The following is a 57671-nucleotide window of genomic DNA, read 5'->3' on the forward strand; positions in this document are numbered from 1 at the left end:
ATTATATATTATTACTCTAAGTTCAATTTAAAAACAGATCTGGTTAATCCACCTGTTGATGATGACTACAAGTCTTTCGACATTGCCTTTGCACCTTCCTATTATTATAATTTTGTGCCCACGAAAAACATCTTACTTTCTGCAGGTATATCGGCTGGAATTGGGTTGAATTATTCAAAATATGACGGTGAAGATTCATTAACAACGCTATTGACAGAATTGAACTTTAGAGCTTCGGCAACCTATGATATTGATAATTTATATTTAGGAACTCATTACAGTTATTTAATATTAAACCATGATGCTGATAGATCCACGCGAGTAAATGATAACATTCCTTACTTTCAAATATTTATAGGATATCGATTTAAAGCACCTAAATCCCTAGTTGCTTTTGCCGATAAAATGCAAAATAAGTTGAATAACGAAATTGAAAAAATAAAAAACTAAACATGTATCCATTAAGAAGAAACCGCCGATTAAGAACCAATGAATCCATCAGGAGTTTGGTTCGTGAAACCATTATAACACCAAACGATTTTTTAGTACCGCTTTTTATTGTTGAAGGCAAAGGTGTGAAAGAGGAAATTGCTTCCATGCCCAATTACTTTCGTTACAGTCTGGATTTATTGGAAAAAGAAGTCAAAGAATTATGGTCGTTAGGGTTAAAATCGGTGTTGTTATTCGTTAAAGTCCCAGACAATTTAAAAGACAACAAAGGAGCTGAAGCCTTAAACCCTAATGGGTTGATGCAACGTGCTATAAAAACGGTAAAAAATGTTTGTCCTGACATGTTGGTCATGACAGATGTGGCATTAGATCCATATTCGGTTTATGGCCATGATGGTATTATTGAAAATGGCGTGATTGTTAATGATGATACCGTTGATTTTTTAGCCGAAATGAGTGTGTCACATGCTCAAGCAGGAGCCAATTTTGTTGCGCCAAGTGATATGATGGATGGTCGCATTTTGAGTATTCGTGAAGCTTTAGAAGATGAAGGATTTACGAATACTGGTATTATGAGTTACTCGGCTAAATATGCTTCTGCATTTTATGGACCGTTTCGTGATGCACTGGATTCAGCGCCTGTTGACATGGTAAATATCCCAAAGGACAAAAAAACCTATCAAATGGATCCAGCCAACCGTTTTGAAGCCATTAGGGAAACCGAAATGGATATTGATGAAGGTGCCGATATTGTCATGGTAAAACCAGGGTTGTGTTATTTAGATATTGTTCGAGAAATTAAAAACGAAGTTGATGTTCCTGTTGCTGTTTATCAAGTCTCTGGTGAATATGCCATGTTAAAAGCAGCCGCTGAAAAAGGCTGGCTAGACCACGATGCTGTTATGATGGAGCAAGTGACTGCCATAAAACGCGCAGGTGCAGATATAATTGCATCTTATTTTGCAAAGGATATTGTGAAATTGATTTCGTAAATTAGCCATAATCTAATTCTACATTAATGAGCGCATTAATTTTTTGGGCAACCATTTCCATTTTCTTCTCCTTTTTATGTTCTATCCTTGAAGCTGTCTTATTGAGTGTAACACCCACATTTATTAATGTCAAAAAACAGGAGGGCAAGGACTATGCTGTGACGTTAGAAAATTTAAAAAAAGATGTTGACCAACCACTAATTGCCATTCTCACACTAAACACTATTGCACACACTTTGGGTGCCATGATGGTAGGTATTGAAGCTGAAAAATTACCTTATGATGTTGAGGTTTTTGGGATCAATACCGTAGGTATAGTTTCAGCAATCATGACGCTTTTGATTTTAATTGCTTCTGAAATAATACCTAAAACTATAGGCGCAACCTACTGGAAACAATTAGCCAATTTTACTTCAAAGGCATTGACTATCTTAATTTTTCCTTTAAAATGGACAGGTATTTTATGGTTGTTACGCCTTACCACTAAACTTATTGGCGGTAGTGCACATGGTAGTGTTTTGAGTCGCGAAGGCTTTATGGTTATGACCGATATGGCTCATGAAGAAGGTGTATTTCAGGAAAGTGAAAGTAAGGTTATCAAAAACCTATTGACCTTTAAAGATGTTCAGGCAAAAGATGTTATGACGCCTAGAACAGTAATGAAAACTGAAAACGAAAATTCCACCGTTGAAGAATTTTTTAATAAAAACCTAAACTTACGCTTTTCAAGAATACCCATATATGTAGATAATGAGGACAATATAAAAGGTCTTGTTTTAAAAGATGATGTTTTTAAGGAAATGGCTCTGGATAATGGTGAAAAAAGACTGTCAGAATTAAAACGAAATATCATAATTGTAGATAGAGATCTGTCTATTCCTATCCTTTTTGAAAAACTTGTTGAAAGCCGTAACCACATGGCTTTGGTGGTTGACGAATATGGTTCGGTTAGCGGTTTAGTAACGATGGAAGATGTTATTGAAACCCTGCTCGGACTTGAAATCATGGACGAAAGCGATAACGTATCTGACTTACAGTTGCAAGCGCGCAAAAACTGGGAGGCTCGTGCTAAAAAATTGGGCATCATTAATAACCCTGAAGCAGATAACTAATGGAGTCCTGTATCATCCAATCACCTCTTGGTTTTACCAAAATTACTGGTAATGAAAATGGTATTGAATCCATAACCGTTCTAAATTCTGATGAAATGGTTTCCGATATTATTCCAAATGTACTCGAAGATTGTGTTTATCAACTTAATGAATACTTCAGGGGTGAACGCAAAACGTTCGACTTAAAGTTAAATCCGCAAGGCACGGATTTTCAAAAACAGGTCTGGGACGAATTGTTAAATATTCCTTTTGGCAAAACGCTATCCTATCTTGACCTTTCTAAAAAACTAGGTGACGTGAAAGCCATAAGAGCTGTGGCAAATGCCAATGGTAAAAATCCTTTATGGATTATTGTGCCATGTCATCGTGTTATCGGTAGTGACGGCAGCCTGACAGGATATGCTGGTGGGTTACATAGAAAGCAATGGTTGCTGGAACATGAAAGTCCTTACAAGCAACAATCACTTTTTTAGTGAATTTTACTATATTTAGTTACTAAAACTACCAAATGAAATTTTTTAAAAAACTCCTTAAATGGGTTGTTATCGTTTTCGGACTGCTCATTATTGTACTCTACTTAACCGATACTGATTATCTACTAAAAGCTGTTAGAACTATCTATTTAAAAGGCTATACAACAGCCTATCTTGAAGATTACAAGCATTTTGACAATGCAGTAGTTGAAAATGACACACCACACCCTTGGCCAAATCATAAAGACTACAATACAGTTAAAGCAACCGAAACATTAAAAAAAATAAATGACCAAAACGGAACCATAGCCTATATCATAATCAAAAATGACAGTATTTGGTTTGAAGAATATTATGATGGTTTTGATGAAAATTCAAAATCCAATTCTTTCTCCATGGCAAAAAGTTATGTTTCTGCCATGCTGGGGAAAGCCATCATGGATGGTTATATAAAAACTCTTGATCAACCCGTTTGCGATTTTATTCCAGAATTTTGCGAAGGAAAAGATGAGAAAGCAACAATGCTTACTGTTGGTGATTTGTCATCCATGGCTTCTGGGACTAATTGGGACGAACGTTATTATTCGCCATTTTCTATTACAACACGCGCCTATTTTGATGACGATTTAGACAAGGTGATGTTAGGGCTTGATGTCGTTCGCGAACCTGGGACAGGTTATAAATATGCCAGTGGCGATACACAAATGTTGGCCATGGTTTTAGAGCGTGCCACAGGTAAAAAATTATATGAGTATTTAACCGAAAGCTTTTGGAAACCTTTAGGATCTGAAAACGCTACATTATGGCAAGTTGATAGTGAGGAACACAACATGGTAAAAGCCTATTGCTGTATAGCTAGCAATGCAAAAGATTTTGCAAGAATGGGCAAGCTTTACAAAGACCATGGCAAATGGAACGGACAACAGCTTTTAGATTCAACATTTATCGCAAAATCCATTACACCTCGCTTTGATTCTAGTCCTGAATATGGTTACGGTTGGTGGCTAAAAAAGATGAATGGAAAATCATTTTTTATGATGCGAGGTCATTTGGGACAATATGTTATTGTTGAGCCAAATGACAATGTCATTATTGTAAGATTAGGACATTCAAAAGGACCTGGTGACGCCATAGCTTCCTTTACGCCAGATATTATTACATATATTGAGGAAGCTTATAATATGCTTGAAAAATAATTATTATGATTTCTAAACTAAATCTTGAAAATATTCTCTTTTTGGACATTGAAACGGTTCCAGAAAAGCGGCATTTTTCAGATTTAGACAACACAAAAAAAACCCTATGGGAAGCCAAGTCGCAATACCAACGCAAGGAAGATTATACTGCTGAAGAGTTTTACGATCGTGCTGGTATTTGGGCGGAATTTGGTAAAATAATCTGTATTTCTGTTGGTTATTTTAAAATGCAAGGTGACGTAAGAACCTTTCGGGTGACATCATTTTATGGTGATGAAATAAAAATATTGAAAGATTTTAAAAACCTCCTTCTAACACATTTTAGCCAAAACAAACACTTGCTTTGTGCACACAATGGGAAGGAATTTGATTTTCCCTATATAGCCAGACGTATGATAATTCACGACATCGAATTGCCTTACAAACTCAATCTCTTTGGTAAAAAACCATGGGAAGTACCACACCTTGACACTCTAGAACTTTGGAAATTTGGTGACTACAAAACCTATACCTCATTAAAACTTCTGACTAATGTTTTGGGAATCCCTTCTCCGAAAGATGACATAGACGGTAGTGAGGTTTACCGTGTTTATTATGAAGAAAATAACATAGATCGCATAATCACCTATTGCGAAAAAGATACTGTAGCGGTTGCGCAAATATTTTTACGATTGCGAGGCGACGAACTGCTCCACGATAACGAAATTATTAGTGTATAAAAAAAGTCCAGATTTAAGATCTGGACTTTTTTATTAAACCTATTGCTTTATAAATCGCTTGACGTTGAGTTGACCATTGAAAGTTATCTCTATAAAATATAGCCCTGATTTTAAATTGGAAACATCAATATCACCTTCTGAAACACCTTTAGATAAGGATTGCCCAGAGACACTTCTAATCTGATAACTAAAAGGTTTACTTTCTACCATTTTAACATTCAAGCTATTGCCTTTTACAGGGTTTGGATAAATCGTGATTTGAGAATCGAAATTTTCATTTGAATCAACAAAACTATTTGAAACCCTTGCAGCTGAACTAACTCTCCCTATAATGGTAACTTGATCTACATAAACCTGCTCATTCTTTTTAGAAGCATTACATTGAAATCTAAAACCACTATTGGAAACAAAATTGTATTGAGAAGTCGTTAGAATTACTGTCGCGTTATTAAACGCATTATTGCTGTAACCCGAACCAACCGTAAAGCTTTCAACCGTATTCCAAGATGATCCATCATAGAATCTAAACAATAAGCTTTCCCCATTATCTAAACCGTTGATATAAAAATATAAGTCTACTTCCACTTCAGTAAAAGGGGTTATATCAATATTTGATAACGTCATTGCAGAAGCTGTTCCTGAACCATCACGCAATCTTATAGAATAACTACCTTCATAAGAATAGCTTGTTGATACTCTAGAACAATCATTGCCGCCTTCAACCCAACCATCAAGGCCTGTTTCAAAATAACCTTGATTTAAAACCACATCACTTGGCGGACACGTTGGACAAGAAGAACCTCCACAATCAACTCCTGTTTCATCACCGTTTTGAATGCCATCATTACAAGTAGGTGCTGCCAAAGTTGTTTCGTTTACAGTATTACTTGCCGATGAACTATTACCAGCCTCATCCCTTGCTATGACATAAAATGAATAAGTAGTATTTTCACTCAATCCAGTAATTTGATAAGAAGTCCCTGAAGCATTATCAATAAAACTACCGTCTTGGTAAATATCATACCCCGATACACCAACATTGTCGGTTGAGGCATTCCAAGATAAATCTGTTGTCGTTTCTGTAGTATTAGAAGCGCTTAAACTACTAGGCACACTTGGAGCTTCAGTATCTACAAAATCGTCAGTTGTTACATTAACGGTATTGCTTTCCAAAGAGCTATTACCCGCTGCATCTCTTGCTATGACATAAAACGTATAGTTTGTACTAGGACTTAAACCAGAAACCGCATAACTTAAGACGGAAGTATTTGCTATAAAAGATCCATCTTGGTAAACATCATAATCTGTCACACCTACGTTGTCCGTTGAAGCGTTCCAAGATAAATCAGTACTGTTGTATGTGGTGTTGGACGCCATTAAATTTGTTGGTGCTGTTGGCGCTTGTGTATCAGGAGGATCAAGGGTGGTTATATTTTCAACATTACTGGATCCCGATAGATTGCCTGCTGCATCACGAGCAATAACGTAAAATGAATAACCAGTGCTAGCAGTCAACCCAGAAACTTGATATGACGTATTTGGAACATTCGATACAAAACTTCCATCTTGATAAACGTCATAACTGGTCACACCAATATTATCCGTTGAAGCATTCCAAGTTAAGTTTGTTGTGGTTTGTGTCGTGTTTGAAGCTGTTAAATTACCTGGAGTACTTGGTGGAGTTACATCTGGACCAGAAAGTGTCCCCAATACAATAACCTGATCTATATAAACCTGATCATTTTTTCGTTGAGCATCACATTGAATTCTAAATTGTGCATTAGTCGCTAGATTATACTGTGATTCATTCAATGTAAATGACGCTGAAGAGAATGAGTTATTGCTAAAATCAACTCCAGAAGTGTAGGTTGCTACTGTTGTCCATGATGACCCATTATAATATCGCAACCAAAAATCTTTGCCATTCTCCATCCCATTGGCATAATAATAGAAACTGATAGTTACCTCATCATACGAACTCAAGTCAAAAGTTTGAGAAGTCATTGCTGAAGAAACTCCTGAACCGTCTCTTAATCTTACCGAATAACTTCCTTCATAAGAATACGAAGTTGCTGTTCTAGAGCAATCATTCCCACCTTCTACCCAATCGTCCATTCCAGCTTCAAAATAACTGGCACTCAATGTCACATTATTGGTGGTTGTAAAATAAATAGAACTGCTGTAAGGTGACGAGCTTGAGTTACAATTACTTCTTACTTGAACTTCATATTGAGTAGCCGTATTTAATCCAGATAAGTTTACTGAATTATCATTAGTGTTGATAGTATTCCAAGTAGAAGATCCAACTGCCCTGTATCTACAATCATAATTTGAGCTACTGGTGTTGTCCCAACTTACGGTTGCAGAAGAAGCTTGAACATTGGTAGCGTTTAATCCTGATGGCGCTGTTGAAGCTAAAGGGTTTAGCAGTATATCGCTTAAAGTAATAGTCTGATAATTGGAAATACTCTGATTACTTAATGTAAAAGATTGGTAGCAATCAGCTTCAAATAAAATATCATAGGTGCCTGCAATGGTTGGTCGGTAAAAGTCTCCGTAAGGCAATTCGGTTACCGTATGGGAATTTACAGCATCATGACCTACTAAAGTAATTGTAGCTTCAATGGGATTATTAGTTGCAGCATCTCTTACAACACCTCTAAAGCCATAAGTACCTTGTTCTAAATAGTCAATCAAGGCTTCTCTGTTGTAGTTCCAATGGTCTTCCAACTGTGATGCTGGAATTGTTTTTGTATTGGATAGTTCAATGGTTGTTTCCTTACATTGATGGTAGTAATTCATATAATCCTGACGACCGCCTTCAACACGGTACCAATCCGCACCATTTGTTACCCCAGGAAACATATAATTGGTGTATGTGGCATCCATATATCCATTTGGACTATTGTTCTGGCAATTTTCGGCATACTCTTTACTTATTAAGAAAAACCAAGCATCGTCAGGATGCCTTGTATACGTATTGTCCCAAGGATAATTAACAACTTCGGTTCCGCCATGGAAATTTGCTGATAGTACAAAGTGATACGTGTCGGCCAACGTCATAAAGTGTTGGGTTTCCAGTTCATAATTTGAATTTCCATCTGGATGTGCTCCAGCAACATTATCAGGATAATTTCTGTTTAAATCCCAACCATTGTCATTGGCACGTCTCGCATTTGCAACTGATGTGTTAGTTGGATCGCCATAATAAGTACCATCTGGATTGGCACTTGGGTTAACCCAAATTTCTGTTGTGTCCAATAGATTTTTAACTCTTAAATGATCTGCGTGACCAGTATCATTATAAGCTGTCAATAAATAATTAATTAATTCCAACATCATTGGATATCCTGCTATTTCATCACCATGCATAGATGATGTATAAAGCATTCTGGGTTCTTGTTCATTAGTTGAAACATTTGCGGAAAGTTTAGCAAACAATAATCTTTTGTCTGCTTCAGTTGTTCCTCCGATGTCAACTATTTCACATAATGATGGGTAAGTTGTAGCAAAATCCTGCATTTGCTGGGCATAATCGGCATAAGTTGGATAAGCTGTTAATGGAAACGATAATGTTGAAACCATTCTTTGGTTAGCGGAAACCTGTAATTGATTGGACATTAATTGTGGCCCAACTACATTATCCGCTTCTTCTACAAAGTATTCAATATTGCTTTGCTGAAAATTTCTGAACTGTTGGGTATTTGCCCAAGCATAAACGGTTTTAGTTCTTGGGTCATAATTCAAAATGGATAATTGTGAAGTCCAATTATCAATTTCTGAAATATCTTGAACTTTAAAACTAAAGTTCACTTCGCCTTTCTGGCTTAAATATTCTTCGGCTTTTATTCTGGATTTACTTTGCGAAAACACAATAGAAATACTGAACAAAAAAATAACAAGGGTTAGTTTTGTTTTCATCTTTTAGTTGGATTTGTTGTCATAAAATTAATGTTTTATAGAATTTAAACCATTGCTCTTTATAAGATTTATAAACAAGTTATGAAGTATTATATAAAAAAAGTCCAGATTAATAATCTGGACTTTTCTATATAGGCAATAAAACAAATGCTATTGCTTTATGAATTTTTTAGTGACAACTTCTTCACCTTCATTTACTTTAATAAAGTAAACACCAGCTTCCAAAGTACTCACATCCACATTGGAAATAGAGTTGCCTTTTGAAACCGTTTGTCCTAACATATTAACAATTGTGTAAGATGCATCTTGGTTTCCAGGTAATTTTACATTCAGTATATTTCCTTTTACCGGATTTGGATACACCAGAATATCTTGATCTCCATAGGAATCCTCAACTTCCATTGTTCTAATAGCAATCAATTGATTGATGTCTCCTCTACCAGAATTGGTTCCAGTAATGGTTACTTGATCAATATAAATTTGATCGTTATTTCCTGACGCATCACATTGGAATCTGAATCCAGCATTGGACACAAATGCATATTGCGCAGGCGTAATTGTAATTGTACCTCGATAGAAAGTGTTGTTATTAATCCCAGAGCCACTAACGTAAGTTGCTACTGTATTCCAAGATGAACCGTCAAAATAACGCAGCCAGAAATCTTCACCATTTTCCATGCTATTTACATAGAAATAGAAGTCAACTACAACTTGAGAGTAAGGTGTAACATTAATATTTGAAAGTGTCATAGCCGAAGCGGTTCCAGAATTATCTCTAATTCTAATTGAAAAACTCCCTTCGTAAGAATTAGATCCTGAATATCTTGCACAATCACTTCCGCCATCTGCCCAGCCATCCCAGCCAGTTTCAAAATAACCTTCATTTAAAACAACATCTGTAACTTGGCATGGCGCACAAAATGATCCACCACAATCTACACCAGTTTCGTCACCATTCTGAATACCGTCGTTACACGTTGGCGCAGCAAGTGTTGTTACATTTACAGTATTACTTGCAGATGAACTATTTCCTGCCGCATCATTAGCAATCACATAAAACGTATAACTTGTACTTTCAGAAAGTCCTATAACCTGATAGGTTGTTCCAGTGACATTTGCAACAAAACTTCCGTCTTGATAGACATCATAATCGGTTACACCAACATTATCTGTTGCACCAGTCCATGACAAATCAGTACTGTCTTCAGTTGTATTTGAAGCTGAAAGTGTAGCCGCTGTCGGTGCTTGTGTGTCAGGTGCTGGTGGACCAGCTACTGAAACGTTATCGATAGCAATATCAGCTTGCCAAGTACTTCCAATAAATCTGTTGAATCGTAATTGAACTCCTCTGCCAGTATAAGCATTCAAGCTAACATCTACATCCAACCATGTATTTCCTTGGTTGCCTGTTTGACTCCAAATACTTGTCCAAGTGTCTCCTTCATCATCACTAATTTCTAAATCAATTGAGCCCATGTCAGAGGCTCCATACATATGATATGAGAAACTAAAAGTGGCTTCGGTCATTCCAGTCAAATCAAAACAAGGTGAATTCAGTATTGCTCTAACACTTGGGTAATTTGGACTTGATGCTTCAACATATAGATAATATGTTCCATCAGCAGCACTTGAAGGCCCTGTGTTAGATGATGGTGTCCCTCCTGAATTTAAAGACCAATTTATATCATCAGCTGATGACTGTGTCCATGCTCCTAATGTATTTTCAAAACTTTCGCTGTAAGGAAAAGAATTGATTCCTCCTGAACAACCATTTGAAGGTTCAGAAACATTTACTGTTCTTATTACCTCATCAGCTGCATTCCCTGAAGAGTCACTTACATTGTAAGTCACCACGTATGTTCCTGCTGTATTACCATCAACTGTATCTCCAGCAATGACAATATTTGCTGAAATATCGCCATCTAAATTGTCCGTTGCAGTTGCGCCCAATTCTGTATAAGAATCTCCAACTGTTAAGTTGATTACTGAAGCTCCATTCAAACTAATTATTGGAGCTGTTGTGTCTGGATTTACATTAACTGTTCGTGTAACTTGAGTAGCAGCATTACCAGCAGCGTCACTAACATTATATGTAATTACATACGTTCCTACCGTATTTGAATCAACACTATCTCCACCTATTACAATATTTGCTGAAATATCACCATCAACATTATCCGTTGCTGTAGCACCCAATTCAGTATAGCTTTCGCCTAATTCTAAATCTATAGTTGAAGAACCATTCAATGTTATTACTGGTGGAGTAGTATCTGGTCCTGAACCTTCTATAATTACAGTATAATCTTCAACCTCACCATATTGGAAAGTTTCACAGGCTGTAGGAACTCCATTATACTTCATTGAAACACGCATTCTGGTTGCATTTTCAACCGCAGTTGAAGGAATAGTAAAACTACCGCTAACTGGTGTTGCTTGTGTAGCAGCTTGTGACCAAACTTGTTCTCCTGCATCATCAAAATCACCATCACGGTTATAGTCTATCCAAACCGAATAGCCTTCAGAATAAACCGTGCCTGTCCAAGTAGGAGTAACAGTAATAGTGTATTGGGTATCTTTTGTTAAAGTAGTTGAAATACTTGTGAAATCTGTATAAAATTGTCCGCCAGAAGAATTGTCAATAGTATTTAACTGTACTCTTCCTATATATTCATCATTAATATTTGTACTTGCCGAACTACAATAGTTTAATTGCACATCAGTAGTCGTGAAATTAATAGTACTACTATAGGCTGAAGTAGACGTATCTGGACAAATACTCTGAACTTGTGCTTCATATTGCGTTAAAGGGCTTAAACCCGAAACTTGCGTTGACACACCAGCTACATTTACTGTTGTCCAAGTGCCTGAACCTACTTCGCGATATTGTAAATTGTATGTTGCTCCAGGAACAGCATCCCAACTTAATGTTGCTGAACTATCTGTTACTCCAGAAGCGTTTAAGCCTGTTGGTACCGTTGCATTACAAACAACCTGACCTGCTATGGTAAAGTTTGAATTAGAGATATCAAAGAAAATATTATTTGATCCCCTTACCATTACACGGTTTTGAGTTCCTTGATTATTAGGAACAACTACATCATGTGAACCATCATTAGGAACGCCGGCTGCTAAAGCTATTGGATATGTATCGCCTCCATCGGTTGATAAGAAAATATCAACATTTGCAGCATTTACGCCATTTCCTGTTGTTCCCGCTACATTCCAAGTTACTGTTTGTGTTGATCCCGCATTCCAAGTCACATTCGTATTTGGTGAACTCACTACAAAAGGTCCAGCTGTACCATTAACAGTAACTACCATATCGTCACTATTGTTAGTTCCACCACCTGCAACATTATCTCTTACGGTTAATCTAAAATTCAACGTTCTTGCCACATTAGGAACTGCTTCCCATTGCCAAGAAGTAGCACCAGACTTGATAGTTGACAATCTTGGGAAATAACGTTTGTTATCAGTTGTTGGCTCATAAGCTCTAAATGCAACACCTGTTGTAGCTGTTGTACTTGGATAAGTGGTTGATGCATTATTTTCATCCATTTGTTCCCAAGAGTAAGACAATACATCTCCGGCATCAGCGTCTGAAGCTGTACCCTCCAAAACAAAAGCTGTTCCTTTTGGAATGGTATAATTAGCTCCTGCATTTACTGAAGGAACAGAATTTCCTGTATTTGTGTTGGTTTGACAACTTGTACTCTTTACATAGTCTGTTACTTGTTCTATTGAAACAGCGTGGAAGTTAGGGTGAACATTTGCTTGCACATCTGTAGCTCCCGTAATTCCCGCATAACTCATAATAGTAGAACCACTTCCAGGTTCAACTTGAACGTTAGTCCCTTCGTTTCCATTAAAAGTCCAAGTATGATTAGCTCCAAATTGGTGTCCCATTTCGTGAGCCACATAATCTACATCAAAAAAATCACCATCTGGAACAGTTGCCGATGTCCAACCACTACCTTTTTGGTTATTAACACAAACGCAACCTATACAACCTGCATTTCCATTATTTTGAAGATTAGCGAATAAGTGTCCAATATCATAATTAGCTTCACCTATTACACTTGTTAATGTATTTTGTAATGCACTATTATATCCTGATGTTGTATTACCATAAGGATCAGAGGATGTACTGGTGTAAATCACATCATCAGTATTGGCAATAAGAATCATGGTAACATTGAAATCTACTTCAAAAATTCCATTTACACGAGTCATAGTATTATTAATGGCAGCTAAAGCTTGAGCTTTTGTTCCTCCGTGATATTGCGTGTATTCTCCTGTAGCAGAAACAGCCAATCTATAAGTTCTTAAAATACTATCATCAGCATTTCGCATCATTGTTGATGATGAACCTGTTACTTGTTGGTTTAAACTTTCCGAAATTTCACATTCAAATTGATCCTGCCTATTTACACGTTCAGCACGAGTGAAGACGGTATATAATTGGCCGTCTTCAGAAATAGATTCAATAAAAGTGGCTGGAGCGTTGGCAGATAATCGCATACTCTGGAAACCCATAGGCGACATGCTAAATCTTATAATAGCTGACGGGTCATCAATTCCTTGACCAGCATAGGAGCGGATATCTGGGTACCTCGGTTGTAAATCGGGATGCAGATTGGACGCCTCAAATATTCTGAAACGTTCCATAATGCCTTCTGAATTTGGGAAAGACAATATAACATTGGATTGTCTTGAAAATTCATTTCGCTTAGGTGATGGAATTAAGGCTTGTTGGAGACCATTAACATCCAAACTAAACGTTTGAGTTTTAGGTAAAGCTTGTTTGCTTTCCTTAATTGAAGTCGAAATTTTTACCACTTCTTTTTTCCAAAAAGATTTGTTTTGGGAAAAAACAAATCCTGTACTCATTAAAATAATGAATAGTAGTGTTTTTTTCATGATTGTTTAAAATTTTGGTAATTTTATTGAATAATTGGTCGTGAAAATATCAATTATTTGTTAATATGAAAATTTTTAAAACCCATTTTCGATTAAAAACAATTAAAAAAAAATAAGTACGGAAAAACCGTAAAATAAAATGTGAAAATGGCTACATTTACTCATGCAAATGGCATCAGTACTTAACGTAAAAAATTTATCCATTTCTTTTTTTAACAATCAAATTGAGAAAGAAATCATTCACAATATTTCATACGATTTAAACCCAAATGAAATACTTGGAATTGTTGGTGAGTCAGGTTCAGGAAAATCGGTTTCTACTTTAGCTGTTTTAGGATTGCTCCCAAAGAAAATTTCAAAAATTACTCAAGGGAGTATAATTTTTAATGACTACGATCTAACAAAACTAGCCTCAAAAGATTTTCAAAGTATTCGGGGAAATGACATTGCTATGATTTTTCAAGAGCCTATGAGTTCCTTGAACCCATCCATGCGATGTGGAAAACAGGTTTCAGAAATTCTGATACAACATACTTCACTTTCTAAAGAAGAAGTAAAAAACGAAACGTTAAACCTTTTTGAAAAAGTAAAATTGCCTAATCCCGAACGGGTTTTTAAAGCTTATCCTCATGAAATTTCAGGTGGACAGAAACAACGGGTTATGATAGCTATGGCTATTGCATGCAAGCCAAAAATTTTAATAGCAGATGAGCCAACTACGGCTTTGGACGTAACCGTACAGAAAGAAATTATACAATTGCTTAAACAATTGCAGGAAGAGGACCAAATGAGTATTCTTTTCATCTCTCATGATCTAGCATTGGTTTCTGAAATTTCTGATCGTGTTTTGGTCATGTACCAAGGCCAAATAGTTGAGCAAGGCCCAGTAACAGAAATCTTCAATAACCCCAAACACACCTATACCAAAGCACTTATCAATTCAAGGCCGCCTTTGGACGTTAGATATAGACGTTTGGCTACCATAAAAGATTTTATGGATGAGTCTGTTGACAAAACTATTGTCACCAAAGTACAACGTGAAGCCAATCATAAAGCATTATATTCTAAACCGCCTCTCCTTGAGGTCATTAATTTAGAAAAAGAATATCTTTCAAAATCGGGCTGGTTTTCTAAACCTGAAAGTTTTAAAGCTGTTAATAGGGTTAGCTTTAAATTATATGAAGGTGAGACTTTAGGGCTTGTTGGAGAATCTGGCTGTGGCAAATCTACCTTATCTAATGCTATTTTACTATTGGATAAAGCAACTAGTGGTACTATTTTATATAAGGGTGTTGACATTACCAATTTATCAAAACAAGCCACTAGAAATTTAAGAAAGGATATTCAAATTATTTTTCAAGATCCTTTTGCTTCATTAAATCCACGTATTCCTGTTGGCAGGGCCATTATGGAACCTATGAAAATTCATAATATTGGAACTTCAGATAAGGAACGAAAAAACCTTGTTTATGAGTTACTGGAAAAAGTTGGGCTGGATTCCAGTTTTTTTAATAGATATCCGCATGAGTTTTCTGGTGGTCAACGCCAACGTATTGGTATTGCAAGAGCCATTGCTTTGCAGCCTAAATTAATTATTTGTGATGAGTCGGTTTCTGCTTTGGATATATCGGTTCAAGCTCAAGTTTTAAACTTATTAAATGACCTGAAAGAAAATTATGATTTTACCTATATTTTTATTTCACATGATTTAGCCGTTGTAAAGTATATGTCGGACAATTTAATTGTAATGAATAAAGGTGAAATTGAAGAAATGAATGATGCAGATATCATCTACGAAAATCCTAAAAAAGATTATACCAAAAAACTTATTCATGCTATTCCAAAAGGGCTATAGCATGAATAACTTTTTTGTAAGATACATTAAGCTTTTAATGAATCGTTTGGTTTGTTGTACTTTCACATGCAAACCATTTTCATAAGTAGGTTGTTCAGTTAGATTTGATGCAAAATTCATAACGTAGGTTTTTGGTAGATTTGGGTTTCTTTCTTTCACAGGGATTATAATAGATTTGGGGAAAATTATAATCCAAGTTTCCAAAAGAAGCTGGTTAATCTGTTCAATAAATTTGGGATTGCTAATATGAAACTTATTTTCAATAAATCAGCTTAAATGCATTATTTTTCGATGAAATGCATATTTTTTTAACATTTAACATGAATTTAAGTCTTTTTTCTTACAATTTTTATGTTTCTAATTTTATTTTTTTACATTTAAATAAAAAATTGCGATGAAAAAATTAGCCTTTTTTGCATTAGGTTTGCTATGCCTAAATTGCACCACTATACAATATGATGTTTCTACCCGATTGGTATTTGAAGGTCAGGTTAACGACAGACAAGGAAATCCGATATCAAATAATGATATAGAAGCATGGATTAAGAATTCTAATGATATTGACCTTATTGGTTTTACTACATCAAACTCTAACGGACATTTTGAATTGGTAATTCCAAGTCCTAAAAACGAGACTGATTTTGAAATTACAGTAAAAGGTAATTCAATCTACAGAGGGAAAGAATATGTAAACATCTACCGTTCAGATTTTCAAGACTATTATTTTAACCTTGACGAAATAATACTTATAGAGTTTGATGACATTTCTGAATTAATAATAACGCTTAACCAATCAAATCAAGAAAACACTATTACTAACATTGACGTTTCTGGTATTATTGCTGATCAAACCATATGGGTCAATCCAGTACAAGAAGAATATCCAGAATACTACCATGATAGTTATTACAGACAAGTAGCCAAAAATCAAACGCTTAATTTACATTATGAAGTGCGCAACACAACCGGACAAACTAATCAATTCAATGAAATTATAAATGTTGGTTCTGACGACACTACTACTTATGTTATTAATTATTAAGAATGAAAAAGCTTTTATTACTATTAATCGTTATACCTCAACTATTGTTTTCTCAAGAAAATGAGGAAAATAAAATTATAGATACGGAAAAAGAACAAACGTTTTTTTATAAACCGCAATTTTATTTCTATGTGAGTCACCATATTAATTCTGGGGAACATTTTTTAGCAGATGGTCACAAACCTGATTTCCTTGGAGGTGGCTTACAAATAAACTTCATGAAATATCATAATGTAAAGTTTGGTCTGGGCTGGGAATATCATGAATATAATGTAATAGACAAAAGTACTATAGGAAACATAAACAGTTCATTTTATCATGCTGCATATGCAAAATTTCAATATCAATGGGATATTTTAAAAAGGTGGTCTGTTGAGCCTTATTTAGGATTAGGAGCCACGAGAATTCAACAACGATATAATAATTCTGCCAGAGATGATTTCTATGGTATGAATTTTTACGCAGGTGGTAATTTTACTTTGAAGTTAACCAAATTTCTTTCTGTTTTTATAGGAATTAATTACAATAGTATTCGGTTTAATGTAAATACCAACAGAAACTGGGAAGATTACTTTAATAAAGTTAATCAAGTACAAATGCAATTTGGAATTATATTTTCAGTTAATGGAAATAAGGGCTTATAAATTCATTTCAGGAATAGCCCCTTCTACAATTAAGGTGCCTTCTGTAGCTTTTTGAATATCCTCGACTGAAACACCAGGTGCGCGTTCCAATAATTTAAAACCTGATTCAGTAACTTCTAGAACAGCTAAATTGGTTACAATCTTTTTAACACAACCAACACCTGTTAATGGCAAGCTACATCTTTTCAGCAATTTAGACTCCCCTGCTTTGTTGGTGTGCATCATGGCAACTATTATATTTTCAGCACTGGCTACCAAATCCATAGCTCCACCCATTCCTTTCACCATGCGTCCTGGAATTTTCCAATTGGCAATATCGCCATTTTCAGCAACTTCCATAGCGCCTAAAATTGTAAGATGTACATGCTGCCCTCTAATCATAGAGAAACTCATAGCCGAATCAAAAAAACTGGCTCCAGGCAATGTGGTTATAGTTTGTTTCCCAGCATTGATAATATCGGCATCTTCTTCGCCTTCAAAAGGAAATGGTCCCATTCCCAAAACGCCATTTTCACTTTGAAATTCTACTTCTATATCATTTCGTACATAATTAGCTACTAATGTGGGAATGCCTATTCCTAAATTTACGTAGTAACCATCTTGTACCTCTTTTGCTATACGTTTAGCAATCCCATTTTTATCTAAAGCCATAACTATTCTCTTTTTCTTACTGTACGTTGCTCAATACGTTTCTCATACTTTTCGCCTTGAAAAATACGTTGTACAAAAATTCCTGGAATATGAATTTGATTAGGATCTAATTCACCAACTGGAACCAATTCTTCAACTTCAGCAACCGTAATTTTTGCAGCACCACACATATTAGGATTAAAATTTCTAGCTGTACCCTTAAAAATCAAGTTTCCAGCCGCATCACCTTTCCAAGCCTTTACAAAAGCAAAATCAGCCTTAAAGGCATGTTCCAAAACATACATTTTACCATCAAACTCTCGGGTTTCCTTCCCTTCTGCAACTTCAGTTCCATAACCAGCAGGCGTATAAACAGCTGGAAATCCAGCTTGCGCAGCACGACATCGTTCGGCTAAAGTGCCTTGTGGAATAAGTTCAACATCCAATTCGCCACTTAACATTTGGCGTTCAAACTCATCGTTCTCTCCCACATACGATGATACCATTTTTTTTATTTGATGTTGATGTAATAATAAGCCTAAACCAAAGTCATCTACACCTGCATTATTAGAAATACATGTTAGGCCTTTTACACCAGACTTTACTAATGCAGCTATAGCATTTTCTGGGATACCACTTAACCCAAATCCACCAAACATACAGGTCATGTTATCGGAAACACCAGCAATGGCATCTTGCACACCTGCAACTTGTTTATTAATCATTTTTGTACTGTTTTTTTGCTTGTGGAAAATTACAAAATAAAAAAGCCATTCGGAAGTGAATGGCTTTTGATTTTGAGTATCTTTATCTAAACTCTAATTCTTCAACTTTTTCCTCATCTGGCAACGTCTCTTGCTTTTCTTCTTCTTCGTAAAGCGCGCAATCTACCTCGATAGTTAATTCTGTTGGTGCTTCAAAATGTTCTTTTGAAACTTCAAGAGTTTCATCGGCATAACAAGCCTTCATATACAAAGCCCAAATTGGTAGTGCCATAGCAGCACCTTGTCCATAAGTTATACTTCTAAAATGTGTGGCACGATCTTCTGCACCAACCCAAACACCTGTTGCTAAATTAGGCACCATACCCATAAACCAACCATCACTTTGATTTTGTGTGGTTCCTGTTTTACCAGCAATTGGGTTTTTAAATTCATATGGATAACCCGTAATAATTTCTCTATAATCGGCTCTATACGCGTCAGCTCCTTTAGTACGCAATCTAACACCTGATCCTGCATCTGTAACACCTTCCATAAGTTTAACAGTAACGTAGGCTGTTTCCTCACTAATAACATCTTTAGACTCTGGAGTAAACTGGTATAAAATAGTGCCATTTTTGTCTTCAATATGCGTAACCATAACAGGTTTAGTGTAAACACCTTTATTGGCAAAAGTAGCATAGGCAGCAACCATTTCGTAAACACTTAAATCTGGCGTCCCCAATGCAATGGAAGGTACTGCCGGAATATTAGATTCTACACCTAGTTTCTCAACTAAATCGATTACAGGCTGTGGCCCAACCTTATCCATTAATCGAGCAGAAATAGTATTAACCGAATTAGCCAAAGCGGCTTTTAAGGTTAACTCACCTCCATAATTACCATCATCATTTGATGGTGTCCAAGACTCCATTGCACCATGCCTTCCGGCTTCTATGGTAATTTGCGAACGCGGCATTTTATAGCATGGTGATAAATGCAATTGATCTATAGCTGTAGCGTAAACAAATGGCTTGAAAGTCGAACCCACTTGACGCTTACCTTGTTTAACATGGTCATACTGAAAATGCTTATAGTTCATTCCTCCTACCCAAGCCTTAACATGACCAGTTTGTGGATCCATAGACATCATGCCAGGATGTAAAAAAGACTTATAATACCTCATAGAATCTATAGGCTTCATTAAGGTATCGATTTCTCCTTTCCAGGAAAAAACGGTCATATTCGTAGGCTTATCAAAAGAAGCTATAATCTCTTCATCTGTCTTGCCGTCACTTTTCATAACACGCCATCGTTCAGATTGGCGCATACCGCGCTTCATTAAGCCATCTATTTCACTTTGACTCAACTCCAAAAATGGTGCCGTGGCATTTCGATCTGGGGTGTTTTGATGATCAAACTCCGCTTGCAACCTTGGCATGTGCTGTTGTACCGCATTCTCGGCATATTGTTGCATACGCGAATCTATAGTTGTATAAACTTTTAAACCATCGCCATACAAATTGTACTTTTCACCATCTGGTTTTGGGTTGTTTTTAATCCAATCTTTCATAAAGCCGTCTAAATATGCTCTGAAATATGTGGCAATACCATCGCGATGTGACTGTGGTGAATAACGCAGCCCTAAATCTAAAGCCTGAAGTGAATCTTTGGTTTTTTCTGAAATATAATTGTACTTCTCCATTTGGGACAGCACCACATTTCTTCTATTGCGCGTACCAACCGGATTGCGATGCTCTCTTGGATTATACAACGATGAATTCTTGAACATCCCAACCAACATAGCCGATTCCTTAACATCCAATTCATGCGGTTCTTTATCGAAATAAATACTAGCTGCAGAACGGATACCATCTGCATTGTTGCCAAAATCATAAATATTGAAATACATGGCGATGATTTCTTCTTTGGTATATTGCCTTTCCAAACGAATGGCAATAATCCATTCTTTTGCTTTTTGTAATACGCGTTCAATTATGTTAGAAGAGCCTTCCCCGTGGAATAATTGTTTAGCCAACTGTTGGGAAATGGTACTTGCTCCACCACCACTTCCAAGTTTTACTACAGCTCGTAAAGTGCCTCGAGCATCTATTCCTGAATGCTCAAAAAAACGTGCATCTTCGGTTGCAACCAATGCATCTACTAAATGCTTTGGTAGTTCATCGTACCCAACAGGAGTTCGGTTATCATTGAAATAAAATTTACCTAGTGTTTTGCCATCAGAAGAAATAATTTCAGTCGCCAAATTGGTTTTTGGATTTTCTAGAACGGTGTGATCTGGCATATCACCAAAAACACCCCATGACGCCAATAAAAATAATAGCACAACACTTAAAATACCTCCTAAAAACAATTTCCAAAACCAACGTACGTACTTCTGAAAATCTTGAGTTTGTTTTGCTTGTTTCTTTTTAGCCATATTATTGCCCTATAGGTTTTTCAATTCTAAACCCAACATCAGTAATACCATGCAAATTGACAACTCCGTTTACTTTGCCATTCTCACGCATAGCATGTTGGATATTAATGGTATATTCTCCAGACTCGTTAAAAACCACACCTTCTTTATACCACAATTTATTTTCTTTAACATCAGTAAAGCCTGTTCCTAGCAATTCTCCATTTGGCTTAGCCATACGATATTGCAAGGTGTCTTTAATAGTTTTTCCGTGCGGGAAATTCATTTCAACAATTAGATATAAGTTGTTGTATTTGTAATCGTCATTGTTTCTTAAATTCACAAACAAGTTATAAGGCTTTATAGAATCTGGCGGATTAATTTTAAAACTTACCACAGAATCTTTATGCCACTGGTTTGGGATAGATTTATACACATCAACAACCCGATTAGAATCACAAGATGCTAACAGTAAACAGCTTAAAATAAGAGCTACAAAAAATCTATTTGGCATTGTTTTTCTTGCTTTGCGGTTTACGACGACGTTTGTTTTTATTTCCTCTATTACTTTTACGTTTATTTCGCCGTTTTGGACTATCAAATCGCGTTAAACTATCTTGACCAACAACGTTTTCAAATTCAGTTTTAGTATCTTCAACCAAATCTGCTGCGTATTCTTCAAGGCTTGCTACCTTTTTCTTTTGTTTATTTAATGCTAGTATTTCGTTGGCTTGATCTTTGGTTATTTTGTGCCAATTCATCCATTCGCCTTCATAAGCAAACCACATATGGCCTTTAAAAATATCTGTTTTTTGGCAAACTGCTGTTCCTTTTTCCGTATAGAGTTTAACATCAGACTTTGGAAAATCTTTTAAAGCATCTAAATAGGTGTCTAACTCATAATTTAAGCAGCATTTTAATTTACCACATTGCCCAGCTAACTTAAGAGGGTTTAACGATAATTGTTGATATCGTGCTGCAGATGTACTTACAGAGCGAAAATCTGTTAACCAAGTTGAACAGCATAATTCACGACCACACGAACCTATTCCGCCTAAACGAGCAGCTTCCTGTCGGAAACCAACCTGTCGCATCTCTATCCGTGTTTTAAATTCTTTTGCGAATAGTTTAATAAGCTCGCGGAAATCTACGCGCTCTTCTGCCGTATAATAAAATGTTGCCTTACTGGCATCGCCTTGGTATTCAATATCTGAAATCTTCATTTGAAGTTTCAAGTCTATAGCAAACTGTCTTGCCTTAACTTTCATAGGTTCTTCCTTATCACGAGCTGCAGACCAAATATCTATATCCTTTTGACTGGCTTTTCTATATATCTTAAAAGCCTCTGGGTCATCTTCAGAAAGTTTTTTGCGTTTCATTTGAACACGAACCAGCTCGCCTGTTAAGGTAACCATTCCTATATCGTGACCGTACTCGGCTTGTGTTGCAACAACATCGCCTATACTTAAGGTTAAATTTTCGGTGTTTTTATAGTAGTGCTTTCTACCGTTTTTAAATCGGACCTCAACCCAGTTAAAAGGTTCTACTCCGTTGGGTAATGCCATATTGGCTAACCAATCAAAAACCGTTAGCTTGTTACAACTATCGGTTCCACAAGTTCCATTATTCTTGCATCCTTTTGGCTGACCATCTTTTCCTGTTGAACATGTTCCACAAGCCATAAATTAAAGATATATATAGATTCTGAACGCAAATTCAGAAGACGATTAATACTAAAAATAAAACGTAAAGATAAGATTATTCTAATGACTTTAAAAAGCGATTGTTTAATTGAATTCTATTTCGTAATTCAATCGGTTTGACAGCGATCTAAGAGTCGCTTTAGACTTAAAAGCATTTTTAAATAAGGTATTGCTCCAACCTATTTTTTTTGAGTAGGCATTAAAGCTTTCATTTTTCCAATCGAACCCATCCTTCCAAAATTTTTGAGGTGAAATATAGCAAAATGTATAATCGAAAATTAAACTCGACTCATTGGTTTCATCTTTTCTAGGAATTTCTTCTGAAGCCAACAGCATAATATTATTAGCTTTACAGCTCGCCTTAATATTTTGAATGAGCTTAGGGTAGTCATCTCTAATAGTCTCTAAATCGAAATCAGAATACTCGGTATTACCAATTTTTTGAATAGGGCGAATTTGAAGAATGTCAAAACTATTACCGTCGAAGTGCTGAAAAAACTCTTGAAGTTCGTAGAAGTTATCTTTATTGAATGTGTAATTGATACGGACTTTAAAATTGTATCGTGATTTTAATTTAGCAAAGGCCTTAAACGCATTGTGGAACTTTTCATAACTCGCCTTTTTCATAAAACTTTCATAACTGGCTTTTGTAACTCCATGCAATGAAATGGTAAATTCGTTTAAACCTGCTTTGAGTAGCTTTTCAATTTTTTCTTCATCCAACAAATTGGCATTAGTTGTTATGGAAATATAGGGCACATTATACTTTTTACCCAACGCCACAACCTTATCTAAATCTTTATATAGAGTGGGTTCTGTACCACATCCTATTTGAAGTTTTAAAGCACGTTTAAAAATGGTTTTAGCTACTTGATTGAGTTCTTCCTCCTTAAATTGCCCTTTTAAGGTTTTAACATAATCCGCATCTGTAAAATAGCACATCTTGCACCGCAAATTACAAGCCATAACTGGGTCTAGGTTTACTGCCAAATAGCGATGGTTAAATTTATGCAGTAGAAATAACCCTAGAAATTTAATTCTATGGCTTTTGATACGTCTGTTTAACTTTAAAAGTTTGTAAATGTTCATTAATTCAACTTTACGCTTATAATTTTTACTGGACAGGCTTTAGCAGCATTATCACAAGCATTGTAAATTTCGTTGTCATTTGATTTTACAGTATAAAATCCTTTTTTGTCTTTAGCATGCAGCAATACTGTTTTTCCGTCTTTTTTTGACATTTGAAACATTTCAGGTGCCATTTCCACGCAATAGTTGCACCCAATACACTTATTACGTTGCAAGGTAATAATAACCATTAGGCTTCTACTTTATTTTCAACAATTTTATAAAGTTTATCTGAAGGCCGAATTCTAAAATCTAAAGGCATAGTTACTAAATCGCCTTTTTGACCTTTGTTGTTTTTGGCATCATTGACCATTAAATCTGAAACCTCACATTCTTTGGCCCCAGTTGTTGGCCCTGTGACCAAGATAGTGTCTCCAATGGCTATATCAAATGCTTCAATTTTAAATTCTCCTATTTTGGCTTTAGGATAAAAATGTGTGCCTTTACCAATATAAACTTTCTTTTGGGTGGCGTGAGATCCCGACCCATTGCTCCATTCGCCTAATTTCTGCCCTAAATAATAGCCGCTCCAAAATCCGCGATTATAGACTTTTTCCAATTCCTGCATCCAAGAAACAACTTTTTCTTTGTCATACGTGCCATTTGCAACACTGTTTATGGCATCTCGATAGCATTTAATGACCTTGGCTACATATTCTGGAGCCCTTCCACGACCTTCAATTTTTAAAACTTTTATGCCTGAATCTGCTATTTGGTCAAGAAAATCTATGGTACACAAATCTTTTGGAGACATGATATATTCGTTATCCAACTCCATTTCAATACCTGTTTCCTGATCTATTACTGTATATTTTTTTCTGCAATTTTGTTTACAAGCACCTCTATTGGCTGACGAATTATAGGCATGTAAACTCATATAACACTTTCCAGAAACCGCCATACATAAAGCACCGTGACCAAAAATTTCTACCTCAACCAACTTGCCAGAAGGCCCTTTTATTTGCTCTTTTTCTATCTGCTCGGTAATGTTTTTAACCTGTCGCAAACTCAATTCACGACTCAATACCATAGTGTCTGCAAACATGGCATAAAACTTAACCGTTTCAATATTAGTAATGTTAATTTGAGTAGAAATGTGTACTTCCATATCAAATTCACGAGCTATTGCAATCACCGCTTGGTCCATTGCAATAACTGCAGTAATGTTTGCCTCTTTAGCTTTTTTTACTAAAGTTTTTACGATAGACAAATCATGGTCGTAAATTATGGTATTCAAGGTTAAATAGGTTCGAACCCCTTTTTCCTGACAACGTTTAGATATTTCCGGTAAATCGTCTAATGTGAAATTAATAGATGCTCTGGCCCGCATGTTTAATTGTTCGACACCAAAATACACCGAATCTGCACCATTATCTAAAGCTGCCTGAAGTGATTCAAAATTCCCTGCAGGCGCCATTAATTCAATTTTTTGCATCATATCAACTTTTAGATTCCTCTGGTTTTTTCAACACCTCAAATATGTTACGCAAATCTTTTTTATAGGGTAAATGGTCTGCGCGACCTTTCTTGAAAATATCATTACTGTTGCCTTGCCCTTTTCGCAAAGTTTTTTGTTCTTCGTATGGTAAGTGAATAATTTCCTGGCAGTGGGTTGAACAACAATTTTCCATTTTTTCTTTACATGCCTTACACTGAATAAACAATAAATGGCAAGCATCGTTTGCACAGTTGGTGTGCGAGTCAGCTGGTTCTCCACATTGGTGACATTGCGCTATAACATCGTCTGTAATACGTTCTGAACGACGCTCGTCAAACACAAAGTTTTTACCAATAAACTTGTTCTCCAATCCTTTTTCTTCAACTTGACGTGTATAATTAATTATACCGCCTTCTAATTGAAATACTTGTTTGAAGCCTTTATGTTTGTAATAAGCACTCGCTTTTTCACAACGAATACCACCAGTACAATACATAACCAACTTCTTGTCTTCTTTATGGTTTTTTAAATCTTCTTCAATAATATCAAGAGATTCTCTAAAAGTATCAACATCTGGTGTCACGGCATTTTTAAAATGACCTATTTCACTTTCGTAATGGTTACGCATATCTACCAAAACCACATCTGGATCTTCTATAAGTTCGTTAAACTGTTCGGCTTGAACGTGAATGCCTTTGTTTGTCACATCAAAGGTTTCATCGTTTAAACCATCGGCCACAATTTTATCACGTACTTTTACTTTTAATTTAAGAAATGCAAAGTTGTCGTGCTCTATGGCAATATTTAACCGAACATTTTCTAAAAATGAAATGGTATCTAAATGGTTCTTGAAGGTCTTAAAATTTTCTGCTGGCACTGAAAGCTGGGCATTTATGCCTTCGTTGGCGACATAAATCCGCCCTAAAACATCTAGTTTATTCCATTCAATGAATAAACTATTCCTGAAATCTAAAGGGTCTTCAATTTTGGCGTATTTATAGAAAGAGATGGTAAGCCTGTCTTTTCCGGCTTTTTCAATTAATGCAGCTCTTTCTTTAGCGCTTAAGTTATTGTACAGTTGCATGCTATACTAATGTGTTAAGGTTAAAGATATATTTTGCGCAAAAATACAACTTTTAAAATGAATGTGGATTTTCTATTTAAAACCATAAAAAAAGCGCCCTGTTTTTCAGGACGCTTTTAGTAGACTAACTCGTTATTAATATTTTTTTCATTCTTCTAAATCAAAAAATATAATAAGAGCTAACCTCCATCGGCTTTACAGCTGCTGTTTATAAATACAACCGCTGAAACGCCTAACGCGTTAATTAATAAAGTTTTTTTAATAAATCTCATCTGTACAATTTTTAGTTATTAAAAAGGGCAGATGGAATTAATGCAATGGAATTACAATCGATTTCATAGCAAAAGTTTCCCACTTTATATAGTAGATGCAAAAAGTACAAAAAGGTTGCGTCAGAAAATTGTAATATGATAAAAGTTGTAGTATTTTAGCTGTCCATTCAGCAAAATTTAAGAGAAAATGAGCAACGAAAAAGACGCAAAATTAAAAGCACTAAAACTTACTTTAGATAAATTAGATAAAGCCTACGGAAAAGGAACTGTAATGAAAATGAGCGACCAAGCAGTGGTTGATGTCGACTCCATTCCCTCTGGTTCATTAGGCTTAGATATCGCTCTTGGTGTGGGCGGCTACCCTAGAGGTCGTGTAATTGAAATTTATGGCCCTGAATCATCTGGTAAAACAACCTTAACACTTCATGCTATAGCTGAAGCGCAAAAAGCTGGAGGCATTGCAGCTTTTATAGATGCAGAACATGCTTTTGACAGGTTTTATGCTGAAAAACTAGGTGTTGATATTGACAACTTAATTATATCGCAGCCCGATAATGGCGAGCAAGCTTTAGAGATCGCAGATAACTTAATACGTTCAGGCGCTATTGATATTGTAGTTATTGACTCGGTAGCAGCTTTAACTCCAAAAAGCGAGATTGAGGGCGAAATGGGAGATTCTAAAATGGGTTTACATGCCCGATTAATGTCTCAAGCCTTAAGAAAATTAACGGCTTCAATTAGCAAAACCAATTGTACCGTTATTTTTATTAACCAATTGCGCGAAAAAATTGGTGTTATGTTTGGTAATCCTGAAACCACAACTGGAGGTAATGCATTAAAGTTTTATGCCTCTGTACGTTTGGACATTAGACGCTCCACACAAATTAAAGAAACCGATGGTAATGTAGCTGGAAATAAAACACGTGTAAAAGTTGTAAAGAATAAAGTAGCGCCTCCTTTTAAAACAGCAGAGTTCGATATTATGTATGGCGAAGGTGTTTCTAAAGTTGGTGAAATTTTAGATATCGCTGTTGAGCATGAAATTGTTAAGAAAAGTGGTTCTTGGTTTAGCTATGAAGATACCAAGCTTGGTCAAGGGCGTGATGCTGTAAAAGCTTTAATTAAAGACAATCCTGAACTAATGGACGAACTTGAAGGAAAAATTCGAGCCATTTTAAATGAATCCAAATAAAAAAAATCCCGAAGCTTCGTGATTTTTTTTGCTTTTAGACGCAACCTTTTTAAACTTTGTGCATCTAAAGAGTAAACATGTATATAAAACATTAGAATTTAACCATGAGAAAGCTTGTTGTTTTACTCTTTTCTCTCTTTGCTTTATCGTGTAGTATTGATGATGATAATGAGAGAGTTTACAATGTAATACTTCCTGTTGAAGATGCGGTTGTCCCAACAGAGTTTGAGCGCGGTGAAGTTTATGATATTTATCTCAAGTACTTTCGCCCTACATCCTGTTACGCTTACAATGATGTGTATTATGTAAGAGAAGGTAATGAAAGAATGGTAGCCGTTGTTAATACTGTGTTTGAAGGTGATTATGAATGTGTTGAAGTAAATGAATTACTTGACACTCAATTCTCCTTTAAAGCAGGGGAAGAAGACTCTTATGTGTTTAAGTTTTGGCAAGGAGAAGATGATAATGGAGACAGTCAGTATCTAATTATTGAAGTCCCCGTGGTAGATTAGTAAATGTTTAATTAATATGTGTGTCATGTGAGTTTAAAACAACTCATAAAAAAATGTAGTAAAAATGATACTCAAGCTCAAAGCGAATTATACCAACTCTTTTCGAGTAAATTGTTTTCGGTATGCTTGAAGTATTCAAGAAACTATGCTGAAGCAGAAGATAATCTGCAAGATGCATTTTTGACTATATTTAGTAAAATTGCACAGTATAGAGATAAAGGTTCTTTTGAAGGTTGGCTTAAACGTATTACAATTAATACCGCCTTGCAGCGCTATAGGAGTCAAGGTGTTTTTGAAATTGTAAACGAAGAATTTATTGAAGATGTTGAATTAGATATTGACGACAATGATATTTCAATTGATTTTTTGTTGAAAATTATTCAAGAGTTACCTGATAGGTATAGATTGATATTTAATATGTATGTTTTAGATGGTTATTCCCATCATGAAATTGCAGAAATGCTTTCAATAAGTATGGGAACCTCTAAATCTAATTTAGCTAGAGCTAGAAAGATACTAATAGAAAAAATTGAAGATTATAAAGCGCGATTAAATTCGCAATCATTATAATGAGCGATAAAAAACACATTGATAGAGTTTTTCAAGAAAAGCTAAAGGACTTTGAGGTTTCTCCCAATCCTGAACTTTGGACAAAAATTCAAAACGAACTCAAGTTAGAAGACGACCAACCCAAAAAGGTGTTTCCTATTTGGTTGCGTCTAGCTGGTATTGCTGCCGTTTTAGCTATACTATTCACAATAGGCTCTTTTGTTTTTGATAGCAATGCATCAAAAAGTAATGATCCTGCAACAAAAACAGTAGATAACAATACAAAACCTTCTTCAGAAAAGAACTCTAAAGAATTAAATAATAAACTAACAAACAATCCCGAAACATCAACAGCAAATATAGATGATAATGAAGGCAATAATAGCGATATAAATAGTTTAGAAAGTCATCCTAAAAATTCCAACCCTTCTAATTTAGATAATGATAATACTGCAAACAAAATAGCTTCAGAAAACAACAGAGACAATAAGCCGTCCAAAAACAAAAGAAATGAGTTTCTAGACAACGAAACAAAATCGGCTCAAGTTTCAGGTATTAGTTCACCTAATAATCATGAATCATCTGAACTAAACAATGCTCCAGATACCAGAACAGCTACAAACGACCCGAATTCTGCCAATATCAATACTATAAATAACGTGTCTTCAAATCCTGAAGCAAATCAAACCAAAACAGCACAAGCAAAAAACAATCTTAAAACTGAATTAGATACAGATGCTGCCAATCGTGCTTTAGGAAAAGAAAATACTCAAAATGCAATTGCCTTAAATGCTATGAAAGGCAATAACCCTCATAATGAAAAAGAAAAAGAGGAATCCTTAAAAGTTGGTGATTCATTGAACAGTGAGTCACCTTCTATAGAGGAAGCAATAGCGCAAGCTGAAGAATTAAATGAAAAAGAAGAAGAGAAAGAAAAATTAGTAAACAGGTGGCAAGTTTATGCAAATGTTGCGCCTGTTTACTATAACTCATTTGGTGAAGGTTCTCATATTGACGAACAGTTTGTTTCCAATTCAAAAAGTGGTGAGGTAAATATGAGCTATGGTGTTAATGTTAGTTATGCTTTAAGCAAAAAGCTAGCAGTTCGATCAGGAATAAGTTCTTTAAATTTAAGCTACGATACCGATAATGTTATTTTATATGAAAGTCCTAATAGTGGTACTGGAAATCCTATAAATCCTATGCGTAACATTAATTTGGCTCCTGGAAGTCAGTCGCTAAATGCCTTTAGTGGTGAAAATTTAGGCTTTCAGCAAATTATAAGCGATTTGTCTAATGCGGCCATTAGTCAGCGTTTAAGCTATTACGAAGTTCCTGTTGAACTTGAATATAAATTAGTTAACAATCGTTTTAGCCTTGGTTTAATTGGTGGTGTAAGTACATTTTTCTTAAATGATAATGAAGTCTATTCTGAATTTGAAGAATATACAACTTATATTGGCGAAGCAAATAATGTAAATAATGTTAGTTTTAGTACTAATTTAGGTATTGGAATGAATTACAATTTTTCAGAACATTTTAGATTTAATTTAGAACCTACTTTTAAATATCATTTAAATGCGTTTAATAATACCTCTGGTAGTTTTAGGCCGTATATAATTGGTCTTTATACCGGTTTTAGTTATAAATTTTAGTTTTTAGTTGGTTAGATTGATTGACTTTCCTAGTCTTAAGGGAAAGCAATGATGAACAAAAGGTCGCTCTTCTGCAGAGCGACTTTTTAATTTAAGTCATCTTGTAATGTTTTTAAAATCGCTTCTCTAGACTGGGTGTTGAGCCGCTTGGTATCTGCAATGGTCAATTCTTTTGTCTGAATATGCTCATGTCCAATTACACGCATTTGTCCAGGGCTGCCACTAAAGAACGTGTAACTAAATCGTTTTTTATTATCAAGAAAAACAAGAGGGACAATAGGAACTTGATGGTTAATGGCCAATCGAAACGCTCCGTCTTTAAAATCGTCAAGAATTATATGCTCTTCTGGCACACCTCCTTCTGGGAAAATACAAATGCTCAAACCTTGTTTCAAACGTTTTTGAGCTCTTAAAAAAACAGCTTTTCTACTCTTTTCTGAACTTCTATCGACCAATATGCATGTACGCTTATAGAAAAAACCAAACAAAGGAATTTTTGCCAACTCTTTCTTGCCCACAAATACAAAAGGATTTTTTGAACTTGCAAGCATGAGCATAATATCAGCCATAGAGGTATGATTGGCAATAAACATATAGCTCGCCTTCTTTTGAGGTTCCTGCTTCAGATTAATTTTAACCCGAAAGCCCATTCCAATTAAAATAAAGTAAGCCCAAAAACGGGCGAGTTTAAAAAAAAAGGGATACCAAGACTCTTTAGAAATGGAAACCAACAGTATTGGAAACAAAGCAATAATTGGTATAGCTACCAAAATATAAAACCAAATACGATACAAAATCCAAAATAGATACTTGAATATAATCATAGGTGCCAAAAATAATGATATATATTTATTATCTTTAGAAATACTAACTTTAAAAATTAAACTATTATGAGTTTACTTTATGCATTACTTATTGGCGCTATAGCTGGATGGCTGGGCGGAAAATTAATGAAAGGTGGTGGGTTTGGATTACTAATAAATATCATTTTAGGTATTATTGGTGGGATTGTAGGAAATTGGGCTTTTGGAGCATTGGGAATTTCAATTTCTGATGGTGTTTTAGGCGATATTATTACAGGTGCCGTTGGTGCTGTAATTGTACTTTTTGTAGCTGGGTTATTTAAAAAATAACTTTGCTGATAAAATAACTTAAATATATAAAAGTGGTTTAAAAGCCACTTTTTTTTGTTCGCAACTATAAGTACATTTGTCCTATTGATAATCTAAAAAGATTTCTGCTTTTGCAGAAAATATTATGGCAAGAATATTAACAGGAATACAAAGTACAGGAACACCACATTTAGGAAATATTTTAGGCGCTATTATGCCTGCAATTGACATGGCGAATAAGCCAGAAAACGATTCATTTCTCTTTATCGCTAATTTACACACACTTACACAAATAAAAAATGCTGAAGAGTTAAGACACAACACGTACTCTGTAGCAGCTACATGGTTAGCTTTCAGATTAGATATAGAAAAAACAGTATTTTACAGACAAAGCGATGTGCCTCAAGTTACAGAACTTGCATGGTATTTAAATTGTTTTTTTCCGTTTAAAAGATTGCAATTGGCTCATGGATTTAAAGATAAAGCCGATAGATTAGACGATGTAAACTCGGGCTTATTTATGTATCCTATGTTAATGGCGGCAGATATTCTGTTGTATGATGCCAACCTTGTACCTGTTGGCAAAGACCAGTTACAGCATATTGAGATGACACGTGATGTAGCTTCACGTTTTCATGCCAAAATGGGGGAAACCTTTGTATTGCCAGAAGGCAAAATACAGGAGAATACCATGCTTATTCCGGGAACCGATGGTGAAAAAATGAGTAAGAGTCGTGGTAACATTATCAACATATTTTTAGACGATAAAAAATTGCGTAAGCAAATTATGTCTATTAAAACTGATAGCACACCATTGGAAGATCCTAAAGACTGGAAAACCTGTAATTGTTTTGCCTTGTATAACATTTTAGCTTCTGCTGAAGATGTTGCAAAAATGAAAGCCAATTACGAAGCTGGCGGTTATGGTTATGGTCATGCCAAACAAGAACTTTTTGAATTAATAGTTGAAAAATTTGCAGAACCTCGTAAACGCTATAACCATTATATGGCGAACTTGAACGAAATAGACGAAGCACTACAAATTGGTGCTGAAAAAGCAAAGCGAGTAGCTAACGAGGTGCTAAATCGTGTTCGTGGAAAGATTGGGTATTAAATAACCTCAAACAATTTTCCAGGCAAAGGTCTAACCGCTCCTTTGAGCTCTAGATTAAGTAACACACTAGCTACTTTAAAAATAGGCATGTTGCAATCTAAAGCTATTAAATCTAACTGTTGTTTTTCTTCAGTCTTTAGATAATTGTAGATAATCTTTTCCTCATCAGTTAACTCAATAAACAGTTGTTTTTGAATAGTTGGTTTTTCTTTTGTTTCCAATTCCCAATTTAACATATAAGGAATATCCAAAGGGTTTGACAGTAAATGCGCTTTTTGAAATTTAATCAAGTTATTGCAGCCCACGCTTTGTATATCTGTGGTTCGACCTGGCACAGCAAACACATCCCGATTATAGGAATTTGCAATATCGGCAGTTACCAAACTGCCGCCTTTTTCAGCAGACTCTATAACTATAGTTGCCTCACTTAATCCAGCAATTATACGATTGCGTTTTAAAAAATTATTCCTATCAAAAGGATCGCTGCTCCAAAAATCGGTAAAAAACCCACCATGCTTTTCAATATCAGCTACATATTTTTTATGTGTTTTAGGATAAATTTGGTTTAAACCATGAGCCAAGCAACCAACGGTTTGTAAATTGTGTTTTAAGGCCGCTTTTTGTGCCGTAATATCTGTACCATAAGCGAACCCAGAAACAATAACAGGATTAAAAACTGCCAACTCTTCAACCAACCTATTACAAAAATCTAATCCACTACTCGTAATCTTTCGAGTACCAACAACACTTATGATACGTTTGTTTTTTAGGTTTATATTACCAGACTGAAACAATAAAATAGGGCTGTCTATACAATGTTTTAACCGCTCGGGATAATTAGCATCTGTAAAGTATAAGCAGCTAACGTTGTTCTCTTTAATAAAATGTAACTCTTCTTCGGCAGCTGTAAAATGCTGCTTGTTAAATATATCGCTAATCACAATGCTCCCAATACCATCAATTTTTAAGAGGTTTTGCTTTTTCTCTTTAAAAATGGCTTCGGCAGACCCACAATGATTAATCAGTTTTTTAGCTGTAATATCTCCAATATTAGGCACATGCTGCAAGGCTAATATGGGTAATAACTGATTTTCTGTCATGGTATGTAATTGATTTCTAAACTACAAGAAAAGAAATTTTAGGATGTTAATAAATACTTAAGGGCTGTTTTTGTTCGCTTTTAAATTTTTTTAACTTTGTTTTTATGCAATTAGAACCTTACATCAGCGATTTATTATACCGTTACGAATGTGTTACCATTCCTGAATTTGGCTCATTCTTAACACGTCGAGTTTCGGCTACCATTCATGACTCTACACACGCGTTTTATCCACCAAAAAAGATATTGTCGTTTAATGAACAGATTCAGAAAAATGACGGTCTATTAACACACTATATTGCCGATGTAGAGAAGATTCCTTACGAAGAAGCCTCAAAACGTGTTCAAAAACGTGTGAAGTATTTAAAATCGTATTTAGTTGAAGGCGAAACTTTAGATTTTCACAATATTGGTAGCTTATCATTAAACACTGAAGGCAAAATTTTATTTGAGCCATCTTATCATCTTAATTATTTAACTGATGCCTTTGGCTTATCGCAGTTTGTCTCTCATGAAGTGACTCGTGAAACTTATAAAGAAGAGGTTGAATACATAGAAAAAGTAGTTCCTATTACTACTATCACACCAGAACGTCGTAAATCGCGTCCTTATCTTAAATATGCCGCTGTTGCTATTATAGCTTTAGGGTTAGGTGGATTAGGTGCTTCTAAATTTTATGTAGACAATATAAATGAGCACAATAAACTGGCTCAAGAACAAGCTACTCAAGAATTAGAAAATAAAATTCAAGAGGCTACTTTCGTTATTGATAATCCGCTTCCAGCTGTTACCTTAAATATCACAAAGCTATCTGGCAACTATCATATTATTGCCGGTGCTTTTCGTATAGAAGAAAATAGTGATAAAAAAGTCTCGCAATTAAAAGCCCAAGGTTTTAAAGCTCGTAAAATTGGTATCAATAAATATGGTTTACACGAAGTTGTTTATGCTAGTTACGATGATAGACTTGAAGCACTAGAAGCTTTAAGAACTATTAAACGCTCCCATAATTCTGAAGCTTGGCTTTTGGTTAAGGAGCTAGATTAGTTTTTGTTGCCTTGTCATGCTGAAATTGGTTCAGCATCTCAATTACCCTAAATACTTTAGATTTCGAAACAAGTTCGGAATGACAAGTCATTGATTTGTTATTACAGATTACATTTTTATGACATAAAAGCTATAATCATGAGCTTTTTTCGTCTTACCTTTGCAGCTCAAATTAAGAGCTATGCAAGCAAAAACACCAGAACAAACTAAAACCATAATGACAGACTTGGTTTTGCCAAGTGAAACAAATCCATTAAATAATTTATTTGGTGGTGAATTATTGGCCAGAATGGATCGTTGCGCCAGTATTGCAGCCAGACGTCACAGTCGCCGTATTGTGGTTACTGCTTCTGTAAACCACGTAGCTTTTAATCGTTCAGTACCATTAGGCAGCGTGGTAACAGTTGAAGCCAAAGTGTCGCGTGCTTTTAAAACCTCTATGGAAGTCTTTTTGGATGTTTGGATAGAAGACCGTGAATCTGGACAACGCACCAAAGCCAATGAAGCTATTTATACTTTTGTAGCTGTTGATGAAACAGGGCGACCAGTGGAAATCCCAGAAATTACTCCTGAAACCGACTTGGAAAAAGAGCGCTTTGCAGCAGCATTAAGACGTAAGCAATTAAGCTTGGTATTGGCGGGCAAAATGAAGCCTAAAGATGCCACCGAATTAAAGGCGTTGTTTGAGTAAGTTTTTTTTTTTGAATTATTATTCTTGGTAAGTATAAGTTACCTCAACTAATAAATTCCCATTCGAATATTCTTTTGATGTTAATGGATATCCTGCTTCATTATAAGTATATTCAATGTTGACTTCACTCGTTGAAAAATCATCTGAACGAATAGTTTTAGTAATATTGTTAAAGTTATGCCCTATAATTTTATTCATTTCTTGATTTTCAAAGGGAGTCTTTAATGGGTTGTTAAAAGTATCATACTCAAAAGTGTAATCAATAATTTCAGTTCCAAAATTACGCTCGTCATGTCTGCTTTCAATATTACCATTTATATCAAATGAAATATTTGATATTGCAGATTCTTCATTATCTGCATTGAAAAATTGTTTGTTTATTAATTGATTATCGCTATTATAATTATAAAGTGTACGAAGAACGTTACCACTAATAGTATGTCTCAATGAAGAAGTAATCAAACCACTAGTAAAGTTAAATTCTGTATATTCAGTACTATCATCAACTGCAATGGTAACCTTCCAAATTTGTCCATTAGAATTATAGGAATAAGTATAGGTAGCCTGCAAATATTGCGAACCGTTCCATGCTTCTTCAAGAGCACTTTCTACTTTTTCATCTGAATTGAAGAAATATGTAGTGCTAGTACGTATTTCTTCTTCTGGACGAAAAATTTCTATTTTAACTAAAGTGCCAATAGCTGCATGGTTTTGGGGTGGATTATCAGAATCATCACTGCTACAGGCCGATACAAAGAGTATAAGGACAACTAAAATTAAAAGTTTTTTCATTGATGTATTTTTCACCAATATATAACTTTTATACAAGACATTACATCCTATAAATCCATTCGGCTGGATTAACCGTTTTGGTTTCTTTAAAAATTGAGAAATTTAAAATAGTCTCGCCATTGGAAGGGTTTGTAAATACTTGACCAATAACTTCTTTTGTAGAAACTTTATCACCTTTCTTCACATATATTTTTGCCATGTTGGAATAGGCAGTTATATAGTTACCATGTTGTATTAAAACGGTTGGATTACCATTTTTTGAGGTAATGATTCGCATAACTTCGCCATTAAAAATAGCCCGAACATCAGCATTTTTCTCGGTTGCAATACGTACACCGTTACTTTGTATAGTAACCGTTTTAACCACTGGATGCGGTTGTTTACCGTAGCGTACTTTAACAACGCCTTTTTCTACTGGCCATAATAATTTACCTTTATTAGATACAAAGTCTTTAGCCAATGCTTTAGCTTCAGGTGTAAGCGCAAAGCTTGTAGATGTAGCAGTCGATTTTCCTGCTTTTTTATTTGATGCTGCTATGGCCTCACGAATTATTTTTTCAATCTCGCGATCAATTTTATCGGCTTCGCGCTGCTTCTCTCTAATTTGAGCGGTGTAATTATTTAAATTTTTATTAATAGCAGCCATTAACTGTTGTTGCTGTGCCAATTCGGTTTCTAATTCCCGCTGGGCAATACGGTTTTCTTCTATAAGTTTTTGCTTATCGGCTTTTTGCTTTAACAGTGCCTTATTCGTTTCTTGCAGTTCCGTTGTTTTTGTTTTTATGGCTACACCTTGTTCCTTTTGATAATTGGCATACTGATTTAAATACTGAATACGTTTGTAGGCTTGTTTAAAGTTTGTTGAAGACAATAAAAACATAACACGGCTTTGTTCGCTTTTACTTTTATAAGACGTGACTATCATTTTGGCATAATTCTCCTTTAAAACTTCTAGTTCATCCCGTAATTCAGTGATTTTGTTTTGGTTATCGTTTATTTCGCGTGTTAGCAAGTTAGCTTGCTGATTGGTAACCATGATTAAGTTTTTACGCACGCTAACCTTATAGTTTAAATCTTCTATTAAAGTAGTTTGCGATTTTTTCTTTGATTTATCCTTGAATAATAATTCGTTGATTTGCTTGATTTCATTACGCAATTCTTGGCGACGTTCTTCGAGTTCCAATTGCTTTTTGCTTTGTGAAAAAGACAATGTTGTTGTTAAAAACAACAATAGGAATACGCATACTATTTGGGTTGGTCTATGCATTACTAATCTAGAATTATTTCTTCAAAACCAGAAGGAATCTTAAAGGGATACCGTAAATTTTCGTTTAAACTAACAGATTTAAAACCCATTTCAATGGTGGTTTCTTCATCGCCTTCCAATACAAATATTTTTAAGTTTTCAGGAACACTCTGTTTGTCCACCATTTGATAAGACAAATAGTCTATTTCTAAAAAACGCGCTTCGTTAGATTGTGAAAGTTGCTGCGAATCCATTTTGAAATGCGCTGGGTTTATGATATAAAACAATTCAAAAATACGCATCTGATTTTTGGGTTGAAATAAATACGCTTCATTATGAATAGACATATCATGCGTTGTTTTATCTAATTCAAATAAGGCATCACCCAATAACAAATTTTGTACTTTTTTAAAATCTAACTCTGTACCTAACAATTGACTTAAATACCCAAAATCGCCATCAAAATAGGTGTTGTCCAGTTTATTGTAAAAACTCACTTTTTCAGGAGTAATTTTCGCCCGAATTAGGTTTAAAGCCGAATTTAGCCAAATAACCTCATCTTTTTGCATACGCATTGTAATGGTATGCGATTGTGATTTATTGTCTTGTGTATAAATTACCTTTATTTTACACTGTAAGGTTTTAAAATTTGGCGATTGCTTGGTATGGGCTTTAATGACCTCTTTTGTTGATAGTGATAAATCACTAGCCCCTGGAGCTGTAACAGATTTTGTTGATTTACAACCTAAAAAAGCTAAAAAACAGAGCGCTACTGTACTTTTAAAAAAGGTGGTCTTATTCATTAATTTGAGGATTCCAATTGTTTTGCCTTATCACTAAACGCTTTTGCCTTGCTTGTATTGTTTAACAAGGTATAGGCTGTACTTAATTGATTGTAAAATTGAACTTGCATTTTAGGGTCTTCAATAATATAATCTTGGCCCATTTCAAGAGTGTCAACAGCATCTTTTGGTTTGTTTAGCTTGTTAAGAGCCACTCCGTTTATTAGATAAAATAATGGCTGCGAAGGAAACTTTTCAAGTGCGTCACGACTTTGTACTTCAGCTTGTTCGTAATTCTCCAAATCTATTTGCAGCAATAATATGTTTCTTAAAATACCATAACTGTCGCTGTTTAATGCCAATGCTTTATTATAATACTCAAGGGCTTTGGCTTTATCGTCCTTCTTTAAAAAATACTGTGCAACTTCTAAATATGAGGTTTCAGAATTTTCGTCAGTAATCATAGTTGTTGCCTCAACCAAATCGGCTTCGTACTGCGGGTTTTGAGAAACAAAGTTTACAAAATCAACTAAAACCAATGTCTTTGCATCAGGTTTAATATGCGAACTTTGTAATACAATTTTCATGGATTCAATAGCCTTATCTGGGTCGTTATCATCTAAATAAAACTTATAAAGCGCTAGATGTACCAATTGAGAATTGGGCTTAATCTCCAAAAGCTTTTTAGCAGTTTCAAAAGCTTTCTCTTTTTCATCGTTTTCGCTATAACGATAGATAAGCGCCAAATAGTTTGACTCCTCATCAGGGTTATCCTCAACACGATCTTCAAGGTTTTCAATTTGTTCTTTTTTACGACCTGTTAGCTCATAAATTTGGTTTCTCAATAAATCGCGTGTTGGTGATAGCCCATGTTCCTCATCCATTTCGTCTAGAATTTCTAGAGCGTCATCATATTTTTTAATCCGTACATAAAGTGTTGCCAAATCTTCTTTATAATCTGGGTGATATTTAACCAGCTGCTTGACTGTTTTTATAGCTTTATCGTAATCATTCTGTTGGGCGTAAATATCATAAAGCTCATCTAAATACCATTCATTATCAGGCTCCATCTTTACTGCTTTTTTTAAAGCATCTTCCGCAGCACCAAAATTTTTAAGCTTATTGTAGTTCTTACCCAATTCGTAATAAAATACCGATTTAGAATCATCTAAATCTATACACTTTAACAAAGCCGTAACTGCACGGTCGTAATTTTCAATACCTTTTTGTTTTAGGGCTTCAAAGAAATACTCTTGATCTAAATCTTCAACCTCTCCTAAATCATCATTAGGTGTTTTATTATAATCTATTTGGGCAAAACCTGTTTGGGAATAGCATATTATTCCTAGCAGTAATAGCGTTATGTAGATTTTCTGTTTCATTTTTAAAGCTTCATTAAGCCCAATAGGCAAAAGATATATCAACTTTTAGTCCAAGTTAGTATAATCACCTAAACTCACTTTAGTAAAGTTACCATTAAACTTTACGTGATTTCCTATCATTGCTTCATCTAAATTAGCATTTTTGATGGAGCTATGGCTTTGTATTAAGCTATTTTTAACGGTTGACGCTTCAACTGTAGTATTATTTCCGATTGATACATGTGGCCCAATTGTAGCATCTTTAAGTAAAACATTTTCTCCAATAAAGCACGGTTGGATAATTTTTGAGTTTGTTATTTCTACAGAATCAGCAATTAGCTTTTCATTATCTTCAAATAAGAATTCAAGCATTCTGGCATTGGTTTCCACGGTTACCGTTTTATTTCCACAATCCATCCATTCATCAACCTTTCCTGTCTTAAAGACCTTGCCTTTAGCCATCATACCTTTAATCCCATCGTTTATTTGATACTCTCCCCCATTTACAATATTGTTATCTAAAACGTGCTGTAATTCATCTTTTAAAACGGAAACATCTTTAAAGTAGTATATACCTATGACAGCCAAGTCGCTAACAAAGAATTTAGATTTTTCAACTAATTCAACAATTTCATTGTTAGCATTAAGCTTTACTACTCCATAAGCTTCAGGGTTATCCACCTGTTTTACCCAAATTACAGAATCGGCTTCTTCGTCTAAATTAAAATCGGCCCTAATCAACGTATCAGCATAGGCGATGACTGCAGGACCTGATAACGAGTCTTTGGCGCACATAATGGCATGGCCTGTCCCTAATGGTTGATCTTGTCTATAAATAGTTGGTTTAGCTCCAAGGGATTTAGCTAAATTTTCGAGACTTTCAACAACGTCGTCACCAAAAAAAGCGGGATCGCCTAAAACAAACGCTATTTCTTCAATGGGTTGGTTTAAAACTTTTGCTATGTCTTTTACCAATCTATGGACAATGGGTTCGCCTGCAACAGGTATTAACGGTTTTGGTACAGTTAAACTATGAGGTCTTAAACGAGAACCTCGTCCTGCCATGGGTACTATTATTTTCATCTTATTGCTTTTTATTTTACTCCTGTACTTCCAAATCCACCTTCGCCTCTAGACGTTTCTGATAAACTATCAACTTCTTGCCATTCGGCACGTTCGTGTTTGGCTATCACCAATTGTGCAATACGCTCGCCGTTATTTATCACAAAATCCTCATTGGATAAATTCACTAAAATGACACCTACTTCTCCTCTGTAATCGGCATCAATGGTCCCTGGTGCATTAAGCACAGTAATTCCTTTTTTTGCTGCCAGGCCACTGCGAGGTCTTACTTGAGCTTCTATTCCAACTGGTAGCTCTATAAACAAACCCGTACCCACAATACTTCTTTCAAGTGGCTTAAGAATTCTCGGCTCTGAAAGGTTGGCTCGCAAGTCCATTCCTGCAGAAGCAAGGGTTTCATAATGTGGTAAATCGTGATTGGATTTATTGATAATTTTAATTTTCATGTTTTTCTATTTCTGATTCTAATAAATTGATGATTGATACCATTTCTTCTTCTAAAATTGGTCCTTCTATAAAAATACCATTCATATAACCATGAATATAAACCAAAAGGTTTTCGTATTTATTTGATTCTAATACTTGTAGTAGATTTTGCTTAAACTCCATCAGTTCATCTTCAGAGTGCTCTTTGGTACTATAATAAATACTAAAGTCAATTTTTGAACTATCTATTTGAAAAGGATAAAGATTCCTTTGAGTAAACACCATAGCGTTTGTTTCTTCTTCTTTATAATCGTTTAACAAGTCTTGAATTATGGCGATTTTTATTTTCAAAGAATCATTAGAAACCAACTCAATTTTTCCAGAATTAATAACTGAATTGTAAATACCTTGAAAAGGATCAAATGTATAATTATTATTAATGCTTCTATTTAAGTTTCTTAAACTATCCAAAGACAGCTCCCTAGGATCAGAAGTCATCATGGCCTCAATTGCTTTTTTCCGATTTAAATGAAACTTGTACGCTACATCAAATCTTGCCAAGTTTTCTTTAAACTCTTGTAAAAGGCTTTTGAGAACCTTTAATTCTTCTTTTTCCAATTCCCGGTTGTTATTCCAGTTGCTCACTTGAAGCGCCAATAAAATACCAATCATCACCAAAATAATTTCGCCAATCGCATATTTTAAATAACGCCCTGTTTGGTTATCGTTTAGAAGCTGTTTGCGTATTTTATTGAAGAATTTTAACATTAAAGATTTCTATCTTTTTATTAGTCTCTTGATTTCATTTTTTTCTGAATAACTAACAACACCCAAAAATACAATTAACAGTGAAAAGCCAATAATATAATCATCTCTAAATTGGTAAAAACTTATAAATGAGAACAAAACCGACACGGCCATATACAAACTTATTTTTTTTAGATTGTAAGGTATTGGATAGTATTTTCTGCCAAAATAGTAGGATAGAAACATCATTACAGCATAAGCCGATAGGGTTGCAATAGCCGAAGCTTTATAGCTAAATGTTTTAATAAACAGCAAGTTTATAGCAAGTGTGATTAAAGCGCCCACAACGGAAATATATGCGCCAAATTTTGTTCTATCAGTTATTTTGTACCAAACCGATAAGTTATGATAAATCCCTAAACAAAAATTGGCCAAAAGAATTATAGGCACAACCCACATAGCTTCCCAATAGGCTTCACTTCTTACAATAAAAGGCTTGATTAAATCGGCAAAGACCACAACAGCTAAAAAGATTACAGAACCAGCAGCAACAAAAAACTCTAATATTCTAGCGTAGTTTTTTTGAGGGTTTTCTGAATTGGCATGACTAAAAAAGAAAGGTTCGATACCTAGCCTATAAGCTGTTGCAAAAAGTGTCATGAACAAAGCCAATTTATAACAGGCCGAGTACATACCAATCTCTGTCTCTGCTATATTTTCAGGCAATAGTTCTTTTAACAAAATACGGTCGAATGTTTCATTAATGGAAAAAGCTACACCTGCAATTAAAACTGGATAAGCATAACGCATCATGTGTTTCCAAAGCTTTTTATCGAAAGTGAACTTGACCTTTACATAAAAAGATGCCATTAACAACAAGGTTAATGCGCTCGCTATTAAGTTAGCTATGAAAATATAGCTGATTTCAAAATTAGGCTTGTAAATTGTTGAAAAAATATTGCCCTCTTGAGCCAGATCCTTCAACACCAATAAGAAAAATAAATTAAGGCCAAGATTCACTGAAACGTTCAGAATTTTAATAACCGCATATCGCATGGGCTTTTGTGTGGCTCGTAACCATGCAAAAGGGATAATGACCAAAGCATCCAACAAAAGAATCCAAATAACAAGAGTTACGTATTTAACATCGATGTCAATAAAATTGGCTATCTGATTTTGAAACAACATAGCCACTATAAAAAACCCTAATGAGGAAACCATTAAAGATATTGTAGATGTTCCAACAACCCGTTCTTTATCTTGTTCTTTGTTGTAATATCTGAAAAAGGCTGTTTCCATGCCATAAGCCAAAACCACATTAAAGAGCACAAACCATGAAAAAATGACATTAACTTGACCATACTCTGCAACAGAAGACAACACGCCCTCAGTGGTATAAAGAGGCACTAACAGAAAACTTAACATTCTAGGTAATACAGTTGCTAAACCATATATGAACGTTTGCTTGAAAAGTAATTTGAGTCCGCTCAAAGTTTCCTTAATTATGACTCTAAATGTATTGAATTACCAACACCTATAAAAGTATTTAACTATTGTTTTTGGTTGTTGTTGGGAGCGCTAGGGTAGTATTCTGCTTTCTTTTCAACCACCTCCTCCACTTTATAAAACTTGACATTTCCATTTTCAGTATATTGAATAACACATTCATTATCTTGTAATGTAAACGGAAAGTGGTTGTCATTTTCAGGTAGTTTATTTCCATATTCTTGTTTAGAATCAGCATCCATAATAATGTCCTTTTTTTGATTTAAGGGTGTTTTGAAGTTTGCTAAATACCCTATTTTACCTAATATAAGTTTAGCTTTTAACCCTCTAAAATAAACGTTATCAAACTCAACATGGGTTTTATTTGTTTTTACTAAAACATACATGTGAATTCCAGAACCACCACCTTGGACTCCAGCAACCCATTTTTGAAAATATACTTTATCTAATTCAAATGATGGCTTTTCTTCAAAAACGATGGTATTGGTATTAGAAGTTTCTTTTGCGCTTTTACAATTATATAGCATTATAATCGTAAAAAACACAATAAAAATGATTAGTGCTCTCATGACATGAATTGTTACTGTAAAGATAACTATTCAAATTTGATGCCATGTATATTAATCGTAAGATGTGATGGTCTTAGGTGGACCTTCTTCATAATAAATACCTTCTCTTTCAGTTATATTAGAAACTTTAACGTATTTCTTTATACCATTTTCGTAATAGCTTATAACACATTCGTTGTCTAAAAGTTTAAACGGTATATCAACAACAGTTTTTGAAGTATCGTATGGCGATTTGTTTTTTAACAAGGCGACATATAATGCTCGGTCTTTTACTAATTTCCCTTTCAAATTTCTAAAGTAAACACTATCAATAACTACACTATTGGCACTGTTTAAATTGGGAAAGAATAAGTTAATTCCTGTTCCACCAACATGTATACCAGTAAACCATTCTTGGTAATAACTTCTATCGAATTGAAAAGACACTGAATCTTCTAATCTGTATTTATTGCTAGCGCAATTAAAAACTATAGCCAGCAAAAGGCACGATATGCATGCTATGCACATTCTTTTTAGGAGTTTCATGACATTGTAGGTTAAGATTTGGACACTAAATATAAAAATAAATTTTTAAGTGCATAAAAAAGCCTCACTTTCCAGTGAGGCCTTTTTGTTTGTTATAAGATTCCTGCCTACACAGGAATTTGTTAATTGTTTAGCGCTTCCGCTATTTTGTAAAATTTAGCTGCGCTTAATTGTTCAATGCTACTATTGATAATTTGATTTCGCTTCTGCTCAATCTAATTATTCAACGCTTCAGCACCACCAACAATTTCTAATATTTCATTGGTAATGGCCGCTTGACGTGCTTTATTGTATGTTAATTTCAACTGATCTCTTAATTCTGTTGCGTTATCAGTTGCTTTATGCATTGCTGTCATACGTGCGCCATGCTCACTTGCAAAAGAATCTCTAATAGCTTTAAACAACTGTGTTTTTAAAGACTTAGGAATTAACTGCTCAACAATTTCTGCTTTTGATGGCTCAAAAATGTAATCTAAATTCACATTTGTATCACCGCCTTCTATTGGCACAATTGGTAAAAACTGTTCTCTAGTCACAATTTGCGTAGCGGCATTTTTAAATCGGTTATAAACTATCTCGACTTTATCATACTCGCCTTCAACAAATTTATCCATGATCATTTGAGCAATTTCAGCTACATTATCAAAAGTTAAATCGTCAAATACTTCGCTATTGTTGGCAATAACTTTATTTGATTTCTTAAAAGCGTCATTAGCTTTTTTACCTATTGCCAAATACGATACGTTTTTATTGGAATAAGCTTCTGAAGTCAATTTTGTTACTTCCTTGATGATGTTAGAGTTAAATGCTCCTGCTAAACCTCTGTTTGATGTTATTGCAACGATAAGTACATTATTGACCTCACGTTGTTCGGAGAATTTACTTCCAGAATCGGCATCTAAAGTTGCGCTTAGGCTTTGTAAAAGCTCAGTTAACTTATCTGCATAAGGACGCATGGCAGTAATAGCATCTTGAGCCTTCTTTAACTTTGCCGCCGATACCATTTTCATGGCACTGGTAATCTGCATGGTAGAAGACACCGATGATATTCTGTTACGTATTTCTTTTAAATTTGCCATATTAGTCTTTAGTTAATAGTCTATAGTCTCGTTGACTAACGACCAAAGTCTAGTTATGCTCTATATTTTCCTGATAAATCTTTTGCTACAGCTGTTAATGTATCTGTAACCTCATCAGTTAATTTTCCTGATTTTAAAGTATCTAGAATGTTTCTGTGTTTCGCATTCATGAATTCAATAAAATCACGTTCAAATTCTTTTACTTTTTCAACAGGCACATCTCTTAATAAGTTTTTAGAACCTGCGTAGATAATGGCGATTTGATCTTCAACTGTATATGGATCGTTTTGTGCTTGCTTTAAGATTTCAACGTTACGCTTACCTTTTTCAATTACGTTTAAGGTAGCTGAATCCAAATCTGAACCAAACTTCGCAAAGGCTTCCAATTCACGGAACTGTGCTTGGTCTAATTTTAAAGTACCTGCTACTTTCTTCATAGACTTAATCTGTGCGTTACCACCAACACGAGATACAGAAATACCCACGTTAATTGCTGGACGTACACCAGAGTTGAATAAATCTCCATCTAAGAAAATCTGTCCGTCCGTAATAGAAATTACGTTTGTTGGAATGTATGCTGATACGTCACCTGCTTGTGTTTCAATAATTGGTAAAGCTGTTAACGAACCGCCACCTTTTACCATTGGTTTCAAACTGTCTGGTAAATCGTTCATTTCTTTAGCAATACTATCGTCGTTAATTACTTTCGCAGAACGCTCTAATAAACGTGAGTGTAAGTAGAAAACGTCTCCAGGATACGCCTCACGTCCTGGTGGACGACGTAATAATAATGATACCTCACGGTATGCTACCGCTTGCTTTGATAAATCATCATAAATAATTAAAGCTGGACGACCAGTATCTCTAAAATACTCACCAATTGCAGCACCTGCCATAGGCGCATATACTTGCATTGGAGCAGGATCTGATGCGTTTGCTGCAACAATAGTAGTATAAGCTAAAGCTCCCTTTTCTTCTAATGTTTTAGCAATGTTTGCAACCGTAGATGCTTTTTGACCTACAGCAACATATATACAGTATACAGGCTCACCTGCATCATAAAATTCTTTTTGATTGATAATGGTATCGATACAAACTGTTGTCTTACCTGTTTGACGGTCACCAATTACCAACTCACGTTGTCCACGACCAACAGGAATCATAGCATCAATAGACTTAATACCTGTTTGTAACGGTTCGGTTACTGGCTCACGGTAAATAACACCAGGCGCTTTACGCTCTAATGGCATTTCATACGTTTCACCTGCAATTGGGCCTTTACCATCAATTGGGTTACCTAAAGTATCTACTACACGGCCAACAATACCTTCACCTACGTTAATAGATGCAATACGATTGGTACGTTTTACTGTAGATCCTTCTTTAATTTCTTTTGAAGGGCCTAATAATACGATACCAACATTATCTTCTTCTAGGTTAAGTACAATTCCTTCTAATCCGCCTTCAAATTCTACTAACTCACCATATTGCGCGTTAGATAATCCGTAAGCACGTACAATACCATCACCAACAGTTAATACTGTTCCTACTTCGTCTAGAGAAGCACCTGCTTCAAAACCCGAAAGTTGTTGTTTTAAGATTGCTGATATTTCAGCTGGTTTTACTTCTGCCATCTTTGTTTATTTATAATAGATATTAGATATATCTTAATTTAATGTAAATTCTCTTTTTAACTTATTTAATTTGTTTTGAATACTTGCGTTGTACTCAACGTCACCAACACGTAAAATGAAACCACCTAAAATGTCTTCATCAATAATGTTTTCAACTGTAACGGCTTTATTGGTCAGCTCCTTAATTTTAGCCAACACTTTCATTTCAATATCATTTGTCATTGGAATTGCCGTAGTTACAACCGCTTTTTCCTGACCGTTTTGGATATCGAATAACTCTGAATATTTAGTGGCAACTTGCTCAACTAACTCCATACGCTTATTACCCATAAGCACATTAAAAAGTTCTTGAGTGATTGTGTTTGAATTTGGAAAAGCTTCTAATAGAATGGTTTTCTTTACTTCTGCCTTTACAATTTCACTCTTTAGCGCATTGCTTAACTCATTATTTTCTGAAATGGCATTTGCAATAGCTTGCATATCACCATTAACAGCATCAGCAGACTGCTTATCAGTTGCTAAACTTAAAACCGCTTTCGCGTATCGTATTGCTGCTCTTGTTCCTGCCATTATACTTTAGTTTAAAGTTGCTTCACCCAACATAGACTCTACCAATTTCATTTGCTTGTCTTTGTTAGATAACTCTTCGCGAACTACTTTTTCAGCTATTTCAATTGATAAACTTGCCACTTGAGATTTTAACTCTGCTATAGCCGCTTTCTTTTCAGTCTCTATTGATGCTTGAGCTGCAGCAACTAATTTGTTAGCCTCTTCTTTAGCATCTGTCTTAGCATCTTCAATCATTTTAGCTTTCATTTCACGTGCTTCTTTTAACATAGCCTCACGTTCCAATCTGGCTTCTTTTAATAACTTCTCGTTATCTGCTTGAAGGTTTTGCATTTCTAACTTTGCTTTCTCGGCAGAATCCAATGCGTCTCTAATACCTTCTTCTCTACTGTTAACTGAATCTAAAATAGGTTTCCAGGCAAACTTCTTTAATAATAAGATAAGTGCTATAAACAACACTGCCTGCCAAAAAAACAACCCTAGCGAAAAGTCTTCAAATAATTTTTCCATAATATATTATCTCTAAAATATTTCTGTTTAATTTTTTAAAAGAACAGTTATAACCAACCGTTACAACTGTTCTTTAGTTTGTTTTAGTTTACTGCGAATAAAGCAGCAAATCCAATACCTTCAATTAAAGCGGCTGCAATAAGCATCGCTGTTTGAATCTTACCTGTAGCTTCTGGTTGACGTGCAATTGCTTCCATTGCAGAACCACCGATCTTACCGATACCGATACCTGCTCCAATTACTACTAAACCTGCTCCTACGATAGCTGGAATTTCCATAAAATATATAATTAAAAATTAAACATTCAATTCAAAAATCACTTACTAGTGATGATCATGCTCCTCAACAGCCATACCAAAGTATAATGCTGAAAGCACAGTAAATATATACGCCTGTAATGCTGCTACCAATAATTCTAGAATAGCCAAAACAAACGCTAACAAAAATGATAATCCACTTCCTAACCAATTTTGAAATAAGAATACCATCCCTATAATACTCATTAATACCACGTGACCTGCTGTAATGTTTGCATATAAACGAATCATTAAAGCAAATGGCTTAATAATGGTCCCCAATAATTCAATAGGAGCCAAAATAATTTTCATCGGAACCGGAACCCCAGGCATCCAGAAAATATGCTTCCAGTAATTCTTGTTACCAGAAACTGTTGTTATGATATACGTGATTAAAGCCAAACATAAAGTAACCGCAATATTATTGGTTACGTTCATACCTATTGGCGTTAATCCAAATAAGTTCACAATCCACACAAAAAAGAATACGGTTAATAAATAACTCATATATCTTTTGTAATGCTTTTCACCAATGTTTGGTCGGGCTATTTCATCGCGAACATAAAGTACTATTGGCTCTAAAAAGCGGCCCATCCCTTTTGGCAAACCACCGTTTTTCTTGTAAGATTTTGCCATACGGCTAAACATGAAGAACATGATGGCAAAAACCATCATAATCATGGTAACGTTTTTAGTGATTGAAAAATCTAATGGCTTTTCGTTGGTAGCATGATGTTCATCGTCATAAGTAATTGTTCCTTCTGCATTTGTCTTATAAATCTTACCGTGGTAATTTTTATAGTAGTTGCCGCCTACTTCTGCAACAGTCTCGCCGTGGTGAAATTTAGATGATGAAAACACTTTTAATCCACCATCCCAAAGAATTACTGGTAATGGAAATCCAAAATGTTTTTCTTCGCCAGAATCTGCTGTCCAAGAAAATAAATTAAAGTCGTAAGAATCTTTTAAGTGATGCTGAATGTAAGCTTTTACTTCAGACTTTCTATCGCTACCAGAATCGGCATGTCCATGCTCTTCTTGTCCATAAGTAACAAACGATACTAAAAGTAGTAATAGGATAATTGTTTTTACAGTTATTTTTCTTCGCATATCAAGCTTTCTAATAGTGGCTTAAAAATCGCTGCAAAGGTAGGTTTTTATCTCAAAAACAAAAACTATTTTTTATTTTATTTTAAGTGTTGATTTTTAAGGGTTTTTACCCGACTTATTTAACCATTTTGAAAGGCTTGATATTTCAATAATTAAACAAACAGCATAGGGTATAAAAAATGCTGCAAATTCAGTTTTGCTAATATTGCCGTCTATTTTGAAAAACGGATAAAATACGATGAAGAAAACAATAAATTTCAGGAAACTTCCAAACATAAAAATAAAACCCAACTGATTAAGGTATTTATGTCGTAAACCTAGCATTACAACATAAATAATGAATGCCAAAACATAGTTTACAATGTAACACGAAACAATTCTGTCAGCGAATAAGGGTAAATCTAAAAGGTATAACGCAAGAATATGCAAAGTAAAAACACAGCATACTACAACTAATAGTAATCCTGAAAATTTTAAAACAGCCTGTAGCATTAATTTTTAAGTCTGTTAACTTGCTTTAGTACTACATAAAAAGAAATGGCAACACCAAGCAAGGTTAAAATAATTGTGTAGAGTTTTTCGCCATTATTGTATTCAGCATCCAACCATTTACCCAAAAGTGCAAACAGATAAATAGTTATGCCCATTTGAAAGGCAATTCCTGACAGTATAGCTAAATTTTTAAGCTGTTCTTTCGGACCCTTCTGGTTGTTTTGTTTGTGGGGTTTGTCGGTCACTTGGTTTTATATCTTTTACTGCGCCTTTCATAGCACAATTAACATTAAAAGTTGCACCAGGCTCTACTGCCAACTTACCTAAAATAACTTCGCCTTCAATATGCGCCGAAGATTTTAAAGTAAGGGTTCCTGATAAAGTAAGCTTTCCTGAAAATTTTCCTTCAAAATAGGCATCTGTGCCCACTAAAGTACCTTTAATAAAACCTGTTTTACCCACAACAATTTTTCCTGGAGAACGCAAATTACCTTCTACCTGACCATCAATTCTAAAATCGCCTTCACTTACTAAATCGCCAGTTACTTTTGTCCCTTGAGCGATAATATTTTGATTTGAAGTTGTTTCCATAGGTGATTTCTCTTTTTTGCTGTCTGAAAACATAATATACTGTTTTAAACTCGTTATTCAATATTTAAATACGCATCCATGTTTTTATGAACCTGAATGGTTTTATAATTAGAAGATGAAATGGAAAAATGAGGGTTTGTTATTTTGTTCTTCTTCTTTTCTTCTAGCGCTTGCGCATATCCTAAAGCACCATTTTTGCTAACAAATCCATGAACAATAACAAAGGTTATTGTTGGATTGTAAACATCAACAGAAATAGATAAATCATAAACACGTACTTCCTTAATATTGTTTTCTAATTTCTCCTTGAATTCTGAAATGGCTTCGGTAGTTGGCTTTTCGAAATAGAAAACCAACTTATAATTGTTTTCTTCAGGGTTATCTGTGAACTCTTTTGAACCTATTTTAGGCAAAGTCTCATCGATAATACGCTGGGCTTGTTGTCCTTCTGGTGTATTGGCATAATTATAAGCCACAAAATTTAAAGCTTTAGAGTAGGCCTCGTAACCGTACATTCTACCTGTTGCGGTTGCTTTAAGCAGTTCGAATTTTGAAACCATTGCTTCACCCTCAAACATGGTAATATACTTTTCAGTATCTGTTATGACCTCCTGAAATTGCTGGTTTTCTAATTTTACATATAACTGCTCGTAAATACTTTCAGGGCTGTTTTCGTCTTTGGTTAATCCTGCTTCTGGGTTATTTAAAATAGCAGCATATCGAGAATCAGGATAATTATTAATTATCTCGTTTTTTGCAATAAGGGCTTCGTCGTTTTCGCTTTGTAAAACATAAATCTTATACAGATTGTATTTGGAAGGGAGGATTAGTTTTTCCTCAGGACCCATTGTTAATAAGGTCTGAAATTTATCTTTTGACAAATCGTACTCTTTAAATTTTTCCTTGTAAATAACACCTAGCTGATAGTAAGCATAATTGCGCTCTTTAGATATACTGTCAATCTGCTTTTGTTCTACAGGAATTTGAGCTATGTAAAATTCTGGATCAAATAATTCGTTTTCATCTACAGTTTCTGTCACTAACTCTTCTTCTTTAGCAGTACTTGTTTTCGCTTTTTGAGACCAGCGCCAATTATCTTCCAACTTACGGTCGCCCCAAATTTTTATAAACTCATTCTTACCATAAGCCGCTGTAGTGGTATTATAAAAATAAAACGTTGAGATTTTTCCAGGGTTTGGCCCTTTGGCTGATTTTCCTATAGACTTACCATTGCCAAAGGCATTGTCATTATTAACGGTAACAAGACCTTGATTGCGCTTTAACTCTTCTTCTCTAGCTTGCGCTTCTTCATATTCTTGACGCAATTGTTGTGTGTAATCGTCAAAATAGGTTTTGCGTTCAGTTTCAGACATGGCAACCAAATTCATTATGCTATCATTGGCAAAAGCTATATCTTCATAATAAATGACATCGTCAAGGTTTTCGCGTTTACGTTTTATAATTCTGAAGGGCTTACTGTTTTCCTTCATGTTAAGCATGGTGCTATCGTAATAGGCTCCTGCTATTTTATATTCGGCGTAATCGAAAAAGATATCACCCAAATTTTCATAGTTTTTAGAAACCAAAATCTTATCTGGAGAATTGGTTCGTAACGACTTGTTATAATATTCTACTGCAAGGGAATCATTTTGGTTTTTAATATGATATTCAGCTATTTGATGATATATCTTTCCTAAAAACGGCCTGTTCTCTCTATCGTCTTCCAATTCATAAAGCAATTCTATTAAGGCTTGTTTATCATCTGTAGTAAAATCGAAATTACGTGCTTTACCTATATAAGCCGCTATACGATAGGTACGTGGTGTTTTTCTGTTTAAGTCTATCACCTTATCAAAAGCAATATTGGCGCTATCAGTATGGTTAAGCCTATTGTACAACTGCCCTTGAATAAACAAATAACGACCACGTTCTTCATCGTTTTTAGTTTCTACAGCTGCAATTTTCATTTGGGCAACTGCGCTATCTAACGCTTTAATATTAATATAAGCTTGGGCAAGCATTGACGTTGCGTCTGCTAAATCTTGATCTTTTACTTCTTCTTGATCTAGCAAACGTTTCAAATTTTTAATGGCCAACTCATTATTCTCAAGTCGAATATTTGTTTTTTCACGCCAAATTTTAGCTTGAATAATTTTATCACTAGCCGGATACTTATAGAGAATGTAATTAAATGCCTGTATTGCTGGCACAAAACGTTGGTCAAAATATCTAGATTTACCCAAAAGCAGGTAGGCTTCGTCTATTTGTGGGTTTCTTTCTTTACCCTTAATATTCATACCATGCTTTTGTATGGCCTTAATGGCTTTTTCTTCGGCACGTTCAAAATCTTGATTTTTAGATTGACCTGGTAGAATAATGTCTTCGGAAATCTGCATGCGCTCTATGGGCAGTATTTCCCAATAGTTGTCATCGTACGATTCAATTACGCTTCTTTTACCATCCTCTAAAGCTAGATAACCATTGTACAGGGTATTGTACTTAGTGGACATGGCGTGATAATTTCGGCTTAAAAAACTGTCTTTTTTTCTTGAACAACCAGAAAAAACGATAGCAGCAACCAAAAAAGTGACAATTATTTTATAAGATGCTTTCAACGTTGGTTTGTTTATTCTTATTAACTATAAACACCTGCTATTATTATGCAGAAACGTAAAAATAAACATCTTTTTTAATTAACCTATAAAATTAAAGGACTTTTACTCGACCTCAACACCAGAGAAATGGGCTTCTAATTCTTTTAAAGTTTCTTTGCTGGTTATTAGATCTTTAACGATTTTGCCCTTTTCCAAAACCACGATGCGCTCGCAAACATCAGTTACATGCAACAAATCATGACTTGAAATAAGTACGGTTACACCCTTTTTTTCTGCAAGGTCTTTAATAATGGCTTTAAGCCTGATTTGAGTGGTTGGATCCAAATTAGCAAAAGGTTCGTCAAGGATAATAACTTCTGGATTTCCAATTAGCGCAGCCACAATCCCTGCTTTCTTTTGGTTTCCTTTACTTAAATCGCGTAAATATTTTTTCTGATTTAAAATTTCACCGTGAAAGAAATCTTCAAATTGCGCAACCAGTGCATCGACATCTGATTTGTTTTGACCGCGAAGTTCTCCTATAAAATAAAAGTACTCTTCTGCGGTGAGATAGCCAATTAGAAAACTCTCGTCAATAAAAGCCGAAGTAAAGGGTTTCCAGTCTTCACTTTCATGAACCAATACATTGTTGTTTTTTATTTGACCCGTTGTTGGCTGAATAAGATCTAACAACAAACTAAAATAGGTGGTTTTACCAGCGCCATTATTACCCACCAAGCCAAAACTTTGGCCTTTTGGTATATCAAGACTATTAATATTTAAAACCTCTACGGCATTATATTTTTTTGAAAGATTGGTTGTTACTATCATGGTTTAAGATGTTTCGAGTGAATTTATTTTTTTTCGCCAAACGCTGCAATAGTTTTGTATTTACCTGTTTGGTACACCTGCTCTATTTTGCTTAAAAAGAAGCCTTTGAAAATTATCCCTAAAACACCGCTAAAAGCTAAAACAATAAGTCCTGCTTCAAAGTTTATCAGTTTATAAGGAATATAAAACAAGCCCATAGGCAATAAGAACTTTGGTAAGGCTATTAGCATTTGTGTTGGATTAAAACCGTTTGTGTTACTAAAGGCTTTCGCTTTAACGTTAAGTTCAATTGGCACACGGTTTAGTGCTCCTCCAAATAATGTTATAAATGAATTTAGACCAATATTAAAAAGTGCTCCAGCTGCAATCATTCCAAAAATTTCCCATCCAAAATACAAGTAAGGCGTGCTTAAAACAAAAGAAATTGCAACCGCCACAACCATTAAATACCATTTAGATTCTAAATACTTTCTGTAAGGGATATTTTGGCTCATTAACATTTTGTAATATTCGCTATCCCAAGACGGAACAAGTTGACCAAAAGTCATTAAAAATCCACCCGTTACAAACATTGAGGCAAAAGCCAACATAGCAGGCATTTCTCGATATACTTCTTGGGTGTAGAAAATAAGCCCGTAAAACAAAAATAGAAATGACATCATCATAACCTGTTTTGGACGTGCATTTCGCCAAATAAGTTTCATGTCATTTTTCAGGAAAGGCGCTATACTTCCAAAACGGTTCATCCAGGATAAATCGGTAGCATTAACTTCTTTTACCTTTTTTGAAACAGCATCATCTAAATAAAAACCACTTTTAATGTATTTGAAGTTTAAATAATATAGGGTAACCAAAAGGGCCATTGGCACAACAATTAAAAACGGATTATTGTACAAGGTGTTAAAGGCAACGCCTATAGGCTCTGACAAAGCATATATTCCATAATACTCCAACCCAATTGCCGCAAAAAGCACAACTACTATTATATAGAAAACGGTATTGCTCTTATTGACCAAAAAATTGAGGTAGTTTATGGATAGAGTTAAACATATTATCGCCAAAAACCACAATGCCACATTCAAAATCGGATACCCTTTGATGAGCAAAACTATACTGAATGGCAAAAACAGGAATACTGAAAGAAAATTAAAAAACGACAAGGTTGTTTTTCCCAACAGGTAATGGATTACCGTATTGCGTTTTATTGGAATAGTCATTAATGGCTTAACATTCATTACTGGTAGCTGCTGCATGAAATATCTAATTAACATTTCAAACAAAAACCAATAAATTAAAAAATTGTTAGCCGAAACTATTGGGTCTACATCTGGTATAGCTTTTTTAAGTATAAAAAATAATCCAATACCCATAAAAATGGCAATACCGCCAAAATAAAGCGCTGCTAAAATGAGTAGAATTTTTATAGCTAACCCTTTTTGAAAATATGATGCTCTAAAAAATTGTTTCCACTCTAATCTAATAAACTGTTTTATCATAGTTTGGTAGTTATGTAAGCATTAGTATACAAATAAGTGTTTTTGTTACAAGCTATATTCAGGATAGGTTTCTTTTAAGTGTTTTGTGGCGTTGTTTGGTAAGACAACAGTGCTAACATATGTATAAATAATAAGAATCGAAAAAAGTGATGCATATAATAATGGCTTTGTTTTTCCTAAAGAATCCAACCCATTTAATAGATTAAATAATTGAGGCATGAAAATTAAACTTCCAACGGAAGCGCTTCTCAAAATGATATCTTCAAGTAACCAAAGCTTCTCTTTGGCTTTTCGTTTCTGTTTTATTTTGCGATTAATCCTAATAGTTTTAAACACGAGAAACGTACAGAAAATAAAATATGCTACAAAAAACACATAGCCTCCTATTTCATATGAAAACAATATGAAAAAACTTGAAAACATAATAATTGTAAAAATTATTTGTGGCAACCTAAACCAATCTTTAGCATAATGCCATAACAGTTTCGCATATTTTTTGTTCATGGCTTTATGGCGTTGTTCAACAACTTCCATAAAGCCAAATACGCCAAACTTTTTAAAAGCCTTATCACGTGCTTGTTCAAAACTTAAGTTTGGATTATCTTCTAAAATCACTTCAATATCGTTTGCCATATGATCTACGAGTTCGGTTTGTAAATCATAATACTCAACAAAGTGTTTGCGTGTAAAAGCATATAAATTTTCAATATGTTCTTCGGATAACCTCATATTTAAAAACTTAATTTAGGATTTAACAAAGCTTGAAGCGTAGCAAGATATTGCTCCAATTCTTCTAGTTTACTTACCGTTTCTTTACTGCCTTTTTCGGTAAGCTTATAATATTTACGCAATCTGTTATCTACTTTAGCCACCTCAACTTCCAATAAACCATCGGATTCAAGCTTATGTAGTGATGGGTACAATGCTCCTTCTGTAATCTGTAGTTCTCCTTTGGTAAGCGCTTTTACTTTTTGTGTGATTTCATAACCATACATTTTGTTATGTTCGCTTAAAAGTTTCAAAATTATGGTGGTTAAACTGCCCTTATATAATTTAGAATTTGCCATAGTCAAATATATACATAAATTTCTTATGCATATAAATCTTACGATTATTTTTTGATATTTCATTATCTAGAAATCAATGGCTTCATTATTTTTGTCAAAAATTTTACGATGTCACATTTTCATTCACTCACTATAAAGGAACTTAATCGCGAAACCGATAAAGCTGTAACTATTAGTTTTGATATTCCTGAACATTTAAAAACCAACTTTAGTTTTACAGCTGGACAGTATATCACGCTTAAAACCCAAATTAACGGCAATGAGATTCGCCGAGATTATTCCTTGTGTGTGGCTCCAAAAAGCGGTGAGTTGAAAGTTGCTGTTAAAGAGGTTTTGGATGGTACATTTTCATCTTACGCTAATAATACTTTAAAAGTTGGAGATACGTTGGAGGTTGGCACACCAACAGGTCGTTTTATTTTTGAGCCCAATGATAAGAAAACTAAAAACATTGCCTTATTTGCTGCAGGTAGTGGTATAACACCAATTTTGAGTATTATAAAATGTGCTTTAGAGGAAGAAGTACATAGCAAGGTTATTTTGGTTTACGGAAACAAGTCGACTCAAGAAACCATGTTTTTAGATGAATTGTTGGAATTACAACACACTTATAAAGACAGGTTCTCTATTCAGTTTATATTTAGTCAAGCCGATGAACCCGATGCTATGTTCGGTCGTATTGAAAAAAGCACGGTTA

At 34.8% G+C, this 57671-nt stretch carries 54 protein-coding genes (2 of these 54 running past the window's edge); 18 read left to right on the plus strand and 36 right to left on the minus strand.

Annotation, left to right across the window (positions count from 1 at the left end; genetic code table 11):
• The 6 genes in view from K7G76_RS00510 to K7G76_RS00535 are tightly spaced (at most 35 nt apart) and all read left to right on the plus strand, a layout consistent with a single transcriptional unit that may run on beyond the window.
• A protein-coding gene (locus K7G76_RS00510) for a DUF4421 domain-containing protein (protein WP_223032251.1) crosses the window boundary here: on the plus strand, positions 1-450 show its 3' end. Its footprint begins 561 nt before the window's first position; only the last 450 of its 1011 coding nucleotides appear in the window; its start codon lies off the left edge, out of view; its stop codon occupies positions 448-450.
• Positions 451-452: 2 nt separating this feature from the next.
• The gene (gene hemB / locus K7G76_RS00515; protein WP_223032252.1) at positions 453-1442 is read left to right on the plus strand and encodes a porphobilinogen synthase; all 990 of its coding nucleotides are present in this window, start codon (positions 453-455) and stop codon (positions 1440-1442) included.
• Between the two features lie 26 nt (positions 1443-1468).
• The gene (locus tag K7G76_RS00520; protein WP_223032253.1) at positions 1469-2554 is read left to right on the plus strand and encodes a CNNM domain-containing protein; all 1086 of its coding nucleotides are present in this window, start codon (positions 1469-1471) and stop codon (positions 2552-2554) included.
• The gene (locus K7G76_RS00525; protein ID WP_223032254.1) at positions 2554-3027 is read left to right on the plus strand and encodes a methylated-DNA--[protein]-cysteine S-methyltransferase; all 474 of its coding nucleotides are present in this window, start codon (positions 2554-2556) and stop codon (positions 3025-3027) included. The genes K7G76_RS00520 and K7G76_RS00525 overlap by 1 nt, the downstream gene beginning before the upstream one ends.
• 35 nt (positions 3028-3062) lie before the next feature.
• On the plus strand, positions 3063-4223 hold the full coding sequence (locus tag K7G76_RS00530; protein ID WP_223032255.1) for a serine hydrolase domain-containing protein: 1161 nt from the start codon (positions 3063-3065) through the stop codon (positions 4221-4223).
• A 5-nt stretch (positions 4224-4228) separates the two neighbouring features.
• Positions 4229-4942 carry a 3'-5' exonuclease gene (locus tag K7G76_RS00535; protein WP_223032256.1) on the plus strand — a complete coding sequence of 238 codons (714 nt, stop codon included), beginning with the start codon at positions 4229-4231 and terminating at the stop codon, positions 4940-4942.
• 39 nt (positions 4943-4981) lie between these two features.
• On the opposite strand, the gene K7G76_RS00540 is transcribed toward K7G76_RS00535, so the two are convergent.
• Entirely contained in the window at positions 4982-8863 is a 3882-nt protein-coding gene (locus K7G76_RS00540; RefSeq protein ID WP_223032257.1) for a M14 family zinc carboxypeptidase, read from the minus strand.
• Between the two features lie 150 nt (positions 8864-9013).
• On the minus strand, positions 9014-13783 hold the full coding sequence (locus tag K7G76_RS15345; RefSeq protein WP_255572887.1) for a reprolysin-like metallopeptidase: 4770 nt from the start codon (positions 13781-13783) through the stop codon (positions 9014-9016).
• Between the two features lie 169 nt (positions 13784-13952).
• On the opposite strand from K7G76_RS15345, the gene K7G76_RS00555 reads away from it, so the two are divergent.
• From K7G76_RS00555 to K7G76_RS00565, 3 genes are all read left to right on the plus strand, one after another.
• Positions 13953-15638, plus strand: coding sequence for an ABC transporter ATP-binding protein (locus K7G76_RS00555; protein WP_407927939.1), 1686 nt, complete (start codon positions 13953-13955; stop codon positions 15636-15638).
• Positions 15639-16032: 394 nt separating this feature from the next.
• Entirely contained in the window at positions 16033-16680 is a 648-nt protein-coding gene (locus K7G76_RS00560) for a peptidase associated/transthyretin-like domain-containing protein (RefSeq protein WP_223032259.1), read from the plus strand.
• A gap of 2 nt (positions 16681-16682) precedes the next feature.
• Complete coding sequence (locus K7G76_RS00565) at positions 16683-17324, plus strand: hypothetical protein (RefSeq protein WP_223032260.1); 642 nt, start codon at positions 16683-16685, stop codon at positions 17322-17324.
• Here the strand turns inward: K7G76_RS00565 and K7G76_RS00570 are convergent.
• The 9 genes from K7G76_RS00570 to trhO all read right to left on the minus strand — a co-directional run bounded on the left by K7G76_RS00570 (position 17319) and on the right by trhO (position 26427).
• Positions 17319-17975: a 3-oxoacid CoA-transferase subunit B gene (locus K7G76_RS00570; RefSeq protein ID WP_223032261.1), complete on the minus strand. Its 657-nt coding sequence runs from the start codon at positions 17973-17975 to the stop codon at positions 17319-17321. The two genes, K7G76_RS00565 and K7G76_RS00570, sit on opposite strands and share 6 nt — an antisense overlap.
• Positions 17976-17977: 2 nt before the next feature.
• A complete protein-coding gene (locus K7G76_RS00575) occupies positions 17978-18679 on the minus strand; it encodes a CoA transferase subunit A (RefSeq protein ID WP_223032262.1) in 702 nt (233 codons plus the stop codon).
• A gap of 82 nt (positions 18680-18761) precedes the next feature.
• The gene (locus K7G76_RS00580) at positions 18762-21095 is read right to left on the minus strand and encodes a penicillin-binding protein 1A (protein WP_223032263.1); all 2334 of its coding nucleotides are present in this window, start codon (positions 21093-21095) and stop codon (positions 18762-18764) included.
• Between the two features lies 1 nt (position 21096).
• A complete protein-coding gene (locus K7G76_RS00585) occupies positions 21097-21588 on the minus strand; it encodes a gliding motility lipoprotein GldH (RefSeq protein ID WP_223032264.1) in 492 nt (163 codons plus the stop codon).
• Complete coding sequence (locus K7G76_RS00590) at positions 21578-22756, minus strand: PSP1 domain-containing protein (RefSeq protein WP_223032265.1); 1179 nt, start codon at positions 22754-22756, stop codon at positions 21578-21580. Before K7G76_RS00590 ends, K7G76_RS00585 begins: the two co-directional genes overlap by 11 nt.
• A 105-nt stretch (positions 22757-22861) precedes the next feature.
• Complete coding sequence (locus tag K7G76_RS00595; RefSeq protein ID WP_255572888.1) at positions 22862-23767, minus strand: radical SAM protein; 906 nt, start codon at positions 23765-23767, stop codon at positions 22862-22864.
• A gap of 98 nt (positions 23768-23865) precedes the next feature.
• On the minus strand, positions 23866-24096 hold the full coding sequence (locus K7G76_RS00600) for a ferredoxin (RefSeq protein WP_223032267.1): 231 nt from the start codon (positions 24094-24096) through the stop codon (positions 23866-23868).
• Entirely contained in the window at positions 24096-25340 is a 1245-nt protein-coding gene (locus K7G76_RS00605; RefSeq protein WP_223033572.1) for a peptidase U32 family protein, read from the minus strand. Before K7G76_RS00605 ends, K7G76_RS00600 begins: the two co-directional genes overlap by 1 nt.
• Before the next feature lie 4 nt (positions 25341-25344).
• A complete protein-coding gene (gene trhO / locus K7G76_RS00610) occupies positions 25345-26427 on the minus strand; it encodes an oxygen-dependent tRNA uridine(34) hydroxylase TrhO (RefSeq protein WP_223032268.1) in 1083 nt (360 codons plus the stop codon).
• A gap of 459 nt (positions 26428-26886) precedes the next feature.
• On the opposite strand from trhO, the gene recA reads away from it, so the two are divergent.
• The 4 genes from recA to K7G76_RS00630 all read left to right on the plus strand — a co-directional run bounded on the left by recA (position 26887) and on the right by K7G76_RS00630 (position 30607).
• Positions 26887-27891, plus strand: a complete 1005-nt coding sequence (gene recA, locus K7G76_RS00615; protein WP_223032269.1) for a recombinase RecA — start codon at positions 26887-26889, stop codon at positions 27889-27891.
• A 104-nt stretch (positions 27892-27995) separates the two neighbouring features.
• Positions 27996-28403 (plus strand): hypothetical protein, encoded by a 408-nt coding sequence (locus K7G76_RS00620; protein ID WP_223032270.1) that lies wholly within the window; start codon positions 27996-27998, stop codon positions 28401-28403.
• Between the two features lie 27 nt (positions 28404-28430).
• Entirely contained in the window at positions 28431-28973 is a 543-nt protein-coding gene (locus K7G76_RS00625) for an RNA polymerase sigma factor (protein ID WP_223032271.1), read from the plus strand.
• Complete coding sequence (locus K7G76_RS00630) at positions 28973-30607, plus strand: hypothetical protein (protein WP_223032272.1); 1635 nt, start codon at positions 28973-28975, stop codon at positions 30605-30607. Before K7G76_RS00625 ends, K7G76_RS00630 begins: the two co-directional genes overlap by 1 nt.
• 86 nt (positions 30608-30693) lie before the next feature.
• On the opposite strand, the gene K7G76_RS00635 is transcribed toward K7G76_RS00630, so the two are convergent.
• Complete coding sequence (locus K7G76_RS00635; RefSeq protein ID WP_223032273.1) at positions 30694-31431, minus strand: lysophospholipid acyltransferase family protein; 738 nt, start codon at positions 31429-31431, stop codon at positions 30694-30696.
• 66 nt (positions 31432-31497) lie between these two features.
• On the opposite strand from K7G76_RS00635, the gene K7G76_RS00640 reads away from it, so the two are divergent.
• Positions 31498-31740, plus strand: a complete 243-nt coding sequence (locus K7G76_RS00640; protein ID WP_223032274.1) for a GlsB/YeaQ/YmgE family stress response membrane protein — start codon at positions 31498-31500, stop codon at positions 31738-31740.
• 124 nt (positions 31741-31864) lie between these two features.
• Positions 31865-32833 carry a tryptophan--tRNA ligase gene (gene trpS, locus K7G76_RS00645; protein WP_223032275.1) on the plus strand — a complete coding sequence of 323 codons (969 nt, stop codon included), beginning with the start codon at positions 31865-31867 and terminating at the stop codon, positions 32831-32833.
• Here trpS and dprA read toward each other — a convergent pair.
• Entirely contained in the window at positions 32830-33933 is a 1104-nt protein-coding gene (gene dprA, locus K7G76_RS00650) for a DNA-processing protein DprA (RefSeq protein WP_223032276.1), read from the minus strand. The two genes, trpS and dprA, sit on opposite strands and share 4 nt — an antisense overlap.
• Positions 33934-34037: 104 nt before the next feature.
• Here dprA and K7G76_RS00655 point away from each other — a divergent pair, with 104 nt between their 5' ends.
• Positions 34038-34979, plus strand: coding sequence for an HU domain-containing protein (locus K7G76_RS00655; protein WP_223032277.1), 942 nt, complete (start codon positions 34038-34040; stop codon positions 34977-34979).
• A 181-nt stretch (positions 34980-35160) separates the two neighbouring features.
• Positions 35161-35670 (plus strand): acyl-CoA thioesterase, encoded by a 510-nt coding sequence (locus tag K7G76_RS00660; protein WP_223032278.1) that lies wholly within the window; start codon positions 35161-35163, stop codon positions 35668-35670.
• A gap of 18 nt (positions 35671-35688) precedes the next feature.
• Here K7G76_RS00660 and K7G76_RS00665 read toward each other — a convergent pair whose 3' ends face one another.
• From K7G76_RS00665 to K7G76_RS00775, 23 genes are all read right to left on the minus strand, one after another.
• On the minus strand, positions 35689-36462 hold the full coding sequence (locus K7G76_RS00665; RefSeq protein WP_223032279.1) for a hypothetical protein: 774 nt from the start codon (positions 36460-36462) through the stop codon (positions 35689-35691).
• 40 nt (positions 36463-36502) lie between these two features.
• Positions 36503-37729, minus strand: a complete 1227-nt coding sequence (locus K7G76_RS00670; protein ID WP_223032280.1) for a murein hydrolase activator EnvC family protein — start codon at positions 37727-37729, stop codon at positions 36503-36505.
• Between the two features lie 2 nt (positions 37730-37731).
• On the minus strand, positions 37732-38511 hold the full coding sequence (locus tag K7G76_RS00675) for a DUF4292 domain-containing protein (protein ID WP_223032281.1): 780 nt from the start codon (positions 38509-38511) through the stop codon (positions 37732-37734).
• Positions 38511-39872: a tetratricopeptide repeat protein gene (locus K7G76_RS00680; protein WP_223032282.1), complete on the minus strand. Its 1362-nt coding sequence runs from the start codon at positions 39870-39872 to the stop codon at positions 38511-38513. The genes K7G76_RS00675 and K7G76_RS00680 overlap by 1 nt, the downstream gene beginning before the upstream one ends.
• A gap of 45 nt (positions 39873-39917) precedes the next feature.
• Positions 39918-40934: a sugar phosphate nucleotidyltransferase gene (locus tag K7G76_RS00685; RefSeq protein WP_223032283.1), complete on the minus strand. Its 1017-nt coding sequence runs from the start codon at positions 40932-40934 to the stop codon at positions 39918-39920.
• An 11-nt stretch (positions 40935-40945) separates the two neighbouring features.
• A complete protein-coding gene (gene dut, locus K7G76_RS00690) occupies positions 40946-41380 on the minus strand; it encodes a dUTP diphosphatase (RefSeq protein ID WP_223032284.1) in 435 nt (144 codons plus the stop codon).
• Entirely contained in the window at positions 41370-42128 is a 759-nt protein-coding gene (locus K7G76_RS00695) for a DUF6090 family protein (RefSeq protein ID WP_223032285.1), read from the minus strand. The genes dut and K7G76_RS00695 overlap by 11 nt, the downstream gene beginning before the upstream one ends.
• A gap of 9 nt (positions 42129-42137) precedes the next feature.
• Positions 42138-43598 (minus strand): oligosaccharide flippase family protein, encoded by a 1461-nt coding sequence (locus K7G76_RS00700; RefSeq protein WP_223032286.1) that lies wholly within the window; start codon positions 43596-43598, stop codon positions 42138-42140.
• A gap of 59 nt (positions 43599-43657) precedes the next feature.
• On the minus strand, positions 43658-44182 hold the full coding sequence (locus K7G76_RS00705; protein ID WP_223032287.1) for a hypothetical protein: 525 nt from the start codon (positions 44180-44182) through the stop codon (positions 43658-43660).
• Positions 44183-44233: 51 nt separating this feature from the next.
• A complete protein-coding gene (locus K7G76_RS00710; RefSeq protein ID WP_223032288.1) occupies positions 44234-44707 on the minus strand; it encodes a hypothetical protein in 474 nt (157 codons plus the stop codon).
• Between the two features lie 215 nt (positions 44708-44922).
• On the minus strand, positions 44923-45786 hold the full coding sequence (gene atpG / locus K7G76_RS00715; protein WP_223032289.1) for an ATP synthase F1 subunit gamma: 864 nt from the start codon (positions 45784-45786) through the stop codon (positions 44923-44925).
• A 53-nt stretch (positions 45787-45839) separates the two neighbouring features.
• Entirely contained in the window at positions 45840-47420 is a 1581-nt protein-coding gene (gene atpA, locus K7G76_RS00720; RefSeq protein WP_223032290.1) for a F0F1 ATP synthase subunit alpha, read from the minus strand.
• A 33-nt stretch (positions 47421-47453) separates the two neighbouring features.
• A complete protein-coding gene (gene atpH / locus K7G76_RS00725) occupies positions 47454-47990 on the minus strand; it encodes an ATP synthase F1 subunit delta (protein ID WP_223032291.1) in 537 nt (178 codons plus the stop codon).
• Positions 47991-47996: 6 nt separating this feature from the next.
• A complete protein-coding gene (locus K7G76_RS00730) occupies positions 47997-48497 on the minus strand; it encodes a F0F1 ATP synthase subunit B (RefSeq protein ID WP_223032292.1) in 501 nt (166 codons plus the stop codon).
• 83 nt (positions 48498-48580) lie between these two features.
• Complete coding sequence (gene atpE, locus K7G76_RS00735; RefSeq protein ID WP_223032293.1) at positions 48581-48775, minus strand: ATP synthase F0 subunit C; 195 nt, start codon at positions 48773-48775, stop codon at positions 48581-48583.
• 45 nt (positions 48776-48820) lie between these two features.
• Positions 48821-49903, minus strand: coding sequence for a F0F1 ATP synthase subunit A (gene atpB / locus K7G76_RS00740; RefSeq protein WP_223032294.1), 1083 nt, complete (start codon positions 49901-49903; stop codon positions 48821-48823).
• Between the two features lie 491 nt (positions 49904-50394).
• Positions 50395-50574 (minus strand): AtpZ/AtpI family protein, encoded by a 180-nt coding sequence (locus tag K7G76_RS00745; RefSeq protein WP_223033573.1) that lies wholly within the window; start codon positions 50572-50574, stop codon positions 50395-50397.
• A gap of 10 nt (positions 50575-50584) precedes the next feature.
• Complete coding sequence (locus K7G76_RS00750; RefSeq protein WP_223032295.1) at positions 50585-51019, minus strand: bactofilin family protein; 435 nt, start codon at positions 51017-51019, stop codon at positions 50585-50587.
• A gap of 20 nt (positions 51020-51039) precedes the next feature.
• Positions 51040-53601: a type IX secretion system periplasmic lipoprotein PorW/SprE gene (gene porW / locus K7G76_RS00755; protein ID WP_223032296.1), complete on the minus strand. Its 2562-nt coding sequence runs from the start codon at positions 53599-53601 to the stop codon at positions 51040-51042.
• Between the two features lie 102 nt (positions 53602-53703).
• Positions 53704-54411, minus strand: a complete 708-nt coding sequence (locus K7G76_RS00760) for an ABC transporter ATP-binding protein (RefSeq protein ID WP_223032297.1) — start codon at positions 54409-54411, stop codon at positions 53704-53706.
• A gap of 23 nt (positions 54412-54434) precedes the next feature.
• Positions 54435-55907 carry a DUF5687 family protein gene (locus tag K7G76_RS00765; RefSeq protein WP_223032298.1) on the minus strand — a complete coding sequence of 491 codons (1473 nt, stop codon included), beginning with the start codon at positions 55905-55907 and terminating at the stop codon, positions 54435-54437.
• Positions 55908-55952: 45 nt separating this feature from the next.
• Positions 55953-56636, minus strand: a complete 684-nt coding sequence (locus tag K7G76_RS00770; protein WP_223032299.1) for a hypothetical protein — start codon at positions 56634-56636, stop codon at positions 55953-55955.
• 2 nt (positions 56637-56638) lie between these two features.
• Positions 56639-56974, minus strand: a complete 336-nt coding sequence (locus tag K7G76_RS00775) for a PadR family transcriptional regulator (protein ID WP_223032300.1) — start codon at positions 56972-56974, stop codon at positions 56639-56641.
• A gap of 108 nt (positions 56975-57082) precedes the next feature.
• On the opposite strand from K7G76_RS00775, the gene K7G76_RS00780 reads away from it, so the two are divergent.
• Positions 57083-57671 carry the 5' portion of a ferredoxin--NADP reductase gene (locus K7G76_RS00780; protein ID WP_223032301.1) on the plus strand. Its footprint extends 470 nt past the window's final position, so the window shows 589 of its 1059 coding nt (coding positions 1-589); its start codon is at positions 57083-57085; the stop codon falls past the right edge of the window.

Source organism: Hanstruepera marina, from assembly GCF_019880635.1.
In the GTDB taxonomy this organism is placed as follows: domain Bacteria; phylum Bacteroidota; class Bacteroidia; order Flavobacteriales; family Flavobacteriaceae; genus Hanstruepera; species Hanstruepera marina.

Excerpts from the sequence above, each read along its gene's own strand:
- hemB (WP_223032252.1), top strand. The coding sequence starts at position 453 with ATGTATCCATTAAGAAGAAACCGCCGATTAAGAACCAATGAATCCATC.
- K7G76_RS00520 (WP_223032253.1), top strand. The coding sequence starts at position 1,469 with ATGAGCGCATTAATTTTTTGGGCAACCATTTCCATTTTCTTCTCCTTT.
- K7G76_RS00525 (WP_223032254.1), top strand. The coding sequence starts at position 2,554 with ATGGAGTCCTGTATCATCCAATCACCTCTTGGTTTTACCAAAATTACT.
- K7G76_RS00530 (WP_223032255.1), top strand. The coding sequence starts at position 3,063 with ATGAAATTTTTTAAAAAACTCCTTAAATGGGTTGTTATCGTTTTCGGA.
- K7G76_RS00535 (WP_223032256.1), top strand. The coding sequence starts at position 4,229 with ATGATTTCTAAACTAAATCTTGAAAATATTCTCTTTTTGGACATTGAA.
- K7G76_RS00540 (WP_223032257.1), bottom strand. The coding sequence starts at position 8,863 with ATGAAAACAAAACTAACCCTTGTTATTTTTTTGTTCAGTATTTCTATT.
- K7G76_RS15345 (WP_255572887.1), bottom strand. The coding sequence starts at position 13,783 with ATGAAAAAAACACTACTATTCATTATTTTAATGAGTACAGGATTTGTT.
- K7G76_RS00555 (WP_407927939.1), top strand. The coding sequence starts at position 13,953 with ATGGCATCAGTACTTAACGTAAAAAATTTATCCATTTCTTTTTTTAAC.
- K7G76_RS00560 (WP_223032259.1), top strand. The coding sequence starts at position 16,033 with ATGAAAAAATTAGCCTTTTTTGCATTAGGTTTGCTATGCCTAAATTGC.
- K7G76_RS00565 (WP_223032260.1), top strand. The coding sequence starts at position 16,683 with ATGAAAAAGCTTTTATTACTATTAATCGTTATACCTCAACTATTGTTT.
- K7G76_RS00570 (WP_223032261.1), bottom strand. The coding sequence starts at position 17,975 with ATGGCTTTAGATAAAAATGGGATTGCTAAACGTATAGCAAAAGAGGTA.
- K7G76_RS00575 (WP_223032262.1), bottom strand. The coding sequence starts at position 18,679 with ATGATTAATAAACAAGTTGCAGGTGTGCAAGATGCCATTGCTGGTGTT.
- K7G76_RS00580 (WP_223032263.1), bottom strand. The coding sequence starts at position 21,095 with ATGGCTAAAAAGAAACAAGCAAAACAAACTCAAGATTTTCAGAAGTAC.
- K7G76_RS00585 (WP_223032264.1), bottom strand. The coding sequence starts at position 21,588 with ATGCCAAATAGATTTTTTGTAGCTCTTATTTTAAGCTGTTTACTGTTA.
- K7G76_RS00590 (WP_223032265.1), bottom strand. The coding sequence starts at position 22,756 with ATGGCTTGTGGAACATGTTCAACAGGAAAAGATGGTCAGCCAAAAGGA.
- K7G76_RS00600 (WP_223032267.1), bottom strand. The coding sequence starts at position 24,096 with ATGGTTATTATTACCTTGCAACGTAATAAGTGTATTGGGTGCAACTAT.
- K7G76_RS00605 (WP_223033572.1), bottom strand. The coding sequence starts at position 25,340 with ATGCAAAAAATTGAATTAATGGCGCCTGCAGGGAATTTTGAATCACTT.
- trhO (WP_223032268.1), bottom strand. The coding sequence starts at position 26,427 with ATGCAACTGTACAATAACTTAAGCGCTAAAGAAAGAGCTGCATTAATT.
- recA (WP_223032269.1), top strand. The coding sequence starts at position 26,887 with ATGAGCAACGAAAAAGACGCAAAATTAAAAGCACTAAAACTTACTTTA.
- K7G76_RS00620 (WP_223032270.1), top strand. The coding sequence starts at position 27,996 with ATGAGAAAGCTTGTTGTTTTACTCTTTTCTCTCTTTGCTTTATCGTGT.
- K7G76_RS00630 (WP_223032272.1), top strand. The coding sequence starts at position 28,973 with ATGAGCGATAAAAAACACATTGATAGAGTTTTTCAAGAAAAGCTAAAG.
- K7G76_RS00635 (WP_223032273.1), bottom strand. The coding sequence starts at position 31,431 with ATGATTATATTCAAGTATCTATTTTGGATTTTGTATCGTATTTGGTTT.
- K7G76_RS00640 (WP_223032274.1), top strand. The coding sequence starts at position 31,498 with ATGAGTTTACTTTATGCATTACTTATTGGCGCTATAGCTGGATGGCTG.
- trpS (WP_223032275.1), top strand. The coding sequence starts at position 31,865 with ATGGCAAGAATATTAACAGGAATACAAAGTACAGGAACACCACATTTA.
- dprA (WP_223032276.1), bottom strand. The coding sequence starts at position 33,933 with ATGACAGAAAATCAGTTATTACCCATATTAGCCTTGCAGCATGTGCCT.
- K7G76_RS00655 (WP_223032277.1), top strand. The coding sequence starts at position 34,038 with ATGCAATTAGAACCTTACATCAGCGATTTATTATACCGTTACGAATGT.
- K7G76_RS00660 (WP_223032278.1), top strand. The coding sequence starts at position 35,161 with ATGCAAGCAAAAACACCAGAACAAACTAAAACCATAATGACAGACTTG.
- K7G76_RS00665 (WP_223032279.1), bottom strand. The coding sequence starts at position 36,462 with ATGAAAAAACTTTTAATTTTAGTTGTCCTTATACTCTTTGTATCGGCC.
- K7G76_RS00670 (WP_223032280.1), bottom strand. The coding sequence starts at position 37,729 with ATGCATAGACCAACCCAAATAGTATGCGTATTCCTATTGTTGTTTTTA.
- K7G76_RS00675 (WP_223032281.1), bottom strand. The coding sequence starts at position 38,511 with ATGAATAAGACCACCTTTTTTAAAAGTACAGTAGCGCTCTGTTTTTTA.
- K7G76_RS00680 (WP_223032282.1), bottom strand. The coding sequence starts at position 39,872 with ATGAAACAGAAAATCTACATAACGCTATTACTGCTAGGAATAATATGC.
- K7G76_RS00685 (WP_223032283.1), bottom strand. The coding sequence starts at position 40,934 with ATGAAAATAATAGTACCCATGGCAGGACGAGGTTCTCGTTTAAGACCT.
- dut (WP_223032284.1), bottom strand. The coding sequence starts at position 41,380 with ATGAAAATTAAAATTATCAATAAATCCAATCACGATTTACCACATTAT.
- K7G76_RS00695 (WP_223032285.1), bottom strand. The coding sequence starts at position 42,128 with ATGTTAAAATTCTTCAATAAAATACGCAAACAGCTTCTAAACGATAAC.
- K7G76_RS00705 (WP_223032287.1), bottom strand. The coding sequence starts at position 44,182 with ATGAGAGCACTAATCATTTTTATTGTGTTTTTTACGATTATAATGCTA.
- K7G76_RS00710 (WP_223032288.1), bottom strand. The coding sequence starts at position 44,707 with ATGAAACTCCTAAAAAGAATGTGCATAGCATGCATATCGTGCCTTTTG.
- atpG (WP_223032289.1), bottom strand. The coding sequence starts at position 45,786 with ATGGCAAATTTAAAAGAAATACGTAACAGAATATCATCGGTGTCTTCT.
- atpA (WP_223032290.1), bottom strand. The coding sequence starts at position 47,420 with ATGGCAGAAGTAAAACCAGCTGAAATATCAGCAATCTTAAAACAACAA.
- atpH (WP_223032291.1), bottom strand. The coding sequence starts at position 47,990 with ATGGCAGGAACAAGAGCAGCAATACGATACGCGAAAGCGGTTTTAAGT.
- K7G76_RS00730 (WP_223032292.1), bottom strand. The coding sequence starts at position 48,497 with ATGGAAAAATTATTTGAAGACTTTTCGCTAGGGTTGTTTTTTTGGCAG.
- atpE (WP_223032293.1), bottom strand. The coding sequence starts at position 48,775 with ATGGAAATTCCAGCTATCGTAGGAGCAGGTTTAGTAGTAATTGGAGCA.
- atpB (WP_223032294.1), bottom strand. The coding sequence starts at position 49,903 with ATGCGAAGAAAAATAACTGTAAAAACAATTATCCTATTACTACTTTTA.
- K7G76_RS00750 (WP_223032295.1), bottom strand. The coding sequence starts at position 51,019 with ATGTTTTCAGACAGCAAAAAAGAGAAATCACCTATGGAAACAACTTCA.
- K7G76_RS00760 (WP_223032297.1), bottom strand. The coding sequence starts at position 54,411 with ATGATAGTAACAACCAATCTTTCAAAAAAATATAATGCCGTAGAGGTT.
- K7G76_RS00765 (WP_223032298.1), bottom strand. The coding sequence starts at position 55,907 with ATGATAAAACAGTTTATTAGATTAGAGTGGAAACAATTTTTTAGAGCA.
- K7G76_RS00770 (WP_223032299.1), bottom strand. The coding sequence starts at position 56,636 with ATGAGGTTATCCGAAGAACATATTGAAAATTTATATGCTTTTACACGC.
- K7G76_RS00775 (WP_223032300.1), bottom strand. The coding sequence starts at position 56,974 with ATGGCAAATTCTAAATTATATAAGGGCAGTTTAACCACCATAATTTTG.